51 protein-coding genes (2 of these 51 only partly in view) are annotated in these 57,671 nt (G+C 45.2%); 25 read left to right on the top strand and 26 right to left on the bottom strand.

Features of this window, described 5'->3' with window-relative positions; genetic code table 11:
- Positions 1–145, bottom strand: the beginning of a protein-coding gene (locus tag AAAA78_RS15475; protein WP_340592958.1) for a pilus assembly protein. The gene continues 1,154 nt to the left of window position 1, outside the view; 145 of the gene's 1,299 nt are visible here — the first part of the coding sequence; its start codon is at positions 143–145; its stop codon lies off the left edge, out of view.
- A 76-nt stretch (positions 146–221) separates the two neighbouring features.
- Positions 222–1,328 carry a hybrid sensor histidine kinase/response regulator gene (locus AAAA78_RS15470; RefSeq protein ID WP_340592957.1) on the bottom strand — a complete coding sequence of 369 codons (1,107 nt, stop codon included), beginning with the start codon at positions 1,326–1,328 and terminating at the stop codon, positions 222–224.
- A 244-nt stretch (positions 1,329–1,572) separates the two neighbouring features.
- Here AAAA78_RS15470 and AAAA78_RS15465 point away from each other — a divergent pair, with 244 nt between their 5' ends.
- Complete coding sequence (locus AAAA78_RS15465) at positions 1,573–3,726, top strand: hypothetical protein (protein WP_340592956.1); 2,154 nt, start codon at positions 1,573–1,575, stop codon at positions 3,724–3,726.
- Between the two features lie 52 nt (positions 3,727–3,778).
- Positions 3,779–5,044 carry an amidohydrolase gene (locus tag AAAA78_RS15460; RefSeq protein WP_340592955.1) on the top strand — a complete coding sequence of 422 codons (1,266 nt, stop codon included), beginning with the start codon at positions 3,779–3,781 and terminating at the stop codon, positions 5,042–5,044.
- Here AAAA78_RS15460 and AAAA78_RS15455 read toward each other — a convergent pair.
- From AAAA78_RS15455 to AAAA78_RS15430, 6 genes are all read right to left on the bottom strand, one after another.
- The gene (locus AAAA78_RS15455) at positions 5,033–5,902 is read right to left on the bottom strand and encodes a hypothetical protein (protein ID WP_340592954.1); all 870 of its coding nucleotides are present in this window, start codon (positions 5,900–5,902) and stop codon (positions 5,033–5,035) included. The genes AAAA78_RS15460 and AAAA78_RS15455 overlap by 12 nt on opposite strands.
- 10 nt (positions 5,903–5,912) lie before the next feature.
- Positions 5,913–6,392 carry a hypothetical protein gene (locus tag AAAA78_RS15450; protein ID WP_340592953.1) on the bottom strand — a complete coding sequence of 160 codons (480 nt, stop codon included), beginning with the start codon at positions 6,390–6,392 and terminating at the stop codon, positions 5,913–5,915.
- A gap of 96 nt (positions 6,393–6,488) precedes the next feature.
- Positions 6,489–7,223 carry a hypothetical protein gene (locus AAAA78_RS15445; protein WP_340592952.1) on the bottom strand — a complete coding sequence of 245 codons (735 nt, stop codon included), beginning with the start codon at positions 7,221–7,223 and terminating at the stop codon, positions 6,489–6,491.
- On the bottom strand, positions 7,217–7,561 hold the full coding sequence (locus tag AAAA78_RS15440) for a hypothetical protein (RefSeq protein WP_340592951.1): 345 nt from the start codon (positions 7,559–7,561) through the stop codon (positions 7,217–7,219). Before AAAA78_RS15440 ends, AAAA78_RS15445 begins: the two co-directional genes overlap by 7 nt.
- Positions 7,561–7,833: a Flp family type IVb pilin gene (locus tag AAAA78_RS15435; protein WP_295900184.1), complete on the bottom strand. Its 273-nt coding sequence runs from the start codon at positions 7,831–7,833 to the stop codon at positions 7,561–7,563. The genes AAAA78_RS15440 and AAAA78_RS15435 overlap by 1 nt, the downstream gene beginning before the upstream one ends.
- A 95-nt stretch (positions 7,834–7,928) precedes the next feature.
- Positions 7,929–8,228 (bottom strand): hypothetical protein, encoded by a 300-nt coding sequence (locus AAAA78_RS15430; RefSeq protein WP_340592950.1) that lies wholly within the window; start codon positions 8,226–8,228, stop codon positions 7,929–7,931.
- A 212-nt stretch (positions 8,229–8,440) separates the two neighbouring features.
- Between AAAA78_RS15430 and folD the strand changes: the two genes are divergently transcribed.
- The 4 genes from folD to AAAA78_RS15410 are packed head-to-tail and all read left to right on the top strand — an operon-like array spanning position 8,441 to position 12,761.
- The gene (folD, locus tag AAAA78_RS15425) at positions 8,441–9,298 is read left to right on the top strand and encodes a bifunctional methylenetetrahydrofolate dehydrogenase/methenyltetrahydrofolate cyclohydrolase FolD (RefSeq protein ID WP_340592949.1); all 858 of its coding nucleotides are present in this window, start codon (positions 8,441–8,443) and stop codon (positions 9,296–9,298) included.
- Positions 9,299–9,307: 9 nt separating this feature from the next.
- Positions 9,308–10,348, top strand: a complete 1,041-nt coding sequence (locus tag AAAA78_RS15420; protein ID WP_340592948.1) for an aromatic ring-hydroxylating dioxygenase subunit alpha — start codon at positions 9,308–9,310, stop codon at positions 10,346–10,348.
- Between the two features lies 1 nt (position 10,349).
- On the top strand, positions 10,350–11,453 hold the full coding sequence (locus AAAA78_RS15415) for an esterase-like activity of phytase family protein (RefSeq protein ID WP_340592947.1): 1,104 nt from the start codon (positions 10,350–10,352) through the stop codon (positions 11,451–11,453).
- A 3-nt stretch (positions 11,454–11,456) separates the two neighbouring features.
- On the top strand, positions 11,457–12,761 hold the full coding sequence (locus tag AAAA78_RS15410; RefSeq protein ID WP_340592945.1) for a class I SAM-dependent rRNA methyltransferase: 1,305 nt from the start codon (positions 11,457–11,459) through the stop codon (positions 12,759–12,761).
- Here AAAA78_RS15410 and AAAA78_RS15405 read toward each other — a convergent pair.
- Positions 12,758–14,047 (bottom strand): Hsp70 family protein, encoded by a 1,290-nt coding sequence (locus AAAA78_RS15405; protein WP_340592944.1) that lies wholly within the window; start codon positions 14,045–14,047, stop codon positions 12,758–12,760. The two genes, AAAA78_RS15410 and AAAA78_RS15405, sit on opposite strands and share 4 nt — an antisense overlap.
- Positions 14,048–14,218: 171 nt before the next feature.
- On the opposite strand from AAAA78_RS15405, the gene AAAA78_RS15400 reads away from it, so the two are divergent.
- The gene (locus AAAA78_RS15400; RefSeq protein WP_340592943.1) at positions 14,219–14,752 is read left to right on the top strand and encodes a hypothetical protein; all 534 of its coding nucleotides are present in this window, start codon (positions 14,219–14,221) and stop codon (positions 14,750–14,752) included.
- A 117-nt stretch (positions 14,753–14,869) separates the two neighbouring features.
- Positions 14,870–15,865, top strand: coding sequence for a hypothetical protein (locus AAAA78_RS15395; protein WP_340592942.1), 996 nt, complete (start codon positions 14,870–14,872; stop codon positions 15,863–15,865).
- Between the two features lie 49 nt (positions 15,866–15,914).
- Here the strand turns inward: AAAA78_RS15395 and AAAA78_RS15390 are convergent, their stop codons facing one another.
- Positions 15,915–16,946 carry a hypothetical protein gene (locus tag AAAA78_RS15390; RefSeq protein ID WP_340592941.1) on the bottom strand — a complete coding sequence of 344 codons (1,032 nt, stop codon included), beginning with the start codon at positions 16,944–16,946 and terminating at the stop codon, positions 15,915–15,917.
- Positions 16,947–17,052: 106 nt separating this feature from the next.
- Between AAAA78_RS15390 and AAAA78_RS15385 the strand changes: the two genes are divergently transcribed.
- The 12 genes from AAAA78_RS15385 to AAAA78_RS15330 all read left to right on the top strand — a co-directional run bounded on the left by AAAA78_RS15385 (position 17,053) and on the right by AAAA78_RS15330 (position 29,826).
- The gene (locus AAAA78_RS15385; RefSeq protein WP_295904829.1) at positions 17,053–17,607 is read left to right on the top strand and encodes an SLBB domain-containing protein; all 555 of its coding nucleotides are present in this window, start codon (positions 17,053–17,055) and stop codon (positions 17,605–17,607) included.
- Positions 17,607–18,887, top strand: a complete 1,281-nt coding sequence (locus AAAA78_RS15380) for an O-antigen ligase family protein (protein WP_340592939.1) — start codon at positions 17,607–17,609, stop codon at positions 18,885–18,887. The genes AAAA78_RS15385 and AAAA78_RS15380 overlap by 1 nt, the downstream gene beginning before the upstream one ends.
- Entirely contained in the window at positions 18,884–20,152 is a 1,269-nt protein-coding gene (locus AAAA78_RS15375; protein ID WP_340592938.1) for an MFS transporter, read from the top strand. The genes AAAA78_RS15380 and AAAA78_RS15375 overlap by 4 nt, the downstream gene beginning before the upstream one ends.
- Before the next feature lie 112 nt (positions 20,153–20,264).
- Positions 20,265–21,683, top strand: coding sequence for a hypothetical protein (locus tag AAAA78_RS15370; RefSeq protein ID WP_340592937.1), 1,419 nt, complete (start codon positions 20,265–20,267; stop codon positions 21,681–21,683).
- Positions 21,684–21,689: 6 nt separating this feature from the next.
- Complete coding sequence (locus tag AAAA78_RS15365; RefSeq protein WP_340592936.1) at positions 21,690–22,826, top strand: polysaccharide deacetylase family protein; 1,137 nt, start codon at positions 21,690–21,692, stop codon at positions 22,824–22,826.
- Positions 22,827–22,846: 20 nt separating this feature from the next.
- Complete coding sequence (locus tag AAAA78_RS15360) at positions 22,847–23,224, top strand: YkgJ family cysteine cluster protein (protein WP_340592935.1); 378 nt, start codon at positions 22,847–22,849, stop codon at positions 23,222–23,224.
- A gap of 132 nt (positions 23,225–23,356) precedes the next feature.
- Positions 23,357–24,406, top strand: a complete 1,050-nt coding sequence (locus AAAA78_RS15355) for a hypothetical protein (protein ID WP_340592934.1) — start codon at positions 23,357–23,359, stop codon at positions 24,404–24,406.
- A 38-nt stretch (positions 24,407–24,444) separates the two neighbouring features.
- Positions 24,445–25,179 (top strand): hypothetical protein, encoded by a 735-nt coding sequence (locus AAAA78_RS15350; protein WP_340592933.1) that lies wholly within the window; start codon positions 24,445–24,447, stop codon positions 25,177–25,179.
- Positions 25,180–25,393: 214 nt separating this feature from the next.
- Positions 25,394–26,110, top strand: a complete 717-nt coding sequence (locus AAAA78_RS15345; protein ID WP_340592932.1) for a DUF4956 domain-containing protein — start codon at positions 25,394–25,396, stop codon at positions 26,108–26,110.
- Between the two features lies 1 nt (position 26,111).
- Positions 26,112–27,890, top strand: a complete 1,779-nt coding sequence (locus tag AAAA78_RS15340) for an HlyD family secretion protein (protein ID WP_340592931.1) — start codon at positions 26,112–26,114, stop codon at positions 27,888–27,890.
- On the top strand, positions 27,887–29,041 hold the full coding sequence (locus AAAA78_RS15335) for a hypothetical protein (protein ID WP_340592930.1): 1,155 nt from the start codon (positions 27,887–27,889) through the stop codon (positions 29,039–29,041). The genes AAAA78_RS15340 and AAAA78_RS15335 overlap by 4 nt, the downstream gene beginning before the upstream one ends.
- Entirely contained in the window at positions 29,041–29,826 is a 786-nt protein-coding gene (locus tag AAAA78_RS15330; RefSeq protein ID WP_340592929.1) for a polyphosphate polymerase domain-containing protein, read from the top strand. Before AAAA78_RS15335 ends, AAAA78_RS15330 begins: the two co-directional genes overlap by 1 nt.
- Here AAAA78_RS15330 and AAAA78_RS15325 read toward each other — a convergent pair.
- A complete protein-coding gene (locus AAAA78_RS15325) occupies positions 29,823–31,193 on the bottom strand; it encodes a hypothetical protein (protein WP_340592928.1) in 1,371 nt (456 codons plus the stop codon). The genes AAAA78_RS15330 and AAAA78_RS15325 overlap by 4 nt on opposite strands.
- Before the next feature lie 157 nt (positions 31,194–31,350).
- Between AAAA78_RS15325 and AAAA78_RS15320 the strand changes: the two genes are divergently transcribed.
- Positions 31,351–32,154: a hypothetical protein gene (locus tag AAAA78_RS15320; RefSeq protein WP_340592927.1), complete on the top strand. Its 804-nt coding sequence runs from the start codon at positions 31,351–31,353 to the stop codon at positions 32,152–32,154.
- On the opposite strand, the gene rfaE2 is transcribed toward AAAA78_RS15320, so the two are convergent.
- From rfaE2 to AAAA78_RS15260, 12 genes are all read right to left on the bottom strand, one after another.
- On the bottom strand, positions 32,155–32,622 hold the full coding sequence (gene rfaE2 / locus AAAA78_RS15315; RefSeq protein ID WP_295904677.1) for a D-glycero-beta-D-manno-heptose 1-phosphate adenylyltransferase: 468 nt from the start codon (positions 32,620–32,622) through the stop codon (positions 32,155–32,157). It abuts the gene before it with no gap.
- 5 nt (positions 32,623–32,627) lie between these two features.
- Complete coding sequence (locus AAAA78_RS15310) at positions 32,628–33,401, bottom strand: RDD family protein (protein WP_340592926.1); 774 nt, start codon at positions 33,399–33,401, stop codon at positions 32,628–32,630.
- Between the two features lie 11 nt (positions 33,402–33,412).
- Positions 33,413–34,174: an RsmE family RNA methyltransferase gene (locus AAAA78_RS15305; protein WP_340592924.1), complete on the bottom strand. Its 762-nt coding sequence runs from the start codon at positions 34,172–34,174 to the stop codon at positions 33,413–33,415.
- Positions 34,171–35,067 carry a 50S ribosomal protein L11 methyltransferase gene (locus AAAA78_RS15300; protein WP_340592922.1) on the bottom strand — a complete coding sequence of 299 codons (897 nt, stop codon included), beginning with the start codon at positions 35,065–35,067 and terminating at the stop codon, positions 34,171–34,173. The genes AAAA78_RS15305 and AAAA78_RS15300 overlap by 4 nt, the downstream gene beginning before the upstream one ends.
- On the bottom strand, positions 35,060–35,758 hold the full coding sequence (locus AAAA78_RS15295; protein WP_340592921.1) for a hypothetical protein: 699 nt from the start codon (positions 35,756–35,758) through the stop codon (positions 35,060–35,062). Before AAAA78_RS15295 ends, AAAA78_RS15300 begins: the two co-directional genes overlap by 8 nt.
- 103 nt (positions 35,759–35,861) lie before the next feature.
- On the bottom strand, positions 35,862–36,155 hold the full coding sequence (locus AAAA78_RS15290) for a hypothetical protein (RefSeq protein WP_340592920.1): 294 nt from the start codon (positions 36,153–36,155) through the stop codon (positions 35,862–35,864).
- A 166-nt stretch (positions 36,156–36,321) separates the two neighbouring features.
- Positions 36,322–40,032: a tail fiber domain-containing protein gene (locus AAAA78_RS15285; RefSeq protein WP_340592918.1), complete on the bottom strand. Its 3,711-nt coding sequence runs from the start codon at positions 40,030–40,032 to the stop codon at positions 36,322–36,324.
- A 114-nt stretch (positions 40,033–40,146) separates the two neighbouring features.
- Positions 40,147–44,619 (bottom strand): tail fiber domain-containing protein, encoded by a 4,473-nt coding sequence (locus AAAA78_RS15280; RefSeq protein ID WP_340592917.1) that lies wholly within the window; start codon positions 44,617–44,619, stop codon positions 40,147–40,149.
- A 75-nt stretch (positions 44,620–44,694) separates the two neighbouring features.
- Positions 44,695–48,288: a tail fiber domain-containing protein gene (locus AAAA78_RS15275; RefSeq protein WP_340592916.1), complete on the bottom strand. Its 3,594-nt coding sequence runs from the start codon at positions 48,286–48,288 to the stop codon at positions 44,695–44,697.
- 105 nt (positions 48,289–48,393) lie between these two features.
- A complete protein-coding gene (locus AAAA78_RS15270) occupies positions 48,394–49,287 on the bottom strand; it encodes an EamA family transporter (protein ID WP_340592915.1) in 894 nt (297 codons plus the stop codon).
- Positions 49,288–49,290: 3 nt separating this feature from the next.
- On the bottom strand, positions 49,291–50,151 hold the full coding sequence (locus AAAA78_RS15265) for a pseudouridine synthase (protein ID WP_340592914.1): 861 nt from the start codon (positions 50,149–50,151) through the stop codon (positions 49,291–49,293).
- Complete coding sequence (locus AAAA78_RS15260; protein ID WP_340592913.1) at positions 50,106–51,155, bottom strand: hypothetical protein; 1,050 nt, start codon at positions 51,153–51,155, stop codon at positions 50,106–50,108. Before AAAA78_RS15260 ends, AAAA78_RS15265 begins: the two co-directional genes overlap by 46 nt.
- Positions 51,156–51,322: 167 nt before the next feature.
- Between AAAA78_RS15260 and AAAA78_RS15255 the strand changes: the two genes are divergently transcribed.
- On the top strand, positions 51,323–51,826 hold the full coding sequence (locus tag AAAA78_RS15255; protein WP_340592912.1) for a hypothetical protein: 504 nt from the start codon (positions 51,323–51,325) through the stop codon (positions 51,824–51,826).
- Between the two features lie 5 nt (positions 51,827–51,831).
- Here the strand turns inward: AAAA78_RS15255 and AAAA78_RS15250 are convergent, their stop codons facing one another.
- Positions 51,832–52,899, bottom strand: a complete 1,068-nt coding sequence (locus AAAA78_RS15250; RefSeq protein WP_340592911.1) for a branched-chain amino acid aminotransferase — start codon at positions 52,897–52,899, stop codon at positions 51,832–51,834.
- A gap of 96 nt (positions 52,900–52,995) precedes the next feature.
- Positions 52,996–54,801 carry a protein-disulfide reductase DsbD family protein gene (locus tag AAAA78_RS15245; RefSeq protein WP_340592910.1) on the bottom strand — a complete coding sequence of 602 codons (1,806 nt, stop codon included), beginning with the start codon at positions 54,799–54,801 and terminating at the stop codon, positions 52,996–52,998.
- A 104-nt stretch (positions 54,802–54,905) separates the two neighbouring features.
- Here AAAA78_RS15245 and motA point away from each other — a divergent pair, with 104 nt between their 5' ends.
- On the top strand, positions 54,906–55,772 hold the full coding sequence (motA, locus tag AAAA78_RS15240) for a flagellar motor stator protein MotA (protein ID WP_340592909.1): 867 nt from the start codon (positions 54,906–54,908) through the stop codon (positions 55,770–55,772).
- A gap of 23 nt (positions 55,773–55,795) precedes the next feature.
- Entirely contained in the window at positions 55,796–56,755 is a 960-nt protein-coding gene (locus AAAA78_RS15235) for a flagellar motor protein MotB (protein WP_340592908.1), read from the top strand.
- Here AAAA78_RS15235 and AAAA78_RS15230 read toward each other — a convergent pair.
- Positions 56,727–57,410 (bottom strand): TorF family putative porin, encoded by a 684-nt coding sequence (locus tag AAAA78_RS15230; protein ID WP_340592907.1) that lies wholly within the window; start codon positions 57,408–57,410, stop codon positions 56,727–56,729. The two genes, AAAA78_RS15235 and AAAA78_RS15230, sit on opposite strands and share 29 nt — an antisense overlap.
- A gap of 109 nt (positions 57,411–57,519) precedes the next feature.
- Between AAAA78_RS15230 and AAAA78_RS15225 the strand changes: the two genes are divergently transcribed.
- On the top strand, positions 57,520–57,671 hold the 5' portion of the coding sequence (locus AAAA78_RS15225) for an exonuclease domain-containing protein (protein WP_340592906.1). Its footprint extends 676 nt past the window's final position; only the first 152 of its 828 coding nucleotides appear in the window; it begins with the start codon at positions 57,520–57,522; its stop codon lies beyond the right edge, outside the window.

Below are 57,671 nucleotides of genomic sequence, written 5' to 3'. Positions count from 1 at the left end.
CTTTCAGAATTTCGCGGTCCTGAATCCAGACCGAAGAACTTCCTTTTAAAGACAAATTTTTGGATTCACCTAAAGACAGAGTTAACTCGGTTTGAGCGAAACTGACGGAAGAAATAAATGTAAAAAGAAGAAGAGCGTTTTTCATGCCGCGAACAAAGAGCAAACTTTGCGCGGCGATGTTTTAAAATAAGGAAAATCTTAATGGACGGCGTCCGGACAGCTTAGCCGACCGCAAGATCAAAGAACACCATGACTCCTTGGTCAGTATTCTTAAACTGCAAATGGGAATTATGAGACTTTAAAATCGACTGGCAGATCGTCAAACCCAGGCCTGTGCCTGTTGAGTGGTGCATAACATCTTCGTCGATATAAAAAGGCTTCATAATTTTATCAATCACAGAGGCGGGGAGGTGAGGCCCCTTATTAGAGACCAGGAAACGAAGACTGTTGCCGTTACGCAAGCTCTCCACATGAATCTCGCTGGATTCCACACCAAACTTCGCGGCATTGTGAATCAGGCGTTGCACGACTTGCTTAATCAAGCGCACATCCGCTTTTACATTCACGGGTTCTAGCTTGCTCACGAGCTTTTGATGTTTCTTATTCATCATGTCGACAACGTCTTTGCCAAGTCCCTCATCGAATTGAGAGAAAGCAATGCTTTGCATGTCGATCTTAAGCTGGTTTGTCTCGGCACGAACAACAAGAAGGACGTCTTCAACAAGACTTTTCAGTCTTTCAGCGCTCTTAGTGATCCGATTGACCATCAACTTATCTTCATCAGCCAAATTCGATTCAGAAAGCAAAGATGAAAAACTTAAAATTGAAGTCAGCGGAGTTTTCAATTCATGGTTGATCAAAATCATGAAGTTGGATTTCGCAACATCCAGACTCTTAAGATCTTCCAAAGCGCGAGCCAGCTCCGCATTTTTTTGTTTGAGCTCCTGGCCCAATACAAATCTTTCAATCGCATGCTCGACAGTGTTGCTAAGATCAACAGGGTCCCACGGCTTCGTGAGGTATCTAAAGATCTGTCCTTTATTCACTGCCATGATTACAGATTCAAGATCCGTGTAACCGGTGAGAAGAATACGAACCGTCTCAGGATGAGAATTCAAAGTTTTCTCTAAGAATTCCACTCCCGTCATTTCAGGCATGCGTTGATCAGTAATAATAAGAGAAACAGGTCCTGGATTTTTGGCCAGAACCTCCAACGCTTCTTTTCCTGAGGTGGCCTTTAGTACAGTAAATTTCTTGCGAAACAACCGTTCGAGGGCGTCCACGTTATCTATTTCATCATCTACACAAAGAATTGTGTGCTTCGTCATATAATGTAGTGTAGGATTTGAAAAAGAGCAGTGCAAAGGATTTTGCACAGGCCCTCTTGTTGTCATGGATGATGACGAAAAAGGTTTGGAAAATTGCGAAGGATTGCGACACTTCTTGGGCTAGACCCTGGTCCAGTTTAACAATCTTTCAACAATTTTGCTCAGAAATGAGTCAAGTCTGCGTCCCCTCCTGACGATGAGTGAAACGGTAGAAGTGTTTTTTATCCTTTTCAGGAGATCGAGTATGAAATTTTGGATGCGCATTGCAACTCCGTTCACGTTGGTGATGAGTTTTGCAGTTGGTGCTCAGGCTCAAATGTGGGGTACTGGAATGTACGGCGGGATGCAATCTTGCCCATACAACTACGGTGCTGCTGCAGGTTCTTCAAGCTACCTTGATGAAATCAAGGAAGAACAAGCCAACATTCGTGAAGCTGAAAAGCAACTTCGTGCTAAAAAATCTGAAAAGAAAAGAATTGAGAAAGATCTGGAAAGATCTCGTAAGACCGTTGAAGACGTTGTCTCTGAAGACTTCTCTGAATTCGTTTTCGATCACATGGAAAACAACAGAACGTGCCGCTCTTACAAAGGACACAAGAGCAATGCAGGTCAATCTGGTGACGGTGAATCCAATGTTTCTGGTCAAGAAGGTGGCGTTGCGATTGTAACTCCGCAAACAAACGGTGATATTCCTAACTCTGTCGACATCCGTGCTTTCACGGTGCAAGAGTGGGATGTGCTTTGTGATCAAAACAAAGCCGGTTCAGTAGCAGGTCTTGTGTGTGACGGTGCTCGTTTCCGTCAACCTGAAAAAGGTCGTTCGACAGCTCAAGATTGTAAGAAAGGTTTGGGCGATTACAAAAAAGGTTACGCTCAATCAAATAAACTTCAGCGTGAAATTGAGTCTCTAGAAAACGCAATTAAGAACAGCAAAAGAAATATCCAAGATGCTCGGACAAACTACGCAGACGAAATGCGCGAAAGACAGCGTGAGATGTCTGAAGGTGGAATCTGTATCGAGTGTATGCAGCAAAATTCAGGTTACTCTTATCAAAAACCTGAAACAGATTGGGGCTCAGTGATCGGTAACATCGGTCTTGGCTTGGCTGCGACTTACATGGGTTATCAAACAAATAAAATGGTTGCGAATGCCAACGCCAATATCGGTTGGCCGACTCAACCATATCCAGCGTGGGGCTACGGCTTCCCATTCCTTGCTCAAGGTATCGGTCAAGCGATCGGTGGCGGTAGTGGAATCTACGGAGCAATCGGCGGCGGTATCGGTGCCGGTGGTTTTGGTTGTGCGGGAATGAACGGTGGCGCTTACGGTATGATGGGACCTTACGGTGGCATGAACGGCGGCGGCATGTGGGGCAACCCATACGCGATGGCCGGCATGGGCATGGGTGGTCTTGGTGGCGGAATCTTTATGCCTGGCATGGGCCCTTGGGGTATGGCCGGTCCTTGGGGTATGGGTGGACCATATCCAGGAGCGATGGGCTATCCAATGATGGGCGGTATGATGGGTATGCCGATGGGTAATATGATCGGCGGAGTCATGGGCGGCGTCATGGGAATGCCTATGGGTGGCATGGGAATGCCAATGGGCGGAATGATGGGAATGCCTATGGCCGGAGGCATGATGGGTATGCCGATGGGCGGTATGATGGGCATGCCAATGGGTGGAATGATTGGTGGAGCTCTTGGCGGCGTCATGGGAATGCCAATGGGCGGAATGATGGGTATGCCAATGTCCGGAGGCATGATGGGTATGCCGATGGGTGGAATGATGGGCATGCCAATGGGCGGAATGATGGGCATGCCAATGGGCGGAATGATGGGCATGCCAATGGGCGGAATGATTGGTGGAGCTCTTGGTGGTGCCATGGGAATGCCGATGGGCGGAATGGCCGGCGGTATGATGGGTATGCCAATGGGTGGAATGATGGGCATGCCGATGATGGGCGGAATGGCCGGCGGTATGATGGGAATGCCTATGGGCGGCATGATGGGTATGCCGATGATGGGTGGTATGAACGGTGGTTTGGGCGCATTGCAAATGCAACAACAAATGATGCAAATGCAGATGCAACAATACCAAATGTACATCCAGCAACAGCAGTCTTACATGCAACAACAAATGCAAAGACAGCAAGTTGTGGCGAGCCTTCAGCAAGAACTTTACGGTTTGCTTTATAGAATCCAACAAGTTTCTTACGGCGGTATGGGCGGCGGATACATCGGCGGCTCTATCGGTGGAGGAATCGGTATTGGTGGCGGCATCGGCGTCGGTGGTGTCACAGGCGGCGGAGTCTTGACTCCACTTCCAGGCTCCGGTGGTGTTGGAGGAATTCCTGGCACAGGCGGAGGCACAGCTCCGATCCCTGCACCTCGCTAAGAAAATTATTTAGTTAAAATTAAAAGGGCCCTCTGCTAAAACAGAGGGCCTTATGCTTTTTAAAATCCCGCGTCTTTACGACAGTCATACTCACTTTCTTGCCACCGGAGAATTCGCTTCAGGCCTGGCTTTGGGTTCGTTGCAAAAACCGGAAGACCTTGCGCACATTCCGTTACAGAAATCTTTTTATCGCGGCGATTGGATTGTGGGATTTGGGTGGGATGAAACCAAGTGGCCAACGCCTCCGCATAAGAAAATTCTGGATCAGATTTTTCCTAACAATCCGGTTTTCTTTGCACGTATGGATGGACATCGTTGTTGGGTGAACTCGCGCGCTTTAGAGCTTTTAGGTTTTACGTCAGACACCGGAATTCTTATTGAGAAAGAACACCTGCAAGCGTGGGATCGTTTGCCAGAGTTTACGAAAGAACAACAGCGCGGGCATATTCTTTCAGCCTGTCGTGTATTCAATAAAGCCGGTTTTACTCATGTGCGAGACATGTCCTGCACGGAATCTTTATGGAATCTTTTAGTGGAGATGTCAGAGGCCCAAGAGCTGACTCTAGCTATTGAGGAAAATGTTACGTCTCATGACCTTAATGATTTCGATAAAATGTTGCAGCTCTGTGTGCAGGCGAAGAAAGGTGAAACGCCTTATTTGCGGATGAAGGGCCTTAAGATTTTCTATGATGGATCTTTGGGCTCAGAGACGGCGTATCTTTCAAAACCTTACAATGGTAAAGCGGAAGGTCCGCGTGGGATGACATTGTGGGACCTTTCTCACGTCGAAGAAGTGATCCGAAGAACTTGGGCTGAAGGACTTGATTTTTCCGTTCATACGATTGGGGATGAAGCTGCTCATCACATCGTGCAGCTTGCACGCAAGATTTCTGCTCAAGGAGCCGTAGGTCGTTTGAATTTAGAGCACGCGCAAGTGCTAAGACCTGAAACAATTCAGATGATGAAACCTCTACACGTGCGTTGCCACTTGCAACCTTGTCATTGGCTGAGTGATCGTGTGTGGTTGGAAAATAAATTAGGAGAGTTGTACAAGTACGCTTTCCCTTGGGAAGCTTTGCGTGCGGCACAGATTCCAATGTCTTTTGGTTGTGACAGTCCTATCGAACCGCCTTCTTTTTGGCGTAATAAAATCGCTCTTGAAGAAAGCGTCAAAGCAAAAATTAAAAAATTTACTGGGGATATTACGGTCACGCACGCGCATCCGGATTCAAACTTCGTTGGAAATTCCCACACGGTGATTGAAGAAGGTGTCGTGAAAGAAATCGTTTTTGATGGGCGTCCTCTGTCACTTGAGTAAGGACGTATTAACCACCATCTTTTTATCTTTCATGGAATAAATAATTCCACCAAGGACCAAGGCTCCTGCAGTATAAAGCCAAGGCTTGTGTTCAGCGACCCAGGATTTTTTCTTTTCGTGAGACTGGATTCGCGGCGTACATTCGGTAGAAAAATAAATCACACCGCGATTCATTAATTCTAAATCCAGATCCTTCGTCGAAAATCCATCGCAAGTGCCTTCAGCAAGGTATTCAAATGCGAACTGTTGATTTAAAAGCTGTTCATAAGTTCCAAAGAAGCTCACTGGTGATTGAGAGTTTGAAACCAGCGTCCACTGATAAGCCGTTTTTGGTGAAAGGGGGACTGTTTCCTCAAGAGAAAATCCTTGTGACTCGATAAAGACTTTGTCGAGATGCGGATATTTCTTTGCAAGTTTCTGCAGTGACGTGAATTGAGTCGGGCAAGAAAACAAAACCGGACCTTCGCTTAATAGAGCGACACTTTTGCAGTAAAAATGCAAGAGCTCTTGACGTTCTTGGTTTGTAGTTTTTAAGTTTAAACTTTTTTCCGTAAGATCTCGCACGTATCGAAGACTTAAGAGTGTTAACGGTCCCTCGTTTTGGATTTTCTTAAGCAGAGTGATTGTCGTTGCGACATCCTGGCTAAAAGAATCGCCCAATTGGAAAAGTTGCGCTTCCTGAATCTCATTTTTCAACAAGCGTCCTTGCGTATATTCTACATGAGAAATGACCTCTTTATGAGATTTTAAAAACTCTTGATATGAAGTCGTTGATGCTCCTGGAGATTGCAGCAGAATACTCTGCGCAAAAACGTTCAGTGGAGTCAGGAATAAAAATGGAATTAACAAGTTCTTCATATAAAACCCCTTAATTTTGATATTCAACGCGAACACGCGAAGGACCTGAAGAGCTAAGTTGGGTGCCTTTTTCGTCAGGATTTTGAACGACAGCGATAAAGGGACCTGCGTAAGTTAGAAGTCTTGAGCTTTCGGTTTCTTTTACTAAAACCGCATATTGCTGCGGATTTAAAGGCGCTCGCAAAAGTTTTAATTTTGAACCTACTTTAAGACCGCCTTTTTGTTTTTCGTTGGATGCCAGATATAAATCCACCACTCCGCCCATGTCCCCCACCAAAGAGGCCAGTGATTCAGCATTGGAAATTTCAATGGGCACAAGCACAAAACCACGGGGAATAAAAGTGTCGACGGATTTAGGTTCAGGCAAAAAAGTTTCTTTTTGCTCGGGCTGTGCCGTCGGACGAGTACTAAAAAATGAAAGAAGGCCCAGACAAATGAAGGCGACAAGAAGGTAGTTATTTTTTAGAGCGATAAGAATTTTTTGTTGCATGATTTTTATCCTCGGTTAGTTGATATTTTTTTTGAGTGTCTTTGAGATTTCCAAGCTGTGTGACGGCGGCAAAACAGAAGAAAACTACAAAGAGCATCACCACACAGACTTCAATGAGTATTTGCCCACGATGATTTTTGGTAGCCATGAAGAATTCTCCTTTGCGAGGGAAACGGCACACGCTTTTTTGAAACTAAATTCTCCTTTTAGAAAATTTGAAAAAGGAGGACGGACTTGAACCCGGTACTGCCATTCGTGGGCCAGAGCTTGCTTGTTTTCAAAATCATCCACTGGACTGTATGTCGGAGCGATGTCCGGTGAATCCGGACGGACAGCCAATTTGGGAGCTTTGCCACGTACAGAATCGAGATCGACCTTAAGTAGAATATTGGAAGCAGATCCGCCAGTGCGGCGAAGGTTCATAGAAGTGAAAGTATGTGATTGTTGAAGAAGCAGATCGCTCTGCTTAATGAGTTGTTTTTGTCGATGATCCAGCTTGTCTCTTTTTTCAAGAACTTGAGTGTAGTGTTTCGTGGCTTTTGCAATAGCCACAGGATTTTCACTGGCAATGGCCGCTTCCAATTCTAAAATGGCTTCGGCCAGTTCCGCTTTCACGGCGACAGCCACGGGATTTAAAGCCAAAAGACTCGAAAGAAGGGGAGCCACTCTTTTTTGTCCGTTTTGCCCTTCCACCCGGCATTGATACTTGAGACCCAAATCGTTCTGTAAAATTCCCAGAAGAGAAAAACACAGTAAAGCGCCTGCGATAAAGACGGGGAGAACAGCAAGAATGATGGCTAAGGCGGAGCCTTTTTGATTTTGAATCACCATGATCGTGGTCCTTTTAAAGTTTTTTCGATCTCTAATGACGGAGTGAACTCAATAGAGACTTTTCCCTGAAGGTCTTTGCCTCTTTTAGATATGCGGATGTTCGAGCGAATGTTGGTAATAAGAACTTTCGTTATTCGACCGCGCAGTTCTTGTTCGCAAGAAGACAGGGGGGAACTTTGCCCGCAGATCAAGGCCTCATGCAAATTGTAGTCGGTAAAATAGAAAACCATGCCGCGATAAAGCAGCAGAGTAAAAACGGTTCCAACGACCACCAATAAAGGCAAGGTCAGGGTCGCTTCAATCACGCCCTGACCTTTTTGCGCACGCAAGAGTTTCATTATTTCTTTTCAGATTTTGAGGGATTGACGGCGCCGTCAAAGAAATCGCTAAAGTCTTTTTTCTTGTACATATTGTCGGTGACGTCGTAGGCGTCTTTTTTACGACTTTCCTTGCCACCCAAAGCTTGTGCGACGTTGGCGAATTGCACGTTCACGTTACCGCCGACGACTTTGATGATCGCAATACTACCGACGGCGACAATAGCGACGATGATAAGGTACTCAATGAGTCCTTGGCCTTTTTTATTTTTTAGAATTTGATTTGCTTTCATTGGTTTCTCCATGTGCGGAGACTGAAAGCAAGATGAGTTCAGAGGTGAGAACCGATAAAATGAAAAAACAAAGTCCGGAGGTCCGGACTTCGTGATTACTTCTTTTTGCCTTTGGCAGGAGCTTTTGCTGCTGCAGCGGCAGCCGCTGCAGCTTTTTCTTCCTTCGCAGCAGCAGCGGCCTCTTTTTTCGCGCCGGCTTTTTTCGCCTTACGCTGGATGATAATACGATCCAAAATTTCAAAAGCTTCTTTTTGCAAATCGTTTTCGAAGATGAAGCGGTAGAAACCTTCGATCTCTGGGCTTTGGCGGAATTTTTTGAGGGACGTAGGGAGGCTGTCAGACTGAACGAAATCGATAGAACTGCCGTCTTTTGAGAGTTTTACTTTATCAGCCATTTATTAAATCCCCTAATGTTTTAAAGGGTTTGTACCCCAAACGCGGGGTTGGAAGCAAGAATAAAATGGGTTTTTGACGGTTCTGGACTGTCGCAAACGACCTCGGACAGAGATCTCTTTAAGGCTTTGTTAATTTTCTGAATGCAGCTATTAAACCATTGAATTTCTTAGGCAAATAAGTGAGATTGAGGTCACAAAAAATGGGAGGTCCGATGCTCATTCTCAATGGTAAGGAAGTAGCCAAAGAAGTGCGTTCATCTCTTGCCCCTCGCGTGGTGAGTTTCGTGAAGGAAAAGGGCCGATCTCCTCATCTGTCAGTCGTCATTGTCGGCGATGATCCTGCCTCTCACATTTACGTAAAAAATAAAAAACTCGCATGTGAATCCGTAGGAATGACGTCGACGATTCATGCTCTACCGATAAGCACCACCCAGCAAGAACTCAATGATCACATCATCGCTTTAAATCAAGATGACCACGTGGATGGGATCTTGGTGCAGTTTCCGCTTCCGCAGCATCTGAATTCCGAAGAAGTTTTGAATTTATTGTCCTCTGAAAAAGATGCAGATGGGTTAACCTATTCTTCACTCGGTTATTTCTTTGCTGGAAAACCTGTTGTACAACCCTGCACTCCAGCGGGTGTGATGACGATGCTGAAGCACTATAAAGTTCCTGTTGAAGGAATGCGTGCGGTGGTTGTAGGGCGCAGTAACATCGTCGGAAAACCGATGGCGCAGCTTTTGACCGAAGCTAACGCCACAGTGACTGTTTGCCACTCAAAGACGAAAGATCTTTCTGAGATCACTCGTCAGGCGGACCTTGTGATTGTGGCAGCAGGAAAAGCGCGCATGCTGGGAAAAAATGATTTTAAAAAAGACGCCATTATTGTCGACGTGGGTATGCACCGCGCGGGCCCCGCGGGAAAACTGTGTGGAGATGTGCGTTTCGAAGAACTTGAAGGCTGGGTGCAAGCGGCGACTCCCGTTCCTGGTGGAGTCGGACCGATGACCATAGCGACGCTGTTACAAAATACCTGCTTGCTCGCAGAAAAAAGAGCCGGGTTACGTTAGAGGAATTAGATGTACACGGGATTTTTAAAGAATGTTTGGTATGTGGGACTTCCTAGCCACGAGTTGGCCATCGGAAAAACACAGTCTCGCAAAATCATGAATGAACCGATTGTTTTCTTCCGCGATAGCAAAGGCAAAGTTTCTGCGGTCCGAGATATCTGCCCTCATCGTGGAATTCCACTCAGCTATGGTCGCGTTGTGAATGACACGATTGAGTGTCCTTATCACGGCTGGAAATTCGATGGGACGGGCATGTGCACAGAGATACCCTCTTTGTGTCCAGATCAGGAATTAAATCCCAACAAAATCAAAGTACGTTCTTATCCTGTTCACGAAGCTCAAGGTCTTATTTGGATTTTTGTCGGCGATAAAGATTACGATATGACGAAGGCACCGCAAGTTCCGGTGATGAAAGCCTTCCCTTCGGATGTAAAACCAAAACTAACTTATGTGGTGAACTTCCCATGTCACGTCGATCATGCCGTGATTGGTTTGATGGACCCGGCACATGGACCTTACGTGCATAAGAGCTGGTTCTGGCGTTCTGAAAAGACAATGCTTGAAAAGAAAAAGAAATTTGCTCCAGTGAACTACGGCTTTCAAATGGTGCGCCACCAGCCTTCGAAAAATTCCAAGGCTTATAAAATTCTAGGCGGTGCTCCAACGACTGAAATCACGTTCACTCTTCCGTGTGTCCGTGTGGAGCACATCGAAGTGGGGTCTCGCAATTTCTATTCGTTCACGGCGCTAACTCCGGTGGATGAAATGAATACGCGTGTGACGCAACTCGCGTATTGGGATATTCCTTGGTTGAGTTTGATTAAACCAGGTCTTCATCTGTTTTCAAAAAATTTCTTGGGACAAGACATGGATGCTGTGACGAAACAGCAAGAGGGTCTTAAATACGATCCAAGTTTGATGTTGATTAAAGACGCCGACACGCAGGCGAAATGGTACTACGCCTTGAAAACGGAATATCATGATCATCTTGAGCAAAAGCGTGAGTTCAATCATCCGGTTAAAGAAACTGAACTTCGTTGGAGAAGTTAGAATGTTGAAATCTTTTATTTCTTTTTTAGTTTTGATGGTGAGCGTTCAGGCGCATGCGCTTCGTTTGGAATATGTCGGCGAGACTTCGATTCCAACAGGAACAAAGTTTGAAAAAGCGACGATCGGTGGGCTTTCAGGAATGGTGTGGAGTGATAACACGCTTTATGCCCTTTCTGATGACAAGGGTCGCGCAGGTGAGCCGCGCTTTTTTGAGTTTGATTTAAAGATCGATAAAAAAACAGTGACGTTAACGCCTAAGAAAGTTCATTTCATCACAAGTCTTCCTATGGAAGGTGATAAGCCCGCAGGACTTGATCCTGAAGGTTTAGTGCGTTTGCTGGACGGAGATTTTTTAATTTCTTCTGAAGGCAATAACGATGCGAAGCCTCGTGAGATGCCACGTATTTTCCGTGTGAATGCTGACGGTAAGTGGAAATCCGATTTTCCAATTCCTGATAAGTTTTTGCCAGAGACCACAGGCCAACAAAAGAAAGGCATTCAAAACAATGCGGCTTTCGAAGGTTTAACAAGTTTTGCTGACGGGAAATTTGTTTTCACGAGCACGGAGTCTTCATTGGCTCAAGACTATATCAGTGGCGAAGAAATCAATGGTGATTGGATTCGTATTCTGAAATACGAAGACAAAGGCCAGCAGGGTTATAAGCCCGTTGCAGAATACGCTTATCGTGTGGATGCGTTTAAAGACAATCAAAAGGGCAAAGAAGTTTTCAGAGGTGTTTCAGAGATTCTGGCTTTGTCAGAGGCAAAAATGCTCGTGCTTGAGCGTGGTGTGAGAATCTTCTCTAAAAATCTGTGGGCGCAAACAGTTGCGATCTATTTGGCGGACCTTTCGAAAGGAACTGACATCACAGGTTTAACCAAACTTAGCGATGGCAAATTCACGGGCGTTGATAAAATCAAGCTCATTGATTTTGAAACGGATCTGACAAAAGAGCGTGGCGATAAAACGATTCAAAACTTTGAAGCCCTTACGTGGGGACCGAAGTTGGCGGATGGACGTCGCACACTTTTGGTGATGGTCGATAATAATTTTTCTAAAAAAGAACTGACAGAGATGATCGTTTTTGCGGTTGAAGGTGAGTAATAAATGATAACCGTATGGAGACTCCGTCCTGGAGCTGACAAACGAATTCGTAGCGGCCATCCGTGGGTTTTTTCCAATGAACTTTCCGCAAGTCCGAAAGGCCTTATTCCTGGAACTCCCGTGGAGTTGCAGGATTCTAAAGGTCAATTCTTGGCGCGTGGTTACGGCAATCCTCATTCTTTGATTGCGTTTCGTGCGTTGAGTTTCAGTCCCCAGGATCAAGAGCCGACGAGTTTTGAATTCCTTCAAGAAAAAGTTTTGAACTCTTGGAAAGTTCGTAAGGCGGCAGGCTTTCGTGGAAGTTTCCGTTTGGCTTTCGGTGAATCTGATTACATTCCGGGTCTTGTGCTTGATTACTACGTGATTGAACAAAAAGGTCAGAAAGCGCAAGTTTTTGCGGCTCAGTTGGTAACGGCGGGAATGAACGAGGCTTTGAAAGAGGCCGAGGGCTTCTTTAAAGGTCTTGTGGAAAAAGCCAAGGCTTTAGGTCTTTCGGAATTTTCTTGGGATAAAACGGCCGTCGTTATTCGCAATGACGTTGGGATTCGTAAGCTTGAAGGTTTGACGGTGGATGATCCTCGCACGATCAAAGATCTTCCTGGATTTGATTTAAGAGATGTTGAAATTCTTTTGAATGCAGCCAGTGACGACGGACTTGTGCGCATGAGTTGCGATTTGCAAGAAGGACAGAAAACAGGATTCTTCCTCGATCAAACTCACAATATTCATTTGGCCGTGGAGTTATTTAAAAACTGGGCGAAGACCCAAGAAAAGCGCAAGTTGCGCGTTTTGGATCTTTGCTGTTACGTCGGTCATTGGTCGACACAGATCACTCGTGCATTGAAATCTTTAGGCTTTGAAGTGGAAGTGTCTCTGGTGGACGTTTCTAAGACGGCTTTGGCGTTTGCAAAAAAGAATGCGGAACGTGAAGGCGCTGAAGTGATCGTTCATGAAATGGATGTTTCGACAGGTCTTACGGAGCTTCCGAGCACTTACTATGACATCGTGATCGCAGATCCTCCGGCGTTTATTAAATCCAAAAAAGATATTCCTATTGGAAAGCATGCGTATCTAAAAATGAACACGCAGGCTTTCCGTGTTGTTAAGAAGAATGGCTTTGTGGCTTCGTGCTCTTGTTCAGGTCTGCTTGAAGAAGAAGAGTTCCGCGATGCTATTCGTAAAGCGTCTTTAAGAAATTTCTCTGAGGTGCGCAGTGTTTTGCGTGGTGGCCATGCGGCTGATCATCCAACACTGATGCAATTCCCTGAAGGTTTTTATTTAAAGATGTACGTGCACTACGTCGTTTAAACGACTTTTTGTCCTTGAGCCCAGAAGCCTGCTGACTCGGTCAGTCCCGAAAGGACGGAGTGAAAGTGGGCTTGGGTTTGTAACTTGTTAGCGCCGAATCTTTTTTCCAATTCTTTTTGAATGAACGGAACTTTCGCCGTTCCTCCTGTAAGACACACTAAATCCACTTTCTCTGAAGAAATGCCTGCGGATTTTAAGCACTCATCAAGGGCAGCGAAGATTTTTTCTTTTGTGGCCTCGGCCCACCCCACAAATTGTGAAATTGAAAACGGCTCTGTGATTTCGAGACCCGGATAATCAAATTCAAACTGTGTTTGGTCGGCCATCGAAAGAGCGCGCTTTGTTTTTTCGATATGCTCAAAGAAAGGGAAGATCTGTTGATCTTCGATCAAAGTGAAAAGGCGCTCAACCGCGTCAGCATCTTTCTTCGTTAAAGAACATTTCTTCACTTCGCGGATAAACTCGTAAGTGTCTTTTTCTTTAAGATGTACGATGTGCGCAGGATGATTCAAACGTTGCGTCACACCAAAAGGCATTGTTAAAACATTGCTTCCCATCGGCAGACGGTAACGAGATTTCGCACCAAAGTATTCGTTCAGACGATGACTCATAAACACGCTATCTAAAGCATCGCCAGCAAGAGGACAGCCATCAATCGCAAGCACGTCTTCTTTGGCAAAACCTTCGGGACGAAGTTTGATCAAAGTAAAGTCGGAAGTTCCTCCGCCAAAGTCACCGATCAGAACTGTTTTTTCAGAGTTTAGCTGGCGGCGATAGTCGAACGCGGCAGCTAAAGGTTCTGGAACGAATTGCACTTCTTTAAAACCTGCAAAAGTCGCGGCCTTCTGCATTCGGTGCAAGGCAAAGCCATCACTCACAGCATCCATCGAATAACGGGCAGGGCGACCGATCACCGCTTTTTCAATAGGAGCATTGAGAATTTTTTCGGCGCGCTTTTTTAGTTCTAAAAGAAAAACACCAATTAAGTTTTCTAAAGTCAGAATGCGATTGTCTAAAACCGTTCCCAAATAATTTTGATTGGGAAGATGTGACTTGAAGGAACGGAAAAGGCGTCCTTCCATATCTTGTTCAATATATTGTTCAATCGCTTCAGAACCGTAATAACAAAGATCCGGATTGGGAAAATAAAGCAGAGTCCGCATCATGGTTGAATCGGGGGCCTTAGGATCTACGGCAAGAGCCTCATAGCGCTGGCCTTGATGGAAAGCTCCGACCAGGGAATTACTTGTACCGAAATCGATGGAAAGAAAACTTTCTGAACTCATTCAGAAAAACTATCAAAGTTTATGAATGCACTCAATAAAAGTCGCCCACTTAGTCGAGGCTAGAAGGCCGAGCAACGGAAAATTCGCGATTAAAGCGGTAAACGGAAGTTTTTATAGAATAGCCCAGCTTCCCGTGCTAAACACCTCGTACTGATTATTGAAGGGGTTCATATGAAGGGGTTTTTTCTAGTGTTGATGGGGTTGTTTGCGGGAACTGCGGCACAGGCTGAAGTTCAGGTTTATAAAGTTTTGGATGGATCGGTGGCTTATTGTAATTCTCAGTCGAACTACTCTGGCCAGAAAGTGATTCGTGTAGAGCTATTGAATGAAAGCGCGACAGAGCAAAATCAAGATGCAACGATAAAAGTTTCAGTGGTGAAGTGCCAAGATTCTCAATGGGTGGTTGATCAACTGCCGACATCAGAAAGCTATGTTGCTCCAAACGGACTGAAGGTCGAAGTCACGTTTGATAATTACGAAATGCTTCTTGTGAATAAAAAATATGAGGTTCTTCTTGAGACTTCTTTGGAGCAATTAAACAAGGGGCAAGCTCAACAAGATTATTCTATGGCTATCGTGAAAGAGAAAGAAACTCCTCAAGATGTGGAGCTTTTAATCCGCGCCCGTAAAACCGTAAAAGCGGAAAATGGTTATGAATATTCCGAAGTTATCATGTTTGGCGGCTTCCGCGTCCGTCTAAAATAATGACACTTGCGGTGGCGACGATCTTCGTCACCGCATTTTTCTTCTTTTCAAGGGATCCAAAAAAATCTCAAGACCTCTGATGAACTTGGTAATCTGCCCGGTGTGAACGAGGTTTTTATGAAACTACAGAAGAAAAATTTGAGCGCTTTCCTTCTTCTTAGCCAGCTTGTGTTTTTGGCTTCGTGTGGTCAAATGCAGGCCAATGTAGAGCGATCTTCCGGCGTCTTTGATCAGACGTCATCGACAAGTCTTCCTACAAATCCAGATCCATCCTTTTATGCGGAAGCCAGTGAAGCTTCTGAAGTTCGTGAAGTTCAAGAGAAAAAACCTACGTCTGAAGTAAAGCCGACTTCTCAAAAAGAAGAAGAAACGGACACCACAACACCGCAAGTTTCGGAGAATGAAAAAGAGTCTTCTGAAAATCCGAAGCCGACAAGTCCTTCAGCGATATCGGCTCCTCCTAAGGCAGAGATGAATGGTCCTGGCGTCTTAAAACCAACAGTCTATTATTTTTACGTTGTTAACGAAGATAAAAACACTTGTCCTGCAAACACAAAAGTCACAATGCACGGAACAGGTGGCAAGGCCCTTTTAAAAGTGTGCCCGAAAACAGCAGATGCCTGCGGCCTTCAAGGATCCTGCGCTATAGTTCAAAAAGGCGTGACTCGTGCTTTTAACGTGATCGGGCGAGTTGATGGCCAAGATCATTTCTTTGAAATTGAAGAAGACGGTTGTCGCTTTGGTTATGGCGTGAACAGTTCATGCCTTGATCCTTTTTATACTTTGGCGGCGGACTTAACGATCTACAAGCCAGGCGAGGTGATTTACGTTCCGGCTGTTGTCGGTTTGGAATTACCTGATGGATCAAAACACAGCGGTTACTTTGTGATTCGCGATAAGGGCCGTGGAATTATCGGTCGGGGTCGTTTTGATTTCTTCTCTGGATACTTCAGTTGGCTTGATCCGAAGAATCCGTTTAATAAGCTCGGTCTTGGGGACGTAAAAACAAACATCCCTTATTATCGAGTGACAGGGGAGTCGGCGAAGAAATTTTTATTAAGCCGTAAATATCCGCAGATCCCAGTTCATGCGAATGGTGGACCGATTAAATAAAAAAAAGCCCCGTATAAAACGGGGCTTTTAATTTCTAATGTATTTAGTTCTATTGTTTTTGAACTGCAGTGACTTGAACTGTTTGTTGTTGCTGCTGTTGCGGTTGACCTTGAACTTGTGCCGCCGCTACTTGCGCCATCTGCGCTACTGCCATTTGCGCGTGCTGCGCTTGTTGGTGGTAGTAGTTGAGCTTAGCTACGTATTCTTTAAGGGCCGCATTTTCTTGCTTCAAGACTCCTAATTGTGTCAAAGCCTGTTGCAAGTGACTGTAGTAGTCTTGAGCCTCTAAAGCTTTTTTGTCCAAAGCCAATTTCATTTCAATGATTTTTGTTTCAGCTACAGACATCAAGTTTTTCAGAACATCATTTTGTTGCTGAGCCGAAGATTCTACTTCACTGAAAGAGGCAGAGATTTTCTCAATTTCTTCATTCAAAGAAGTGATCGTGTTGTCACGCTCTTCGATGGTCGCTTTCAACTCATCCACAGTTTGTTCCAACTCGTGCTTTTCTGTTTTCAGAGTCTGGATTTGTGCTTCGAATTGATCGCGTTGTTCTTCCCACAGCTCTTGTTCCTTAGCAAAAGCGCTTTTCGCTTTCATAAGTTCCATCGCTGTTTCGTCTTTCAGAGCTTGATTAAGTTCTAGATCTCTTTGCAGAACTTTATTTTTTTCGAAGAGAGCCTGGCTGTACTTTTTCTCTTCACTTTGCATTTGCAAAGCGCGCGCTTTCAATCCTTGAATCTCCAGTTGCAATTGCAAGCTGAGTTCCAAAGACTTCGCAAGATCTGCGCTGAGTTTTGTGTTATTGCCTCTCTCTGCAGAAAGTTGATCAACAAGTTGCTTGAGTTGTGCGTCCAACGTTTCAGGGCCGTAAGACACGTTCTCAAGGGTCTTGATCTTCTCACGCAATTCCTCTTGCGAACCTTTCAGTTCGGAATGGAATTTTTTCATCTGAACTTGCATTTGCTCATACTTTGGTTGAGGAGGCATTGCTTCTTCACCCTGATTCTGAGTGCTTAACTCGTTCAGTTTATTGCAGATTTCATCAAAAAGTTTTTCGTGCTCTGGAACAGAAGTCGTCATAGACTCCATTGTGAGGTATAGACTGAAGTCAAGTCATCGAAATTCATTGACCAGTTGCCGCTCTCGATTTAGGTCCAGGGAGCTGGTGTAGTTTTGAGGAGGATACATGCTCTTGCGTAGAACCGTTCGCTTTTTTATGGCTGTTATTATCTGGGTTACTTGTGCTCAAACAGTTCATGCACAAGAAGTGGGTTTGTTGAGTGACATCAAACCACCTCAACAGTCCTCAGAATATATTTTCCGCTCTTCACCTAAAGAATCTTTGATCACTGTACAGCTTTTAGGAGCCGTGAATAAACCGGGGATCTATTACATTCCGGCAAACACGGATCTTTTGAAACTTTTAACATTGGCGGGCGGCACAACCAATGGCGGAGATTTATCTGAAGTGTTGGTTCGTAAAATGGAGCCTAAAACTTGGGCAGAAATTAAATCCAAAGCAATCAACGAATATCAAGGTGCTTACGAAGTCGATGCCGAAAAATTTATTAAGTACGGCGGCGCACGCAATTTGAAACTGCAACAAGATGATTTCGTGTATGTTCCACCAAGAACTCCTTGGATCAGCTCTGAGGCTTCTCGTAATATCACAATCGTGTCTATCGTATTGGGAATTGTGCTTACGGCTGTCCTTATCGATAAAAACACGGAAAAGAAATAATGATCACAGCCCGCGATGGTCGCATTTTATTTTTAATAAAAGCCCTCGTGGCCTTGCTGTTTATTTCTAAAATTTCTTTGGGCAGCTTGCTGCCTGTGCCGCAAAGTTTTTCCTATTTTATTTTTCAACAAGGTCTGCATCCATTTGTGAACGTATTTTTATGCGGACTTTTTGGTGTGCCTTTAGTGCTTCTTTGGTTGCGCGTTCGAGATCGCAATCATCTCAGTGGGTTTTATAAGCTTTTTCTTTTTTTTCTGATACTCACCTTAACGGTACAGACGCTTTTGCAAGCGCATTATGTGAACCAGGAAGAGTCAGCCATTTTGCAGATCGGTGCTTTGGCCGTTGCGGTTTTTATGATCGCCGTTTACGGCGTCATCATTCCGAGTCTTTGGGATGCGGAAGATTTCTTAAAGTACGTGCAGCGATGGTCGGGTGTTTTGGTTTTGATCTCTTTGGCTTTATGGGTTGTTGCCGGAGGAAGCGTTTATAAAGGCGGACGCTTTGTGGGTGTCTTTAAGCATATTCCTCACATGGTGACCTGTGCGACCGTGGCCTACGTTTTTTCATTGGGCACTTTTCTTCAGGAAGAAAAATTGCAACATAAGATTTGGAGCGCGCTGATTTTGTGCGCCAGCTTTTTTGCCATCATTCTTACGGGCACTCGCTCATCGGCAGCGGCAGCTTTAATGGCTTTTGTTGTGACAATGATCTTGCACAAGACGGCTACGAATCAGGGTCGCATTTTTAAATTCGCGTTTTTAGCATTCGTCATCACCTTCACTTTATTTTTTGGTATGCAGACTTATGAATTCGCTCACGGCATTGCTACGGGACAGAGCTCCCTGGGTGGACGTGAAGCGCAAGACGGGGTGGCATCTCGCTGGGAAGAAGTGGAGCGCGGCAGTCAGATCTTCTTGGAAGAGCCTTGGTTGGGACACGGTTTGTTGTCAAAATTTGCAGCCGGCAATGACGTCGATGTCTCTAACTACAACGCGATGAAAGATCCCCATAATATTTTTGTTTCTGCGGGTGTGATTGGCGGTTGGCCTCTTTTGGTTTTAAGTGCGGTGGCTTTGATCCTCATGTCAGTGGGCGCGGTCAAAGCGTTAACGTCTTTCGATATTTCTAAACGACAAATTGCCATTTATCTTTTGGCGCATATTCCTATTCTTGTTATTTATCACGTTCACTTGTCCATCGGAGGCATGGCAGACCGTTTATATTGGATGGTCTTCGGTTTTGTGGCAGCCTCTGTATCACGGACAGGGAAATCATGAAGGGTGCCGGATACGGATTTGCTGAGCTTGGCATAAACTGTGTTGAAATCTTCATACGACTGCATCTCTTAGTTTTTTATACAGAACATGTCGGACTCAATTCTACTTTAGCGGGACTGGCTTTGGGATTGGCGATCTTTTGGGATGCGATCATTGATCCTATCGTAGGTCATTATTCTGATCGACTGCGCACGCGTCGAGGCGAACGCTATTCCCTTTTGCCATGGGGTTTTTTATTTTTATCTTTTTCAATCCTGGGCCTTCTGAATCCTCCATTTTTGAAAAGTTCCTGGAGTCAGTTTTCTTATCTTTTGTTTTTTTCATTGCTGGTAAACACGGCCTACACAACCTTAAGCGTGCCTTATTCAGCTCTTGTCGGTGACCTTTCCAGCGAAGAGCATGAACGTTCCCGTCTGATTGGGTGGCGCCTGGCTTACGGTAATATCGGTGCCATTTGTGGTATTGCCATTCCCAGTTATTTCCTCATCGTGAAAGAGTACAAGCCTTACGGTCTCACCGCGTGGGCCATTGTTGGGCTGTTGGCTGTGGGTACTTTTATTTCTTGGCTCACGGCTCGCAAATACAATCGGCCTCCGGATCAGAATACTCAGCAGGGCATTTTTTCTTTATCGATGCCATTTAGAAACAAACAATTCATGCCTCTGTTAGCCGCTTATTTTATTGCGAACATGGGGCTGACTTTTAATTCATCCTTGGCGCTGTATTTCTATCGTCTGCGTTTGAAATTTGATGAAAAGCAAATCAGTCTGGTGCTTCTGACTTTTTTGATAATCTTTACGTTGTCGATTCCGCTATGGGTTTATCTTGTTCGATTTGTTTCTAAAAAAAAGGCGTTGATGGCGGGCGTTTTTATACTCGGCCTGACGGCGACTTTTATTTATCCTTTTTTGCCTCCAAAGGATCTTGTATGGACCTTGCTTTTTGCTTCCGGCCTAGGTGGAGCTTTGGTAGGTTCTGCCGTTTTGTTAGAGTCCTTGCTAACGGATATTGTGAAGGACGAAGAGGCGCGCACCGGAAAGGATGAACTCGGCCTTTATTTCGGCGTTTGGAAGATGATTGGGAAGATTTCTCGGGGTTTGGCCTTGGCTGTAACTGGACAAATTTTGGCATGGGCCCGCGTCGATAATCCGGCGAGCTCTTATTTCCGTTTAAGTCTCGCATTTGGGCCTCTCGTTGGCTGCCTTTTCATTGGGGCGGTCCTCATCCTCTGGAAGTTGTCAAATGCAGGCTCACCCCTGAAGTAATTTCAAAGCATTAATCCTCATTACAGATTAAACACAAGCCAAGGCTGAAAATCAGTGGCACAACCAGTGCTTGAAGGGACATGTCACATAGTCTCTTTGAAGGTGGGGAAATATGAGTGATCAACATATTGAACCGGAATTAACCGTGGGTGAAATTATTAAGCTTTATTTATCCCACTGGCGTATGTTCGCGTTGTTTACAGCCGCTTTGTTCGCTATCAGCGTTCTAGTTTACGTCGTTAAGATTCCGTTTGTCGCTTCTTCGACAATTGTTATTAATGACTCCCAAAACTCAGCAATGCAGGCTTTTTCTAATCAATTTTTTGGTTTATCAAAAACTGTGCAGGAATCCAAAAAGGGCAGCAGTCTTCTTTCAAAGCACATTGAGTATTTGAAAACTCGTGAGTTTTACGACGCCCTTTTGGCGCGCATCCAACAGCGTGGCAATAGCCCGTTGATCACGATGGAAGAGCGCAAAGGTTATGAGATTTTGAAAAACAACTATCTCAAAAATGTTAAAACAGCGGACGATAAAACAGAACTTTTGCAGCGTCTTGATAAGTGGACAAAAATACAATTGGATTCGGACTTTGAAATCAAGGTCGTAGCGGTGACACCGATCAAAGCGATGTCTTTATTCTTGTCAAACACAGCTTCTGAATTGGCCGCGGAGATTTTGAAAAAGCGCGAGTTGGATGAAATTGGTCGTGTTGAAAACTTCATGGCCAAACAAAAAGAAGAGGCCGATCAGAAGTTGGTATTATTGGGTAAGCAGCTTGCAGACATGCAAAATAAAGATGAGAACCTTCTTCCGTTGGCGTCAAAAGACAAGATGGGCGACTACGTTTCTGATCTTTTGGTTCGCGCCAACGAAATCAAATTGAAAATGGCTGAAAACAAAAAAATGATTCAATACTTGGAACGCGGCCGCTCCGGTCAAAGAGAAAGCGCTCTTTATGGCGTTGGTGGTAAGATTGAATCTTTGAAGATTGAAAACAGTTTGCTCTCAGAAAAGTTGTCGCAAGTTCAATCTTCGATCGCTCGTCTGAAAAAAGAAGTGAAGACTTTGCCGTTTGCCGCGCAAATGGTGGAAGATCTTAAAAAGAAATCAGAGTTGGAGTTCAATCGCTACAAGGAACTCAGCACTTCACTTGCAAAATTGGAAGCGCAAAAAATCTCCATCGACACTCGTTTTGAAGTGATGGAGCAAGCCCGTTGGGAAACGACGTTGCCACAAATCGGACTCTTAAGCTTAGGACTTCTTTCTTTGCTTGTTAGTCAGTTCATCGGATCTTTGGTGATTTACTTTAGATACTTGTGGAATCCTCACGTGGTGACGGCGCAAGCGTCGCGCAACTTGGTTATTTTCGACAATCACTCTGTGGATCCACGTGTGATCATCGAAAATTCCAAAATTAAATTTAGTTTGAAAAAGCCGGAGGCTGGAAAAGAAAATGAACAAGGGGACGAGCAACAGAAAGTGGCTTGGAATGTTCTAAATGTTGGGCAGGGGACAGACGTATCACAGTAGGTGCTTATGAAGAAAGTAATCCTTAGTGCTTTTACAGTGTTGGCAACAGGCTCTCTTATTGGTTGTGGAAGCCAAGTGGGTAAGAGTGTACAGCAAGCCGTGACTGACAACCAAAACGCGCAATCACTTATGGAATGGGAGCAATCCAAAGCCAATCCGGAAGTCTTGTTTGCTCAGTGGCGCCAAGATTTTATGCAGGACGCTTCTCAACGTGAACAGTTGAAAGAAGATCTTTGCAAAGAGCTTAATACTTTAGACGGTCAATCTTTGACGCTTTTTGAAAATGAATTGAACGACGTTAACAATAGAGCGTTGGTAAGTTCATGCAAAGAGCAATTGTTGGAAAAGCTTGAGCAATACCATGAATCTGAAAGATCCCGTTTGTCAGTGGCCGTGAATGCATTGAGCGCGCAGCCCTCACAAAATAGATTCCAATTCCCGACAAATGTGCAGAAACGCGATACATCGGCTGGTTACTTCGCCGTGACAGGTGATGTGGTTCGTAAGGAAGTGATCATCAGTTTTGATGATGGTCCAAGCAACCTTTATACAGAATCCATCTTGCGTTCTTTAAAAGAAGTGAATGCAAAAGTGATCTTCTTCCACATGGGTAAAAACGTTCGTTTGAATCCAGAGATCGTAAAAAAGGTCGCAGCTGATGGGCATGCCGTAGGTTCTCACTCGGTCACTCACGCTTGTTTGGGAACAAGTTCGGCTTGTCGTAAAACCAATGGTCACGTTTTCTCTTTTGATGAAGCGGTTGCAGAAATCAAAGGCGGACATCAGGCCGTTTACGATGTGCTTGGTTGGGTTGATCCTTTCTTCCGTTTCCCTTATGGAGAGTCGTCTCCTGAACTGAAGAACTTCTTAAGAACAAATTCTACAGGAGAGTTCTACTGGTCTATCGACAGTGAAGACTGGAAGGCTCAGCCTAATGAGACAATGCTTCGCAATACGCTGGCGCAATTGGATGCTCGTGGTCGTGGATTGATTCTTTTCCATGATATTCAAAGAAAAACGGCGGAAGTGATGCCGCAATTCCTCCGCGAGATTTACAACCGCGGGTACAGTATTGTATTACTTCAATCGTCAGATCCGTCTGCACGATACAACAGTAAACTTGTTAGAAAAAGACAGCCTTAGTTTTTTAGTTAGTAGTTAAGATGAAAAGACCCGACGTCGACCGCCCCTCTACATGGAAACCCTATCGCACAGATATGTGCAAAGGCTGCTGGGGCGGCTGTTGTACGATGCCGGTGGAAATCAAGATTTCAGATCTTATTCGTTTAGGGCTTTGCACTGAAGATGAGGCGCAAGGCTCTATCAAAAAACTCGCAAAACGTTTGATGAAAGAAGGCTATATTGTGTCCTACCGTCAGGGCACAGAGTTCTTCATGCTCTCGCAAAAAGCCAACCGCGATTGTTATTTCTTAGACTCCAAAACACGTCTGTGCACCGTCTATGAAAAACGTCCCGATACTTGCCGTCAGTTCCCCTCTATTGGGCCTCGTCCCGGTTTCTGTCCGGGCGCCTCAAACTGAGACTGTTGGATTTCTAGACAGTGCCAGACGCAAGTTTGTCCCTGTCTCAGAGTGAGCTGTGCCAACTCGTCTATATACGCTCTAAGGTGGCATAAGCACTGCTCTTACTAACTGTAAGAACAGGAGGCTACTATGAGCTTCACAGATAAAAAACTCGAAATGTCGATTCTAGGACTGACCCTGGTGATGGTGGCAGGCCTGAGTTATGTTTTGAAATCTCCTGTTCAATCAGTGCTTAACGAAGTCCAAGATGTGATTTACGAAATGCCTCGCCCTAAGAACTCTTTCTTGGCGGCTTTGTTTGATCTTGGTGATCGTGAAGTATCCCGTAAATACGTGAATCCTTTTGCTAAGAAAAAAGAAGAAGCGAAAAAGACAGCGGAAGCCAAAAAACCCGTGGCTCCTGTGGCTCCTAAAGCCGTAGCGCAAAAGAAAAATGCAGAGAAAAAAGCGGAAGATCCTAAGAAATCGGTCGACGTTCAAATCGTGGGCGCTGACACAAAAGTGACTTGGGGTGAAGATGGCTTTATGAACGGTGGTGTCTCAAATTCACGTGTAGAAAACGTTGTGAACGACAGCAGTCCTGATAAAAACCCGCAACAACAAGCTAAAAATAATTTGAGTGGCGATCAATGGACGGCTCTTTTAAGAGCACAACCTACAAAAGAAAATGTAGCGAAATTGATCCAGGCTTTTGAGAACAAAGAGATCGACGATCAAACTTATTATGCCATCGTCGCAGATCTTTATCGCTCCAATAAATCTGAAACTCAGGCATTGGGTTTAGTTGCGGCGAAAGCGGCTTACAACGTAAAGAGTTTTTCGATCACGGCGCAGTACTACGAGCAATTGGCTCCAGAGGTTCAAACTCAAGCTCATGCTTATCTGATGAGTTACGCAGTGACGGCACGTCTTCCAATCCTGGCGAGTGCGTTAGGCAGCTCCAATGCGGATGTTGTCGAAACGGCGGCTCAAGTCGTGTTGGAAGGTTATAGAAAAGCGAAAGAAGGAACGCCGACGGATCCACGTAACTCTCGTGGCGACGTGACAACAAGTTCGGTAACGAGTTACTCTAAGTTCATTCCGATCTTTCAACAGCTTGCGCAAAGCTCTGACCCTGCAATCAAAAGCTTAGCAGATACAGCTTTGAGTCAAATCCAAACGACGGTGGCAGCTCTTTAAAGCTGGACAGCCCTTTAATTTATGACAAGAATAAGGCGATGAAATTTCTTCGCCTTATTGTTTTTTTAGCTTTTTCTATTTCTGTGTTTTTCGCCCAGGCGAACACGGCTTTGCCAAAAAATCTCAATAAAGAAGATCGTATTCGCGCCTTGCAAATTTTAGGTTTGGGGTCCGCATCAAAAATTTTGGACAACCCTTATCCGCTGGGTGGATATTCCGGTGTGGAGATAGGTGTCTCTTCTGAGTTTATTCCCGTCGAAGATTTGGCAAGTCTGGGCAGTAAGACAACGGACAAAGGCGAGTACAATTACTACACTCTTACTTTAGGAAAAGGTCTTTACTACAACATTGATACTCATGTTTATTTCACTCCGTTTGGACAAAACGAAGATATTCAGAGTTACGGCGCACAGGTGCGCTGGGGTTTTTACGAAGCTCACTTTTTCCCTTTAACACTGACGGCGATGCTCTATGGCGGCGGTGCGAATTTTTCCAATTTAATCAATGTCTCCACTTTAGGTGGCGATATCATTGCCACCGTGGCCATGGATAATGTCGCGATTTATGTCGGTGCCGGTCAGGTTCGTGCGATTGGTCGATTTATCGGCGGCGCTGATGGAATTACCGATAATCAAACAACTGTGGAAGAAGATATTCTTGAAGGCCACAGTGTCTTTGGAATCAATGTTGATATTGCTAAGATGTTTATTGCTTTGCAGATTGATCGTTACAACGATTCAATATACAGCGGCAAACTAGGCTTCCGTTTTTAAGAGGGTGCCTTGGCAGTTTTCTCTGCGTTGCTGCGTCGGCGGCGTACGGGTGTACGCCTTTCTCCTTGCGCCTTGATAAAACTGCCAAATTACCCTCTTAAAAATCTTCATCGTTATTGTTTCTAATTTAATATTCTACATTTCTTCAGTGAAATTGGATGTTGATTTACATCAACATCTGAAAGTCGTTGTTCTTGAAAAATCGTAGGTCAGAATGGATAAAGCCTTTTTTTACTTGGGGGCTTCGATGTTGGATTTTTCTGTTCTGAATTCTTCTTTTGCGAACCCGACATGGATCTCTATCATCTACGCGTTTCTTCTGAGTTTTGTTTTGGGAACTGTGTTGGCTTTGATTTATGTGAAGACCTTTCGCGGGCTTTCCTATTCTCTTAATTTTTTGCATGGTCTTGTGTTGCTTCCCATTGTGATTGCTATTGCCATGCAGGCGATCGGTGACAATGTGGCTCGTGGTATTGGTATGATTGGAGCGCTTTCTCTTTTGCGTTTTCGTACGAACATCAAAGATCCCCGTGATATGTTCTTTATTTTTGCTTCATTGGCCGTAGGCTTGGCGTCGGGCGTTCATGCTTATGGTATAGCTATTCTTGGCACTGCGTGCTTTGTCGTCGCGCTTATCGTTTTACAAGGGTCCTCATTTGCTTCGGGTCCTCAGTTTGATGGACTGCTGCGTTTCAACCTTTCGCGCTCTGCTGATGAACAACGTCTGGTCGAGAATGTTCTTGAAGGACAGTGTCGCCATTTTGCTTTGGCGACCATTCGTGAGGTGGGGCAAGGGGAGCGGCTGGATTTTTCTTACCAGATTCGTTTGAAGCCTCAAGCCACGTCAGCGCAGCTTATTGAAGAATTGGGCAAAGTTCAATCAGTACGTGGTTTGAATTTTATGAACCAAGAATCTGTGATTGAGGTTTAAAATGAAAACCCTCAAAGCGTTTTTCAAATCCTTTTTTTCTGAAGTTGTGGGACACGATAATCGTTTCCTCTTTGGCTGTTGGTGTTGTGCCGTGGTTTCCATTCTCTGTTTTGGTCTGGTGTTAGGAACAGATTCCGTGAGTATCTTAGGCGTGGCTGAGTCACGGGAATATCATGTTAATTTCGATAGTTCCGTAGAGATCAAGCATGTGCATGTTTTACCAAATCAAATTGTTAAAAAAGGTGATTTGCTGATTGAACTCAGTCAGGCGGATCTTGATTTGCAATTGCGCACGCTGCGAGCTCGCTTTGACCGTCTTTCAGCGGAAATCAAATTGCGTAAACAGATTTCCTTGCTTGCCCGAGATATTCCACATTTGCCCGATTCGGCAGATCCCTTGCAAGTCGAACTGAATGATACAAAACGTGAAATCGGCTTGATCGAAAGTAAACTTCGTAATCTCTTTGTTTTTTCAGAAGTCGATGGCGCCGTTGGCAGCGTGAATTTTAAGGATGGTGAAAAAGCTCCCGCTTTTGCGCCGCTAATCACCTTGGTGCCGATCAATCCTACTTATGTGAGCGGATACGTGAATGAAAATCTGCGTTCGTCGGTGAAGGTGGGACAAGCGATGGTGGTTTCCTCTGTGGCGGGAGCGAAAGTGCAAGGGCAGGTCATCAGTGTCGGGTCGCGCATCGTTCCTATTCCGCAAAGACTTCTGCGCATTCAATCGCTGCCCGCATGGGGACGTGAGGTCGTTTTGAAAATTCCTGAAAGCAATGAATTTCTTTTAGGTGAAAAAGTCACGGTTCGCCATTCTTGGGGAATCACATTGTTTAGCACCGCCCAAGCCGATGAAAGTGAAACGAAATGGGAGCCGACCCATCCTACAATTGAGAATATTCACTTTCCGGCGCAGATTACAGATCAATTTCGCCCCGAAGTATCCGGTTTAGTTTATCTCCCTGAAGTACGACAGTTTGCTGTGATCTCGGATGATTATCCAAACTCTCGTCCTTTGATTCTGTTGATGAATCAGCATGGTGAAGTGGCAGAGCAGATGTTGCCGATAGAAGGTTTGGACAAAATGGAGGATATCGAATCAATATCAGTTCAGGACTCTTACCTTTATCTTTTAAGTTCATTGTCTGCGACAAAGAAAAGTCATTTGAAAAAAGAACGCCAGCTTTTTGTTAAAATTAAAAGAGATGGATTGAAGTTTCAACTGGAAAAGGAAATGGATTTACGAACGGCTCTTTTGGATGCGATAAAAAATTCTTCAGACCGGGTGCTTCGTGATATCTATTCGCACGCACAGGGAGGCAGGGAAGATGATCTGGAGGTCGAAGGGCACTTTGTTAAAGGGGATGACTTATATCTCGCTCTGAAGCGTCCGATACTTTTCAAAAATCAAGGAATCATTTTACGCATAAAAGCTTTGGAAAGAGCTTTAACTAAGGGACGAATTTCTCCTGATGATGTGACTGTCGCGTTTCAGTTTCAATATCAGCTTCCTAATGTCGATTCAGAAATATATTTGACTGACATTATATCTGAAGGGGATTTGGTCTATGTGGCCTCCTCTTGTCGAGACGAACAGTGTAGTGCTTTGTGGAAGCTGAGTCCCGGAGCGAAAACAGCGGAACTTGTGCAAGAGTTTAACGTGCGAAAGTTAGAAGGCATCGCGGTTTCTCCGAATCCTCGGCAGATTTATGGAGTTTTTGATACCAAACATGCGCAGTTTATCGCGATTCCTTTCCTGACGGCAAAGAGGCGAGAATGAAACTGTTCGGGCTCTTGGTGTTTTTAAGCTCTTCGGTGGCCGTCGCCGTCACAGCGGAGCAAGTCCTTAAAACAGCCTGGACGGACAAGACCTATTTGTCTTATGACGAAATTCAGGCCACGGACTCTAAAAATCCACTGCGAAACGTCGAGGGCTTTGTTGGTCATGAACAAAACGGCACTGAAGCGACTGAAATTGGAGTTAAGTTTCAGCTGAAATCTTGGCCTGAGTGGACCCGGGGCCGGGGTAAGACTGAGGAACAAAAACTTCTTAAAAACACATCACTAGGGTGGGCTTTACAAACGCGCTACAATGCTCTTTTGTTGTTTGAACTCACCCAGCAGAAATTAAAATGCGTTGAGGATGCTGTGTCTCTTTCTGAAAGATACGTCAAAGCGCAAAGTCTTTCTTTGCGTGCGGGCCGTGGGACGTCAAAAGCTTTCCTATCTGCAAAATCCGATCTTTATCGTTTTCAAAGGGTCCAAAGTACGCTGACTCAAGAACGTGATCTCTTACTAAGAAGAATTCTGAACTGGGTCCCCGATGCCAAAGAGAAAAAAGTGGAAAGCATGGATCTCATTCAAGTCGAAGATATCTCGACGGCTTTGCAGGAGCATTTTCACGACGGAGATTCTTTGAGCAAGAAAATCATTCATGAAGAAATCGAGCAGATGGGACAGGAACTGGCTATCGTTAAGGGCCGAGAACAGCAGTGGGTTAAAGCACTGGAACTCAGTCAAAAGAAAAAAAAGGATGCCGACGCACAGTACGAGGTGGAACTGGTGATTCAGATTCCGATTTTGGGTTCAGATGTGTTGGCCAAACAAAAGCAAAATGAATTGATTCTCAAGAGGGCTTTGAAGCAAAAAGAACTCGAAGAAAGCGGGGACCAGCTGCAAAATTTGCGAACTCAGATTTTAAACCTTATCGAAATCTATCGAAGTGCCAAGAAAATGGAACGAATCACCGTGGGCACGCTGGATTCTTTGACAAATATGGATCGCAAAATAGCCCAGCGACAGGAACAATTAGATCTGCTGAACCAACAACAAGAAATCACAATGCTTTACCTTAATTACCTTTTGGAAAGTGAAACCCTGACTAAGAATCCTGACAAAAACTACATCGATAAAAAACAAAAGGAAATCTGATGGGACAGCAGGTGTCGCCGTTAAATCTAGAACGCTATGAGCTGAAGTATTTGATCTCACCTGAGTTGATTGATCCGATTTCACGTTTTGTCGAATCTTACTGCAGTATGGATTATTACTCTGTGATTCAAAGTGATCACTTTTATACCATCAACAGTCTGTATCTGGATTCACCGAGCTTATATCTTTTGCGATACAAAGAGTCCGCCGGCGCTTTCAGTTTCAATGTGCGCATTCGTTCTTACGGGGAAGGAACGGAGCCTCCGTATTTTTTTGAAGTGAAATATAAGCTTCGCGAATTCGTAAGAAAAAAACGAGCGAAGGTTCTTTTAAAGGATTGGAGAAATATTCTGGAAAATGAATGTTTACCCAACGGCATGGACCCCTATTCGCTTACCAACTTAGAGGATTTTTTGCATTTGAAAATGACTTACAATTTAGGTCCTGTGATTTTAACTCAATACCGTCGCAAGGCTTATCTTTCGGAAGTTGATGACTATGCCCGTGTGACGTTTGATCGGGACTTGCGCTATCAAGAAATGACGGATTGGTGTGTTAGCCCTCATGAAAAGTCTCTTTGTCACTATGACCACCCGGATTCATTTGAGGAGCCTGGTAAAAACGTCGTGCTTGAGTTGAAGTGTGAAAAGAAGATTCCACTTTGGATGGTGGAACTGATCCGCCGTTTCGAACTGGTTGGCGGATCTTTTTCTAAGTTCGGAAACTCCATGGCGACCTATCTGGGAACCCCTGAGATCTTATCCCCAGGGGTTTTATACCGTTAAAGTGTGCATGTCGTTTTTGGGCGACGGCTGTTTGTTCCCGCGACGTAGTTTTCCAAATCCACATCGAACTGAAGCTGACTCGACTGGCACTTGCTCACCAGGATTCGTTTCGCCTCTTGAGTGTTTTTAAGAAGCGATGAATAATCAGCGGCGGAGAATAAAAGCTCTTTCATGAAGTAGTCTTTACCTGCAGGCGTATTGAGTGTTTGTTCAAACGCAAGCAAGCGTCGATACGTTTGATAGCTCATATGTCGAACTTTATCCAAAGCTCCGATTTTTTTCATCATATTGGTTTTTGAAACACCACAGTCATTGTCCTTAAGAACCATTTCTTTAAGAAGAGCGGCTTTACGGCCGGCCATTTCTCGAAGCTCCTCATCTGGAACTTTGATCTGTCCGTTAGAGACTTTCGCATTTGATTTCGAACGTTCTATCGTCGTGGTTTGCGGATTGATGTAATACCAATAAAACTTATAATGAATGTTTCCGATGCGGTCTTGTTGGTTTAGCATCGTGTCCAACAAAACCATGTCAGAAACGTCTTTCATTTGCGTCACGATTTGCGCCACTTTGGTGAACTCTGAAGAGCCGACTTGTTGAGGGACTGATTGGGAACTTGCTACTCGTTGGAACGGAGCTTGACGAAGAAATCTTTGGTAGCGCGTATCGTAGTCGCCCACGCCGCTAACATCGCCGTACTGTTCTTCGTCTTTCACGTTGTCACTCAAAGCTCCAAATATCTGAGATTGAGAATTGTCAAAAAGAAGGGGATACATGCGTGGAAATTTATGGACTTCGGCGAAGTGTTGCCATGAGATGCGAATCGAGTCATTCACATTACGCAAATAATCGTTGGCCTTTTGCGTGAGCTTGGCGTGAGTTTGAATATCCATCGTGCGCAAAACGGTTGTCGGAACACGACCTATATTTCCCAAGGCACGCGAGACGTGATAGTAGGCGACAATTGAGGATGTGTTTGAACAAGTGATGGTCTGTTTAAACTTAGCCTCTGTTTTTACATCCAGCTTTTTAAGGTTGCAGTCGGAAGCATCAATGGCTTCTTTCGTGTACTTTGCGTTCGGCTCTAACAAAAGAATAGCGGGGTTGGTTGACGTATATTTTGGGCAAATACCCATGTTCAAATAAAAATCGTAATTACAGAGAGTTTTTTCTTTTTCTAGATCACCTGTTTTGTAGCTGGCTCCGGGCCATTTTTTCGCAATAACACAAAGTTCAGGAACTCCGCGAGGAGAGCGATATTCGCGTCGCGATTCCCCTTGTAAATCACTGAGATTCAGTGCGAAGGCGGAGGAAGAGGTTAATAATGTAAGAATGAAAAAGATGGATTTTTGTTTATTTGTTTTCATAGACAAATGTTTTCTCGCGAAAGAGCAAGAGGTTCATCTTACAAAAAGGATAAATGTCGGGTGAATTGTCAAATTGCAGAACAACAGAACCTCGCATTCACATTTTAATGGTCTTGCCAGCTTGTATTATGATCAAGAAGTCATTCAATATGAGGAAATGAAACAATCTTCTTTCAAAAAATTAATTCTTACATCTTTGGTCGCATGTCAGTTTTTGGGATGTGCAAAAGCAAGTATCACGAAACTTTTTGAAGATTCTTTTTCTTCCGAATCACCTCAGTCCGGCGGAACCTTGGAGCCTGCGATTGATGGCTTTCGTTTAGACGAAGAGGTGAAGAAATTCAAACTCCGTTATGGTTTCGCGAATCTCCAGGAAAAACTCACGGACAATCGCGGAGATGGAGATGAAGCTCTTTATGGCACTCGCAATTTTCGTGTTGTTTTGCACGGAGTGATGTATCGAGGTGGTGCAAACAACACCAACTTGGAAACTCCAAGATCGAATACAAATCCGTTGCCTACAGTGGGATTGACGAACTTGTGTCGCGAGGATTTTGGGGCGGCCGTTTATCTTTACTCCGAGAATTTTGAGAAAGCTCCGAAAAGTGTGTCTTGTAAAAACACGGCTCATCAAAATCAGACGCTCATTTATAAGCAGTATGCGGCGGCAGAAGAAAACGAAAAAATTTTGGGAATGGTTTATGACCGTATCAAGGGAAGGTTGAGCGGGCCGGTGTATGCCCATTGTTGGAATGGCTGGCACTCTTCCGGATTGATTGCGGGTATGGCCCTAAAACAATTCTGTGGATGGAGTAATGCCAGGGTCGATGATTATTGGGTGAAGAACACGGACGGAAACTCTGCAGGCTTCACAACTATTCGCCAGCGATTGAAAGATTTTAAACCGTTGGTGAAATACTCTATTACTTCGGCAGAGCGCGCTTTGATTTGCCCGGAATAATTACTTCTGGGCTTTTTCGATGATTTTTGTTGTGGATCTGCCGTCGACGAACTGCAAAGACATCACTTTGCCTCCATAAGACTGCACGAAAGGAGCGCCGACGATTTGATCAATCTTCCAGTCGCCACCTTTAACTAAGATATCAGGACGAACTTTTTCAATCAGATTGGCTGGAGTATCTTCAGTGAAAATCACCGTGAAATCCACGGCCCACAATCCCGCTAAAATTTCCGCACGATCCGCTTCCACTTGCACAGGACGAGTAGGGCCTTTTAGACGTTTCACGCTGGCGTCGGCATTGACTCCGACAACTAAAGCGTCACCCAAAGCGCGGGCCTCTTGCAAATAGCGAACGTGGCCTACGTGAAGCAGGTCAAAAACACCATTTGTGAAAACAATTTTTTTACCTTGAGAACGAAGGGGAGCCAAAGCCGCTTCAATGTTATCAAAATTGCGAACTTGGCCCATGAACTCTATGCCTTTTTGAAAAGTTGAGCGCCTGTGATGGAGCCCGCAAGGTCTTTATTGAACAAAGTCGAAAGAATCGGGAGCACGATGAATCCTGTGATAATCACTAGGAATGAACGGGCCACAACCTTTAAAGAGTAAGAAGCTCTGTTCAACTCTTCCGGTTTTCCGATTCTTTGATCAAAAGCCCACTCACCAGGAGTGAAGCCCATGTAGATGCGATTCAAAGTAAGGTAGATGAAAGATACACCTGCAAACAAAGACACTGTCGCAAGATAGATCATACCTTGAGAGTCTGGGTTTGTGAGGTTTCCGATCAAGTCTACTTTCGTCACGACCAAAAGAATGATCATGCAAAGAAGGCTCGCCGCGACGACCAACATGCCATCCAGCAAGGCGGCTGAAAAACTCCATGTTGTCTTTTTGAATTCTTCTTTTGTCGTTGTTTGAGAAACCTTTTGTTTGGAGTTTTCAAAATCCAAACGACGGTTTTTCTGAAGCGTCTTAAGAATTTCATCAACAGCCGCAGAACCGTCTCCGCCCACTTCAGTGAGTGAACCCGGAGCTGGTGGAATTGGCGCAGATTTTTTGCGTGGAAGAGGCGGACGAAGTGGATCTGTCGAAGTTTCTTCGATCAATTCCAAACCTTGATCCTTCATAAGATTTTTGGAGAAAGTGTCCGCTTTCTTTTCTTCCTTGGCCGGAGTCGCTGATTTCTTTTTGTGGAAACCTAGACCGTCCGTGAGCGGCTTAAATTCAAATTCCTCAAAGGGATCCATTCCCTCTCCTTTCAACACATCAGATCAAAGTCATACTTTAGGACTGATACCAGGGCCATGCAAGCCGTTTCAACTCGCAAAACTTGAGGTCCCAGGGTCACTGGATGAAGGCCTAGTTTTTGGAATTCTTCGACTTCTTTGTGAGAGAAGCCTCCCTCGCTGCCCACGATGATCCAGAGGTCTTTGATCCCTTGAGGGTGCTCTGATTTAACTTTGGTGATATAATCCTTGATGCTAAGAGTCGACGGACCCTCATAAGCAAATAGACCCACCGAACCCGGTTTCTGGTTAATTAAATCCGATATTTTTTCAAAAGGAATAGGTGCCTGAATTTTCATCAAGTCGCCGCGGCCCGATTGTTGAGTGGCGGAGCGGACAATTTTATCCCAGCGTTCGACCTTGTTCTCGGAAATCTTTTCGCCCTTACGAACGAAGCTGAATTCTGAAAAGAAAGGCTGAATGCTTTTAACTCCCAATTCCACAGCTTTTTCCATGATGGCGTCCATCACCGGAAAGCGCGAGATGGAAAGAACTAAATGCACGTGAGGTTCTTTCAAAGGTGGGATCATTCGCTCTTCAAGAATACGTGCAATGGCGGACTTCTTTGTCACTTGAGTGACTTCGACAAAGAAGGCCTTGCTGTCTTCTGTGAGGACTTCAAACTTTGAACCCACTTCTTGGCGGCAGACATCGAAGATGTGATGAAAGACATCTCCCGTGAAATTCACTTGGTCTTGGAAGAGGTCTTTTTTCTCAATCCAATAGCGTCTCATGACTGAACCCAGTAACCGACCCATTCATCTTTTTCAAGACGACGAATAACGGTGAGGCCGGAGTTCTCCATGAACTTTTCAAAGAAGTGATTGTCGCGCTCTTCAAGAATACCCGTAAGAAGCATATGGCCTCCCGGTTTCAGAACACGCAGAAGATCTTTTTTAATGTTGATTAAAACGCCATCGATGATATTTGCAACCACAACGTCGTATTGTTCGCGAATGTCTTCGATCAGTGTTTCAGGAATATCGATTTGTGGGAGCTTATTGAGTTTTACATTTTCACGTGCAACACGACGAGCTTCGGGATCGATTTCGATTCCTGTGACCAAACCCATGCCGCTCATTTGTGCGAGCATGGCTAAGATCGCAGTTCCTGTTCCCACATCAAGCATGGCCCAGTCGGCTACTTGGTTTTTGTATTTCTCTGCCAGTTTGTGGATGAAGAACGCCATCATTTGTGTTGTGGCGTGAGTACCCGTGCCGAAAGCCATGCCAGGATCAATGTAGATCGCATGTTTGCATTCCGCAGGTGGTTGCAACCAAGACGGGACAACCCAGAAATCGCCGACAAGTTTGAAAGGTTTAAAGCCTTTTTTCCACTCTTCAAGCCAGTCTTTGTTTTCCTCTTCGTAGATGTGCCACTTGATCGCTTGGTTGTATTCCAAAAGGCCATCGAAGAACTCGCATCCCGGTCTTTCCTGGAAGAACACGTCCATTTCGTGGGCGCGCACATGCAAAACCTGAGGATCGTAAGTTAGATCCGGCTGTGTAAAAGCCAAAGCCTCTGTAACTCCAGAGGCTCCGCATTCAAAGCAGTGTGTAGTGATGATGTCTTCAAGTTCCGCGGGAACTTGGCTTAAACGGATACGAAAATAAGAATTGTCACTCATGAAGAGTGTTGTTACCAGAAACCTGCGTTTTTTCAAGTGATTCCCCCGCGGAAGCAGAGGATGTCGCAGCCGCGGCAGCGGCGGAGACTGGACTTGAATTAGATGCAGCTTTCAATAAGGCGTCCGCCTTAACATTTGCAGTTTCTACAGGGTTTCCTGCGGACGCGGAGGATGCCGGAGCCGCGGTAGCGGTGGAGGCCGGGCTGGTTACGACCGTTGTATTAACAACAACCGCAGTTGTAGTTGCAGGAGGGACCGTTTCTTCCGCTACTTTTCTCTTCGGTTTTGACTTCGAGTTGTCAATGAATGAACCTTTAACTTCAATGCGATCTCCGGTCATAATTCCGGTTTGCTCCAGCATCGGAAGTTCATCGCGCGAAAGCAATGCATACTCACGAGCCACAGCCACTTTGTCGTAAACGGCAATAATTTTTAATTGCCCGACAGGCACAAAAATTTCTCCAACGGCACTGGCGCCACTGGCATCACGGATGTTGATTTTACGAACGGCTGTGACAACGAGATTCTTTTTTAAACCCGCACTGGCATCAGCATTGATGTAGAAATCTTTGTAGACCGTGTCGTCTTCCGAGAGAGTGATATTGCGACGAACATCGACGACGGTGGGATCAGCGGCTCGTGCTGAGTAGCTGAAGCCTAAAGCAAGAATAAAGACAAACATCTTCATCATAAGAAAACCCTTCCATGGTTTTATCTAAAACCTTTATCGGCTGTCTTATTTTGAAACTTGAGGCGGGAAGAGGACCTAGGATCTAGGTCCAGCGAATATGTGCTTAGTTGGAAACGATAGCCCCTTGAACAGAGCTGTAAACTTTGTAAGTGTTGTCGGACGTCGTTTGTTCAATACCCGACATGTAATTACCCACCGTGCTTTGTACGTGATAAGTCACTCCACCGCCGGTCGCAGTGCCTGTTTGTGTAGAACCAGAAACAAGGCCCGTTGTTTTTGCCGGATCTTGAAATTTAATTGGGGCCGGAAGGTCCTTTGCGAGTTGTTCTAAAGAGGCTTCCATAGAACATCCCGTAGCTAATGCGAGAAGCGAAGAAAGAAGAATAAGCTTTTTCACGAACAACCTCCGACTTATTACTTATCGGCTGAATACCGAATGATATTGAGCTTTCCCACGCTGAGACCTCTTCATTTCATAACATTCATCTTGTCGAAGCAGGAGCCCGTTGTGATGTTTCATTTTGAGATTTGATAGACTTTGCAAGACCGTCATCTGTTTGAGACTATTTGATTCCAAGCTTACGTTTGATTTCGTCCAAATCACGAGACTGTTTTTGGATTTGTTTTTCAAGCTCTTGATTCTTTTTCTTGAGCTCCGAATTTTCATTTTCAAGAGAAGCAAGACGACGCTCATGGCTTTCGATTTTGCGCGAGATTTCTTGCAACTGAGAATCTGAAGCTTTGCAAAGACCGTGAAGTTCCTGAACGGCTTTTGTCAAAGGAGCGATCAATTCGCTGTAGTTAACTCCCCAATAACTATTGTCGTCTTTGTAAAGTAGACCGAGATTCTGTGAGTCCACAGAATCATTTAATTCTTGTGCGATAAATCCCCAGTGCTGTTTAGCTAAGGTCGGATCTTTTTCATTTTTCCAATTAAATGAAACGGGACGAAGTGAGTCGATATAGCTGAGGCCACGATCTAAGTTCGAGATGTTTGATTTCAGACGACGATCTGAAGTTTGAATTGTTCCATTGGAAGAATAGACAGCACTCCATCTTTGGGAGCCCGTTCCCAGTGTGGCGCCGTTGTCTGCGTAAGGGCGAAGAGTGGGGCCATTGACGGCCGTACCACCGGTAAAGTCACCCGCGTAGTTAATGACCAGTGTCGCGCCACTGTCTTTGACCAAGGCGCGGGAACCTCCAGAGTTTCCGCGTGAAGCTTGATCACTGCTTCCTAGAATAAAGTCAAATCCACCATTGACGATGTTTCCCGTAGATCCGATGCTTCCGGCGACATCGAGTTTTCTTGTGGGAGTCATGCCAATACCAATGTTCCCGTCAGAGTGAATTCTCATTCTCTCTGTAGAGGTTCCGGCAGAAATTGTTGAGAACGTCATGATCGCAGACTTCGAGGTCGCATAGTCTGAAGCTGCACTCACCTTGATAACTCCCGATTGAATATAGTCTGTCCCGTCGTGACCGCGGAATGCTAGAAATCCAAGACTGTCATTATTTAACACCGCTGAAGGAGTGCCCGCATTATCTCTGGCGCGGGTCACAATAATAGAGCCCTCGGCTGCGCCATTGTGCTGTGATTGAATATAGACATCGTCATCCACTCCTCCGGTTCCCTTAATGTGCAGAACTCTTTCCGGAGCCGTTACCGTGGAGCCGATACCGATGCGACCTGGAACTTGCAAAGCTAAATCTTGAGTTGCACGCCAATCTCCCAAAGGATTTGCGTTTCCGAGCCGCACGACACCGTTCGCTGGATTCGCGACAGGGCCAAGGCCCCAATAACCAGTGCTGTTCCAGTTCCCAACAAACTGCGCTTGTCCATTTGTATTGTGATAACTTCCGACAAAAATACTGTTGTAAGCAGCTTGCGCGTCCCATCCACCGACTTGCAAAAGCGCACCAGGACCGCTAGAACCGATACCCACTTTACCATCTGCCTCAATGCGCATTTTTTCATCATTGTTAGTATCAAAGATCACGGGACCATTGACGCCGTTTGAAAAATAAAATTCATCGGTCGATCCATTTGAAAAACCAATTGTACCTTTCCACGTTCCATCGCGAAGAAAATCAATCTCGGGTTTTCCACTTGCAGGAGTATTCAGAATCAAAGGAGTTTTTGCCGCAGAGGGAGCCATAACGGCCAGAGCCGCCGTCGTATCGGGAGATTGGCCAACACCGATGTAGCCATCTTTATGGATTGTCATTCTCGTGATATTTGTTGTTTCTAAATTCAAAGCGTAGGCATCGTTTGTGCCCAGACTGGCATTAGCTGAAAATGAATTTCCACCGTTAATAAAAACCGAGCTTGTTGTGAATGTTGAACAGATCATCATGCCCGTTGCATCAAAGGAAACAAGCTGTCCCAAAGCACAGTTAAATGTCGTCACAGCAGAGCCCGTGCCGTTGGATGCAAGAAGGCGATTTGCGGTTAACGACGTTACTCCCGTACCGCCGTTTGCAATTGGCAAAGTGCCAGTCACCTCAGTTGCAAGATTTACAGCAGCACCATTGCTTGCAGCAGTTAAGCGGCCTTGAGCATCCACTGTGATATTGGCACGAGTATAAGAGCCTGCTGTCACTGCGGTGTTTGCAAGCGAAATAGTTCCTGTTCCGGTGATAGGTCCGCCAGTTAATCCAGTACCAGTTGCGATATTAGTAACTGTACCACCAGCATTTGTGTCAGTGTCGTTCGCACACTCCCAACGGGAACTTGCTGCGACCCATTTGATGACTTGACCATCAGTACAAGCGACGTTGTTCGGTTTATAAGTTAAATACTTAGAAGCGGCGTTGTTAATGTCACCATAGTCCAAAGTCACTGCACCAGTCTTCGTTGCTACAGAAGTCACAGGAAAAGCAATTGCTGCATTTGAAGCAGAAGTTAAGCGTCCTTGGGCATCAACCGTAAAAGTTCCAACTTGAGTTGTTGAACCATATGAACCCGCAGTCACTGCAGTGTTGGCAAGTGAAATAGTCCCAGTAGAAGTAATTGGACCACCACTAAGACCTGTGCCAGTCGAGATATTTGTAACAGTACCACCAGCATTTGAATCATTGGCAGGGGTCCACTTCGTTCCGTCATATTTCAAAACTTGGCCGCTTGTTAATCCGGTTGTATCGACATCAACGCCTTTGATTTTATTCACAGAAACAGCACCAATAGTCCCACTTACATCACCCGCAACGGAAACGTTGATTGACTGACACTGGAAAGATCCAGAAACAGAATTCCAATAAGGAGTTTGGTGAGCAGCACAATTGGCACTTCCAACAGCAGAATTAAACGCAGCCACCGTATGATAGTTACTCAAAGAAGAATTTAAATTCGTAACATCACTCATACCAATCGCAGCACCAATCCACTGAGTGCCATCAAACTTCAAAAAATTTCCATTTGTCGGAGCCGCATTAGAAACCGCAACATTCTGAATCTTAGACACAGAAGGATTCGGATAAGTCCCAGACAAATCTCCAGCCGCAGTTCCTGTCGGCACGCGAGGATTTGTAAAACGAGCATCGTCTCCGGCTGCCACGGTTCCAGCACCTGTTCCAACATTCAAAGTCACAACAGGAGTCGAAGTGTTATTTGTGATTGTTACATAAGAGTTCGAAGACGTGACGTTTGTCACGGTTCCACCACTGGCCCCTGTTACTGGAGCGCAAATCATGGCACTTCCGTTCCAGCTTAAAAATTCATTGGCAGCGCAAGTTGGGACTCCTGTTTTCAACACGAAATCAGAAGAGGACTTATCTCCCAGTTTTTCAGCAGACTCTGCGAAAGCCGAAAAAGGCACGGTGCGGATTTCATTGTCGGGACTGATCAATTTCCATCCTGTACCATCGTGAAATTGAACACGAAGCAGGCGAGTATGACTCACTGAAGGAGTGTAAGTTCCCGAAACATTATTGTCGGCATCGGCACAATCGTGAACAAGGATATTATCAAAGGCATTTAAAAGAGTTCTTGTTGGAGAAGAGGGAAATAGTTTTGTGCCTGTGCCAATAGGAACATCAAATACGCCATGGCTGTTGGCCATGTTGACGCCATTTTTTTGTTCACGATAGATAACACAAGAGCCTGTGTTATTGGTGATTTCAAAAAGAAAACTGACGTTATTATATTCCAGCGCAGTTCCGTCCGATTTCACGATGCGTCCTTGATAAGTCAAAGAACCTGGAGCAGCTTCCGATGTCGCGCTTAAAAGAAAGCCGAATAGAATCATCAATGAAGGCAAGTACGTTCCGTATTTCATATTCTTCTTATCGGATTTTTGACGAAAACTTAGAGCGCCCTAAGACTAGATTGCCCTCTTATAAGACATAATCTCACGGAACAGCAAATTTGAGACGAAGAGATCGAACAGATGTTATTTGCAGATTTTCGACTGAGGATTCATTTCGCAGAGAGCATCTTTGAGAGCTTTATTCTGTTTTTCCAGATCATCTACTTTTGAGTTTAAAACAGCGTTGTTCTCTTTTAAAGACGCAATTTCACGATCTTGTCTTTGGTTTTCAGACATGACAAGGATGTAGAGTTCCTTAATGGAGTCAATAATTGGAGCAACTAAGTTTTGATAGGCCACTGATTTCCATCCTTCACTGTTAGTGCGGACGGCTTCAGGAAAATTCTTTTCGACTTCTTGGGCAATCAAGCCGATTTGTTTGCCTGGAATTTGTGGATCTTTCCAATAGTAGGAAACGCCTTGCAGGTCTAATATTTTGTTCAGGCTGTTTTCTAATGGCTGGATATCTTTTTTAAGACGGATGTCAGAGGATTGAGTCAAGGTTCCGGAAATTGCCATGTTACCGGCGTAGTCAAAGGTCAATCTCTGTGTACAAGTGCCTCCAGGGCAGTGATACCATTGTGCAATGAGAGCACTGCTGTTTTCATGATGAATGGAGAAACTGCGTTTCGTTGAAGAGTTGTTAGTCACGTTTAGCGCAGAGTCATTGCGAGACAAAAACTCCAGGTAAGAGCTTCCATCATTAATATAACCAGTCCCGGCAACATGTAAAGGATAACCCGGAGCCGTTGTTCCAATACCAACGCGGCCTCCGCCAGTCACGAGGAACTGACTTGTTCCGTTTCTTACGACATTGAAGAGATAAGTATTTGCGGAGGAAAGACCAGTGCTGTCCTTTTGCACGAAGTAGGCGCCGGTGTTTGTATAACCCGAGTCAATACCACCAATAAAGGCCGCGGTCGTGTTACTTTCACCATTGAAGTTGCGAATAAGTTCTAGTTTTGCAGTTGGTGCTGTTGAGCCAATACCGACGTTTCCATTTTGCAGAATCGTAAATCTTTCTGTTGCGGTATCGCTGGAGATTCTGAATCTGTCGTCTGTTGCGATTTCACCGAGGGACCATTTTAAAACGCCGCCTTCATGAAGAGAGAAGTTTGGATTGCCAGACGTAGCGTTGACCACGACTTGGTTACCAGTAAAACGTGCTACGTTGGCGCCGGTGCTTGCCACGTCGAGCATGTAGCTTGGTGAGGATGTGCCGATACCAACACTGCCGTCAGTATGGATTCTCATTCTCTCCGAACGGGAAGCACTACCATTGGCCGTTGTTTCAAACACCATGTAAGATCCGCGATTGGTCGAAGACTGATTTTCTCCGGCACTCACTTCAATAGCGGAAGTGGTTGTGCCTGTTCCTGATCCGTCGTGCGCACGGAAATAAAATCCACCAATGGTGTCGTCAGCTAAAACGGCCGTATTTGATGAAACTGTCCCGCGAGTGCGGGTCATCATCAACGCAGAGCCATCCGTTTGATTGTCAGAGGAATGGAAAAGACGGGCTTGGAAGGAGCTGCTGCTTTGAACATCGAAAGGAAAGCTGGGGGAGCTTGTACCAATACCGACGTTACCCGCAGCCGTGACAGCAAATTTTGAACTTCCAGATCCGAGAGTTGAGGTAGGCATTCCTGATTCAACCTTAAAAAGAACCGTCGAACCCGAACCGATATAGCTTCCGACAGTCAAAACAGGATCTGTCAGAGTGGCGCTATAAGCGTTGTAAAATAAGCTTGGGCCTGAGTTGCCAAGACTGGAAACTTGAATACCTTGAGTAGCGCCCGTCGAGTTTATAGAGAGTTTTGCGGGTGGTGACGAACTTCCAATGCCGACATTACCGCCGTTATAATATATTTTTCCCGAACCACCATCAGTCCAGAATGTCGCCGAAGAGGGAAGTCTTGCTGCCGCGATAGTTCCTGTTGAAATTGTGCTGGCGTCAAGTCCTGCGATATTCGCGCAAGTGAATGTGTCTGAAAGTGAAGACCAAGTCAGAGTTTGAGAGGCTGTACAAGCAGAGTTAGCAAACTGTTGTGCGCCTGTTGAAGATAACAAGTTGTTCACACCAAAATTCACGGGTGCATACTGAGTTCCACTCCAACGCATCACTTGACCTGTTGTCGGAGTTGTTGAAGCCACGGCATTGCCGTTGATTTTTGCGACGCTTGGATTTGGATATGTTCCAGAGAGATCTCCGCCCGCAGTTCCGGAAGCTGTTGGCGTGATCCATTGAAGGCCGGAAGCTTGTGCAGAGTTTGCTGATAACACTTGTCCGTTTGTTCCCACTGGTAGACGAATATCATTCGTACCATCGTGAACAATTAAGTCACCTTTTGTTGTAATTGGTGAAAGACCATTGAAAGCAGCAGTCGCAGTTGTTTGTCCAGTACCACCATTTGCAATGGGCAAAGTGCCAGTGACTTCAGTGGCGAGATTCACAGCCGCGCCATTGCTTGCGGCAGTCAAACGACCTTGAGCATCGACAGTGATGTTAGCTCTTGTGTAAGAACCCGCAGTGACAGCGGTGTTTGCGAGTGAAACAGTTCCAGTAGAAGTGATTGGACCGCCAGTTAGACCAGTGCCTGTAGCAATGTTCGTAACTGTACCGCCAGCATTTGTATCTGTATCGCTCGCACACTCCCAGCGAGAGTTAGCAGCGATCCACTTTAAAACTTGTCCATCAGTACACGCGACGTTGTTGGGTTTGTAAGTTAAATATTTTGAAGCGGCATTGTTGATATCACCATAATCAAGAACAACAGCGCCAGTTCTTGCTGCGACAGAAGTCACGGGGAAGGCAATAGCTGCATTCGAAGCCGCCGTCAAACGACCTTGAGCGTCCACCGTGAAAGTACCAACTTGAGTTGTAGAACCATACGAGCCCGCTGTAACTGCAGTATTTGCAAGAGAAATAGTTCCGGTTGAGGTGATGGGTCCGCCACTTAAACCAGTGCCGGTTGCGATATTAGTGACTGTACCGCCAGCATTCGTGTCAGTGTCATTCGCACATTCCCAGCGAGAATTTGCCGCGATCCACTTAATCACTTGGCCGTCAGCACATGCGACGTTATTAGGTTTGTAAGTGAAATATTTTGTAGCAGCATTGTTAATGTCACCGTAATCAAGTGTTACAGCGCCAGTCTTAGTTGCAACCGAAGTTACAGGAAAAGCAATTGCAGAATTTGAAGCCGCCGTTAAGCGTCCTTGAGCATCGACAGTGAAAGTACCAACTTGAGTTGTAGAACCATAAGAACCTGCTGTGACCGTCGTGTTTGCGAGTGAAATGGTTCCCGTCGAAGTTATAGGACCACCACTTAAACCAGTGCCCGTTGCAATATTAGTAACAGTACCACCAGCATTATTATCGGAAGCAGGAGCCCATTTAGTTCCATCGTACTTAAGAACTTGGCCCGAGGTTAATCCGGTCGTATCGACATCAACGCCTTTGATCTTATTAACAGATACAGCACCAATAGTTCCGCTCACATCACCGGCAACAGAAACGTTGATGGACTGACATTGAAAAGATCCAGAGACGGAATTCCAATACGGCGTTTGGTGAGTAGCACAGTTAGCATTTACAACAGCGGTGTTAAAAGCAGCGACAGTATGATAGTTACTCAAGGTCGCATTTAAATTCGTAATATCACTTGTTGTGATGGAAGAGCTTCCCCACTGAGTGCCATCAAATTTTAAAAAATGTCCCGAGGTCGGAGCCGCATTGGAAACAGCCACTCCCTGAAGTTTTGCAACAGAAGGATTCGGATAAGTCCCGGATAAATCTCCACCAGCAGGTCCCGTTGGTGTGCGTGAATTTGTAAAACGAGAATCATCACCCGCAGCGACCGTGCCTGCTGTCGTGCCGACATTCAAAGTCACAAGGGGAGTCGAAGTGTTATTGGTGATTGTGACGTAACCATTGGCAGAACTTACGTTCGTCACTGTACCGCCGCTGGCTCCGCTGACGGGAGCGCAGGCTAAAGCTGTTCCATTCCAACTTAAAAACTCATTCGCGGCACACGTAGGAAGTCCTGCTTTAAGAAGGAAATCACTGGCATTCTTATCACCTAACATTTCCGCAGAATAAGCGTAGGCAGAAAAAGGAACTGAACGAATTTCGTTGGCAGGGGAAATGACTTTCCAACCAACACCGTCATGAAACTGAACTTTCAACAGGCGCGTGTCACCAGAAGAAGCCATGTAGGTTGATCCACCAGAGCAGTTTTGAGTGATGGAATTTTTAAAAGCATCTAATAATTTAAAAGTAGGATCTGTTGGAAATATTTTTGTGCCTGATCCGATCGGTACGTCAAAAACCCCTTTTGAGTTTTGCATGTTTACGTCATCAACTTGCTCGCGATAGATAACGCAAGTTCCAGCAGGATTCGTGATCTCGAATAAAAAGCTAACATGAGCGTATTCTAATGGAGTGCCGTCTGTTTTAAGAATGCGACCTTGATATGTGAAAGAACTCGGAGCCGCAAACGCAAGCGCGCCAATAAATAAAATGAGAATTTGAAGCAGGTACGTGCCGTATCTCATATATTTCTTATCGGAATTTTAACAGCGGAGGTAAAGTTAAATACCCCTTAATTGCTGACGAATAAAGGTCGCGTTTTATTTTGAGACACAGATTTTCGCTTTAGGATTCATCTCGCATAGGGCTTCTTTAAGCTCCCTGTTTTGCTGTTCCAACGCCACGTTCTTTTTCTCAAGAGATTCAACGCGGGAATCAATATCCACGACTTTGGTATAAAGCTCTTTGATGGCGTTAATAATTGGAGCCACCAAATTTTGATAAGCGATTGATTTGTATCCATCCACATTGTTAGCAACTACTTCCGGAAATTCTTTTTCCACCTCTTGAGCGATCAGTCCCATTTGTAAAGAAGCAGGTTTGCGTGGATCAATCCAGTTATAGGTAACTCCGTCCAAGCGCAAGATTTTTTCCAATGAATTTTCAAGAGGACGAACGTTCTTTTTGAGACGTGCATCCGAAGCCTGAGTCAGTGTTCCTGCCATCCATCCAGTACCATCCGTTTTTACCCAAAAAGCATTATTGAATGTTCCTCCTGGGGCTCCTCCGATTGTGTAACCTACAACGAAATAATCACTGCCTTCATCACCGACGTTAACACGCAGATACGTTTGGTCCGTGGCATTTACGTACTTAGCCATCCAGACTTCGTCGGTACTACTTTCGGTGCCACGGAACCAAAGTGCATTGCCGTATCCTTGCGTGCCTGCAGTTTTGGTTAATCCAACCGCAGCGTCACCATTCACGGTAAATTGTTTGTCTATCGTTGCGCCAGTGCCGACTCCTACGCCCACATTTCCTGTATAAGGGTTCAAATAGAGTGGAGCCGCAGTTGTATTGCCATTGTAGAAAGCCTGAAGTAAGGAACCGACATTGCCTGAGGGGGACACGGTACCAAAGTAAGAACCCGCCCCTGTTGTCCCTGCAACGAAATCACTGTTTTGAATTTGCATGAGAGCCTGTTGGCCGCTGGCTCCCTGAACAGTCAAACGAACAGAGGGAGAAGCGGTGCCGATCCCGAATTGACCTACAGGGCTGAGGTAAAGTCGGCTAGCGCCAGCCGTGTAATCGTAAACTTCGTATCCAGCATTGCCATTGGAGATATTAACACCGGCTCCATAAACCTGAGCGGCACCACCTGTAGTGAGCCCCGCATAACGTGATTGGGCTGCGGAGCCATTGCTACCGCTTTCAACATTGAGAGTGGTACTGGCAGCAGAACGATAGATTGAAAGAGGATAAGTCGGAGTCGTTGTCCCGATACCGACATTGCCGTTGGAATGAATGCGCATTTTTTCTGAACGTGTCGCACTTCCATTTGTTGTCGTTTCGAAAATCATATAAGTTCCGCGGTTGGTTCCTGAATGATTTTCTCCGGCACTGACTTCAACAGAAGAGTTCGTTGTTCCTGTGCCTGAACCATCGTGCGCACGGAAATAAATTCCGCCAATGGTATCACCTGATGTGACTGCCGTATTCGATGCCAACGTCCCGCGTGTGCGAGTCATCATCAATGCGGAACCATCATATTGATTGTTAGAAGAGTGCCAAAGCCTTGCTTGAAAAGAGCCGGAACTTTGCACGTCCAGCGGAAAACTTGGAGAGGTCGTTCCGATACCAACATTTCCTCCAGAAGAAATGGTCATGCGAGGAGTATTGCTCGTTTCAAAGTTCAATGCATAAGCATCGTTGGTTCCTAAAGTCGCGTCGGCACCAAAACTATTTCCACCATTAGCGAAAACTCCCGAGGCAGAATAGTTGGTGCAACCCATGACACCCGCAGCATCGAACGTCACGATTTGTCCGACGCCACAGCTAAATGTCGCTACAGCAGAGCCAGTTCCGTTCGAAGCCAAAAGTCTGTTAGCAGTAATCGATGTGGCTCCCGTACCACCTTTTGAAACCGGTACAGCAGAAGGGAAGTTTGCCGGATCAGCACTGATAGTTCCTGATGTGACAGCGATACCAGCGCCGACTTGCACGGCACCTTTTGCTGAAGTGGTTGCATCGTTAATTGAAATTGCGGGAGTTGTTGAACCTGTTGCAACAACGATGGGAGCAGTTCCTGTGACGTTAGTCACAGTTCCATTTGTCGGCGTGATCCATTGAAGACCTGAAGCTTGCGCAGAGTTTGCTGACAATACTTGTCCATTTGCACCAACGGGCAAACGAATGTCATTCGTACCATCATGAACAATCAAGTCACCTTTTGTTGTGCTTGGTGAAAGACCGTTGAAGGCAGCAGTGGCTGTAGTTTGTCCCGTACCGCCATTTGCAATCGGTAAAGTGCCAGTGACTTCAGTTGCTAAGTTTACAGCCGCACCATTGCTTGCAGCAGTCAAACGACCTTGAGCATCGACTGTGATATTTGCACGAGTATAAGATCCTGCCGTCACAGCTGTATTTGCTAATGAAATAGTTCCAGTAGAAGTAATTGGACCGCCAGTTAAACCAGTGCCAGTCGCGATATTAGTAACGGTACCACCAGCATTTGAATCATTAGCAGGAGCCCATTTAGTTCCATCGTACTTAAGAACTTGGCCCGAGGTTAATCCGGTTGTATCGACATCAACACCCTTAATTTTATTTACAGAAACAGCACCAATAGTTCCACTCACGTCACCCGCAACAGAAACATTGATAGACTGACATTGGAAAGACCCAGAAACAGAATTCCAATAAGGCGTTTGGTGAGCAGCACAGTTCGCACTACCAACAGCAGAATTAAATGCAGCCACCGTATGATAGTTGCTTAAAGAAGAATTCAAATTAGTAACATCACTCATCCCAATAGCAGCACCAATCCACTGAGTGCCATCAAACTTCAAAAAATTCCCGTTCGTTGGAGCCGCATTAGAAACTGCAACATTTTGAATCTTAGACACAGAAGGACTCGGATAAGTCCCAGACAAATCTCCACCAGCAGCACCTGTTGGAACACGAGCATCACTAAAGCGCGCATCATTCCCCGCAGCTACAGTTCCTGCCGTCGTGCCAACATTCAATGTCACAACAGGGGTCGAAGTGCCATTGGCAATTGTGATGTAACCATTGGCAGAAGTAACATCAGTTACTGTTCCGCCACTAGCGCCCGTCACAGGAGCACAGACCATCGCAGTACCATTCCAACTTAGAAACTCATTGGCAGCGCAAGTCGGAACTCCGGTTTTTAAAACGAAATCCGAAGCCGATTTATCTCCCAACGTTTCCGCGGATAAAGAAAACGCAGAAAAAGGAACGGAGCGAATTTCATTCGACGGAGAAATAATTTTCCAACCACTGCCATCGTGGAACTGAACTTTCAAAAGACGGGTGTCTCCGGAAGCGGCGGTGTAAGTAGAACCTCCAGAACAGTTTTGTGTAGTGGAGTTTTTAAATGCATCTAAAAGTTTAAAAGTGGGAGCCGCCGGGAAAAGTTTAGTGCCAGAGCCGATCGGCACATCGAAAACCCCTTTGGAATTCACCATATTCACATCGTCGACTTGCTCACGATAAATCACGCAAGATCCAGTGGGATTTGTGATTTCAAAAAGAAAGCTGACGTGTGCATATTCCAGCGGAGTTCCGTCTGTTTTAAGAATACGTCCTTGATAAGTAAATGAATTGGGCGACGCTAAGACTAGCGAACTAAATAGAAAAACCAGAAATGAGAAGAGGTACGTACAAGTTCTCATGACGAACTTATCGGTTTTCTTAACCGTTCTTTGAAGGAGATGACCGTGACTATTTGGTCATGAAGGGAAACTTCGTCCTAAATTAGTACAAAGTCGGGGCCAGCCTTAAGCTGCTTTGATCTGATTTTTCGAAAAAGTATTCACAATCAGGGCCGTGGCAATCACTAAGGCACCTAAAAGCTGACGAAGACTAAGACTTTCGTGGAAGATCATCGCACCCATAATCGCCGCCGTCAGAGGCTCAATCATCATCAAAAGAGCCACTTCAGAACTTTTTAATTTTTGCAAAGCTGCGAGTTCCAAACTCAATGGCAAGATGGTGCAGATCAAGGCAATACCGAAAATGCAACTGGCTTGAAAGCTGGAAAGGTTTTGCACAGACCCAAAATCAGGACGGTGAAAGAGCGACAAGGCAATCGCACCGAAAGTGATCACATACAAAGCCGAAGAAATCGGACGCACGTCTTTTTGCAGACGGCCTGAAAGCAAAACATAAATCGCATAACTGATCGCAGCTCCAAGTCCAGCAGCAATCGCCCAAATATTTTTTACTTCGATATGACCCCAAAGCAAAAGAACCAAACCTGCCGAAGCCGCCACCAGGCATAAGGCCTCTTTCTTAGAAATCTTATCGTGAGTAAAAAAGTGCGAAAAAATATTCACCCAAAACGGATAAGTATAAAGAAGCAAAGCTGCCAGCGTAACACTCACACCTTTGATCGCTTCAAAATAAAGTGTGGAGAAAAATGCGTAACCGAAAATTCCCAGAAGAGCCGCAATCAAAGTTTGGCGTTTGTTGAGCTTCACCCATTCAGGTTTAAAGAGCAGCAGAAATATCCAAAGAAGGAGGGCTGCCAGGGTGAAGCGGTAAGAAAGAAATTCACCGACGGAAAGGCCTGATTGAAAGGCCCATTTTCCAAAGATCCCTAAAAAACCAAAACCCGCGCTGGCGATGGAAATTTCAATAGTTCCTCTTAAGCGGGGGTTCATGGAAGCCATCAATTAGCCTCTTGGTTTTTTAACTCGAACGCGAGATGCGGGTTTCGCCGTTTTCTTTACAGAAGTGGCGCGACCTTTATAAGTGCGTTTTGTTTTTACTTCTTCTGGATCATCCGGCAAGAACACGCGGTCAATCGCGCTTTCATTGAGGAAAATCAACTCTCCTGTTTTCAAAGCTCCTAAACGCAAGCGGCCCACAGCCACACGTTGGAGTTTCAAAACGTCAAAGCCCACTTTCGCAAACATCTGACGGATCTGACGATTTTTACCTTCTGTGATCACAATCTTGTACCATTCATACTTGTCGGATTTATTGTCGCCGGATTTTTTGATTCTTTCGATATGACGGGCAGAAACTTTACCGCCGATGATCGAAACACCTTTTTTGAGTTTTTCAATGTGATGAGGTTGCGGTTGACCATCCAGCTTCACAAGATAAGTTTTTGTGACTTCTGCTTTTGGATGCATCACTTTATTGGCGAAATCACCATCGTTCGTCAAAAGAAGCATGCCTTCAGAATCCCAATCCAGACGTCCCACGGGGAACACGCGCGCAGGAACTTCACCAAGGTAATCAGCGATTGTCGGACGTCCATGCGGATCATCCATCGTCGTTAGAACACCTTTAGGTTTGTTCATCACAAGATACAATTTTTGAGTCAAAGGTTTGCGCAAAGGCTTTCCGTCGATAAGAATACGATCGGCTTGAGGATCTACTTTGATACCCAATTCGTAAACGCGTTTGCCGTTCACTGTGACTTGGCCTTCTTCAATCATGCGATCTGCATGGCGACGAGAAGCAAGGCCGCTATCAGCGATTAATTTGTTAAGTCGAACTCTTTGAGAGGAGTTATTTTCAGACATTCTTCATCAGCCTCAGCTAGGTGTTGAGTGGTCAATATATCACCACTGAGGGCAGAAGAGGAGAGATTCTTGCGGCTGTACTCGCCAATAGCGTGGCGGAGGTCGCGCACAAGCAAAGTCATGAGCTTATCTCCTAAAAACACGTTATCTACAGCGGTTTCAGCCTTATTAAGAATGATCGAAGACCATTTCAAAGCTTCAGAGTCGCCCTGTTGAATTAGAGCACACGTTCTTTCAAGCTGGCTTACGAGATCCTGATAGTAAGGATCTGTGCGACGATCGACAAAGAACTGCTCCAAACGCTTGATTGGGAAAAGAACGCGCGTCTGCTCTTGCAAAGGCTCGTTCTTCATCTCTTGAAGTTTTTGGAAAACGTAACCTCTTAGAAGCGAACCCGTCACCTTTTCGCCGACAACACGGAATTGAGCTGTGATGTAAGGAGCCACCTCGATTTTGTGCGTGTGGTGATTGCTGAGTTCAAGTTCTGAAGAGTAGTAAAGAACTAAATCATTGCGCAAAGGTTCCAACTGACCATTGCGGATCGTGAACTTACGATCAAAGGTGCGGACTTCCAGAGTTTTATCGGCGCGAAGAACAATCGCCACCGCGCGCTTATTTTGATCTGGCAAAATACGGAACTTATCATTTTCGCCGCAGAGAGTCTTAACGTATGAGCCCACTGCGTCAACAAGATCAGAGAAATGTTCGATCTCAATAAGCTGCATGTTTTGCGGAAAACGGATCGGACTCAGATCAAACTTCTGCTGGTAGAAGCTATTGAAATTCTCCAACAAAAACTGAACTTCGTGACCCAATTGCTGCTTATTCGACGCCCAGTGCGGGTAGTCCATGCAGTAATTGAAAAACATCTCGATCAATTCAGGAGTGAGAACGTCCTCAGGGTGAGGAAAACCTCGCAAGAAGTTATAGAAGGACAAACGCGTAGGCGTGTTTTGCGGATTGAGATCCGAAACAAATTTTAAAAGCTGTCCGACTTTTAGCAAAACTGCCTCCTTCGAGGCATAAAGTATGAACATTTGAAATTTTAGTCCAGAGAAAATATGATGTTGGTACGGACTTACTTTTGGTAGCAGCGGCGCGCCACAGGTGGCTGCACTGCTGCTACCAAAAGTAAGTCCGTACCAACGGAAAGTCCTAGGAGGGGCACAACATGCATAAAGAATTAAATCCGGAACTCTTTGGGGAAAAGAAAGTCGCTAAAAGTTCCATGATGGAAAGCCCGGCAAATCTAGGCACAACTGCAAACAGCTATTTGAACACAGATCGCCAGATTTTCGAACTCAAAGCCCAAAACCAAGCACTTGCGGACCAATTGAACAAAGTCGTTGGAACAGTGAATGAGCTTATTAAAACTTCCAACATCAAATTTGAAAAACAAAGCCAGCTTTTAAGCCGTCTTGAGCAAAGCCACAATGGGCTTGCGACAGAAGCCGGTCAAAAAATCACGCAACTTGCACAAAGAGTGAACGAACGTAAAAGCTTGGATTTAAAAGTTCAAGAAATGGTCGATCGTCACAACAACGTGATCAAAAGTTTTGAAGTGCGCATGAACCACTTGCAAAAACTTTTGGCCGAAAAAGAAGCGCAGATGATTTCTGCGCAAGCGGCTTTGAACGAAGCGAAAATGGAAATCGCGCGTTTGAAACGTCTTTAAAAAAATTAAATATGGTAAAGCCAGCCGTGAGTGTCTGGCTTTAGACCTTGTTGAATGCCTGTGAGTTCTTCGTAAAGAGAACTCGCAACAGGTCCCACTTCACCGTTATTCACAACAATCTTCCAGTCTTTTGCAGCAAGTTCACCAACAGGGCTGATCACAGCCGCAGTGCCTGTTCCAAAGATTTCTTTCAAACGGCCGGACTTCGCACTTTCACGAATTTCTTGAAGGCTCAATTTTCTTTCCGTGATGTTCTTACCCTGATTTTTCAAAAGAGTGATGATGGAATTTCTTGTGCCGCCACCTAAGATCGTTCCACCTAAAGCAGGTGTGACGATTTCATTGTCGAAAACAAAGAAGACGTTCATTGTGCCAACTTCTTCCACGTATTCACGGTTCACATCCAGCCACAAAACTTGTGAGTAAGAATTCTTTTTTGCATCCAGAGCGGCTTTCAAGCTGGCTGCATAATTCGCAGCGGCTTTCGTTGCACCCAACCCACCCGGAGCTGCGCGCACAAGTTCTTCTTCAACCCAGATTTTCACAGGCTTGTTGTCATTGCCATAGTAAGAACCCACCGGAGACAGAATAGTGAAGAACAAGTATTCATCAGCAGGGCGCACGCCTAAGAACGCTTCGGTTCCGATCAGAGTAGGGCGGATGTAAAGAGCGCTGCCTTTTTCACGAGGAATCCAGTCTTTATCGACACGGATCAATTCGCTGATACCTTGAAGAAAAAGTTCTTTTGGAGGAGCTTGCATGCACAGGCGCTCGGCGCCATCGACCATACGCTGCCAGTTAAACTCAGGACGGAACATCACACATTTTCCGTCTTCATGAGCAAACGCTTTCATGCCTTCAAACAGCGCTTGGCCGTAGTGCAAGACACTTGCGCCAGGATCCAACGGCAACGGTTGATAAGGTGTGATCTTCGCATCATGCCAACCATTCTTCTTGGAATAAAAAGCTGTGAACATATGGTCGGTAAAAAAGCGACCAAATCCCAAAGAATCAACAGAAGGTTTTTGTTTAGGCGCAGACGTGCGTTGGATCGAAATATTTTGTGTGCTCATGTCTTCTATTAAACACGGGCCCGACGATGGCGCAAGTCACAGTTCGGCAGTTGGTAAGAAAATCACAATGAGATGTGAATTAACTTTTAAAAAAGGCTACTGAGCCCCTTTTTCCATTCTCTTAAGGAATGCTTCCGGTTTTTCAAATTGAGTCAAAGTGAGAGCATCAATCCAAACACCGTGCGGATTGATAAACACCACCGTCGGAAGTCCTTGGATATTGTATTTCTTTTTAAGAGCCCTAAGCTCTTCAGAATCTTTCGTCGCATCAAACTTTAATAAGACAAAATTTTCGGCCATGGCACGCACGCGAGCATCCGCGAAAGTTTGCTCTTCAAGTTCATGGCAAGCCGCACACCAATCAGCCCAGAAATCAATGATGACGGGCTTTTGATCTTTTGCGGCTTGTGCAAGTGCAGCCTCCGAATACGGTTGCCAATTCATTTTCTTAATTTGATTTAAGCTATTGCCAGCCATCATGTTCCCGCGAATCATGGGACGCAAATCAAATGCCGCAATGACCACGTAGCCAATTCCCACAATAAGAACGGCCTGCATAATTCCTTTTTGAATATGCTTTATCGCAGGCATCCCTTTCGCAGGAAGAAAGGCGCCGTAAACGCTGGCGAGAACAACCAGTCCCGCACCTAAAGCAGCGTCAAACCAACGAGCCGGAAGCAAAAGATCCAGGTAATAATAAAAAGCACTCAACATCAAAGTGCCTAAGATAAATTTAAATGAATTCATCCACGCGCCCGAGCGAGGCAATGCCTTCACCAATTGGTTTGAAAGTCCCAAAGCAATAAAGATCAAACCCAATCCCAGTGCATAAACGAAGAGATATAAAAATCCTAAAAGTTTATTCTGTGTGGAAGCCACGTAAGTCAAAATTGCTACAAGCACAGGACCAACACAAGGACTTGCAACAATTCCTGCAAAAAGACCTGTCAGATAAGCGCCACCGAGCCCTTGCTTTTGTTTGCCAGTGCCGAGGCGATTGCGAATAAACGCAGGCACTTGCAATTCATAAAGTCCGTACATGCTTAAAGCCATTGCCAGGAAAATCAAACACACGACGGTTAGCACGTAAGGGTTTCCTAACGTCGCACCAAAGACTCCACCACTGGAAGCGGCTGCCAGGCCTAAAATGGAATAGGTTGTCGCAATTCCCAAAACGTACACACAGCTTGTGATAAAGTTGAGCAGGCGGCTTCTTTCATTGGAGTGATTTCCTAAAACCGCAAGCGTAATAGGAATCATCGGAAAAATGCACGGCGTGAAACTTGTGAAGATACCCGCGAGGAAAACAAACAGGAGTCCTGCAAGCATTCCCGAGCCGAGGTATTTATTAAAATTAGCTGTGTCGAAAAAAGAAGAAGGATTGCTCATCACTTCTTGAGGAGCTTTTTCAACTCGCGGTTCGCCTTCGACCATGGTGACCATGATCGGAACTTCGATCACTTTGGTTGTCGGGAACAAACAAAACTGGTCAGAACAAGCTTGATAGACCAATTCCAATTTCATCTTGTCGTATTTTTTTAAAAAACGCGAAGGAGCTTCAATGTGCGCGGTGAGGGTTGATGTTTTTTCAACTCCCGTGCGCTCTTTTTTTGAAAACTTATCATACCATTTTTTTGTGGGCGTGATTTTGAAAGGCGCTACTTGAAATCCATCCGGTTCTAAAATCACAACGCTGAATTTATCTTCGTAAGCGTGATAACCTTCCGGCAATTTCATTTTGATTTCGATATTGCCGCCTTGGCCTGGACTCCATTCATAAGGAAGCACCTTGGTTTCAGCAAGCAGGGGATCTGTATCATCCGGGTTGGCGACGGCCCAAGACCTTGGACTTGCGCAAAGAAGAAGAGCGAATACCAAAATGTACTTCAAGCTGAGTTTCATACCTTTTCCTCTTAGTCCCACTCTCGACCATGGGCAAGTTTATTCGGCAATGACTCAATATTAACACACTTCACTCCGATAGAGAAACTGAGAGGTCATATCATATGGGTTTTGTAGGTATAATAATTGTATTTGCGTGTGTCTTCGGTACGTTCGCGGCCGGTGGCGGAAGCATGGGAGTGATCTTGCATGCGGCTCTCGGCGAGATGGTGATTATCGGTGGTGCCGCATTCGGTGCATACGTGATCGCCAATCCAATGAAGATCGTAAAGATGGGGATCAAACTCTCCATCAAAGCGATGACTTCCAAAGGACCGCAAAAACCTGATTACGTCGAACTTCTTCAAATGCTTTTCCAACTCTTCCAACTTTTCCGTAAGGAAGGACCTCAAGGGGTTGAGAAACACATCGAGGAACCAGAAAAGAGTGAACTCTTCAAAGCGTATCCTGGTTTCATGCACAACCATCACGCTGTTGATTTTCTGTGCGACACAATGAAAGTAACTCTATCTGCGGAGCTAAGTCCTTACGATGTCGATGATCTTTTGGATGCCGATATCAAAGGTATCCACGCCGAAGAACATCTGGCGCAACACGCGGTGACTGCGGTTGCCGGTGGTTTCCCGGGTCTAGGTATCGTTGCCGCCGTTTTGGGTATCGTTAAAACGATGGGTAAGTTGAGTGAAGGTACGGAAGTTATCGGTGCCAGCGTTGCCCACGCCCTGGTTGGAACGATGTTAGGGGTATTTTGCGCTTACGGTTTGATTGAACCGACGGCAACAAAAATGGCAGCGGATATTGAATCGGAAGGACGTTACTTAACATGTATTAAAGCGGCACTAGTCGCATTGCAAAGAGGTGCTCCTCCGATCGTATGTATCGAGTACGCTCGTCGTTCGATCATGCCAGAAGAGCGTCCGTCATTTGCGGAAATTGATAAAGCAACTAAAGAAATTAAGAAAGCCGCTTAATCGCGGAACTGGACTGATTAAAAATGGCTGAAAAGAAACAAACGATAGTCATCAAAAAAATCATTGTCTCTGGAGGCGGTGGCCACGGCGGATCCTGGAAGGTCGCCCTTGCCGACTTCATGACAGCTTTGATGGCCTTCTTCCTCGTGATGTGGCTCCTGGGTCAATCTGAAGAGACGAAGAAAGCCGTGTCGGATTATTTCTCGACGCCGTCCGTGATTGAATACAATTTCCAAAACTTCGGTGCAGAACTGACGTTGGAAAAATTATTCTTGGATATTTTGAATGAGCCTTTAAAAGCATTCCAAAGTTTTATGGAGCCCGTTGATAAAACTCCAAATCTTTTGGATATGGGTTCAACAAAAGTTGTTGCTGCGTATTTGGCTGATCAAATGAATGATGTGGCGAAAAACGTGGTTGTAACTCCGGAAGGTTATGACTTTGATATTCCTGATTACATGCTTTTTGAAAGAGGCACGGCGCAACCGAACGCCAACTTTGTTAAAGTCATGGATAAAATCAAAGGGGTGACGGGCGGTCTTAAAGATGCTGACATCAAAATCACATCGGGACTTTTCGTTCAAGCGGTTCCAGACGGCAGCGTGATGTCCGCGAATAAAGTGGCGTCAGAAAGATTTGATATTGTTCGCAACAAGATTCTGGCTTCACTGGAAAGCAACACGGTGAGTGTTGTTGGCGGTATCAGCGTGAAAGAAAAACGTGGTGAGATTGATCCGGCAAAATTGATTGGTTTTATCCGTGTAAAGATCGCGCAAAAAGAGCTGACTTCTGACGGTCGTAAACCGCGCAAGCTCGAAGCCCTTTTTGGTCCGTCACGTGTGGATATGTCTGTGTATGACAACTTCGTGAATCAAATCAGCAACCGCAAAAAAGCGGAAGCCCCGAAAGATTTGAAAAAACAAGTTGATCAGGAACTCAAAGAAGAGACGGGAATTAAAGATCCGTCGACGCAGACAGAATAAAAAAGAAATCTCCCGCGCCATTAAATTGAGAGCTCTCGCTAGTTCCAGTGAGGGCTCCTTCAAAAAAGATCACACCCCATTTTGTTCCCAATCCCGTTCGAGCATCAAAGTAAGGATTGATATTGTCGACGCTGGGAGTGTTGTAACCGATTTCGTTATCCCATTTCCAAGAACCGAAAACCGTCGAAACTTTTCCGAAAGCATAACGGGAAGAACGGTGATCCGTGCCTTCCCAGTTGCTGTTGTTGTCGTAAAGAATTCTATAGTCGCCAAAATGAAAATGACCGCCCAATAAATCACCGTTGTGATCGCCGCCATTATAGTACTGACTTTTACTGTAAGTGATAATCAAATGTGTTGTCGCAGAGAACGACACCTTGATGTCAGCATTCATGCGCAAGTTGAAGTGATCATCGCTATGCTCGAAGTTTGTATTAGAACCCCAAAGTCCCAAACGAAACTGCGGGCCAAAGTTAAACCAAAAAGATCCTTGCAAGGCCGGTGACTTATCCGACTGCGAAAGCCCGTACTCGACATAATGAGAAAGAAGACTCACGTCTCCCGAAAGCTGAAAGGTGGGAGAGGTGTTGCCCTCGGCGGCAAAAACTCGCAATGAAGAGAATAGAATAATGATAAAAGCAATGTATCTTCGCATAGATAGTCGTTTCATTGTGAACCATTCATAAGCGAAAAACAAAGATTTCGCTGAAGAGACCTCGGAGGAACTGGACCAAAAGCCCAGATCAGTATAAATTCTGAAGCTTATGAATCTAGATCTTCCTTTGAACGAATATACATACGTTGCCTTTGATACGGAAACCAGCGGAGCTTATCCCATTGGTTATGACATTGTCGAGTTTGGCGCGGTGAAATGGTACAAGGGTAAAGAGGTCGACCGTTTACAGTTCTTATTAAA

This window comes from Bdellovibrio sp. BCCA, from assembly GCF_037996825.1.
In the GTDB taxonomy this organism is placed as follows: Bacteria; Bdellovibrionota; Bdellovibrionia; order Bdellovibrionales; family Bdellovibrionaceae; genus Bdellovibrio.
The sequence above is the reverse complement of the archived record's forward strand: the minus strand, read 5'-3'. Positions and strand labels throughout refer to the sequence as shown.

What these genes read in the sequence shown, in the direction of transcription:
- AAAA78_RS15470 (WP_340592957.1), bottom strand. Translation starts at nt 1,328, where the DNA reads ATGACGAAGCACACAATTCTTTGTGTAGATGATGAAATAGATAACGTG.
- AAAA78_RS15465 (WP_340592956.1), top strand. Translation starts at nt 1,573, where the DNA reads ATGAAATTTTGGATGCGCATTGCAACTCCGTTCACGTTGGTGATGAGT.
- AAAA78_RS15460 (WP_340592955.1), top strand. Translation starts at nt 3,779, where the DNA reads ATGCTTTTTAAAATCCCGCGTCTTTACGACAGTCATACTCACTTTCTT.
- AAAA78_RS15455 (WP_340592954.1), bottom strand. Translation starts at nt 5,902, where the DNA reads ATGAAGAACTTGTTAATTCCATTTTTATTCCTGACTCCACTGAACGTT.
- AAAA78_RS15450 (WP_340592953.1), bottom strand. Translation starts at nt 6,392, where the DNA reads ATGCAACAAAAAATTCTTATCGCTCTAAAAAATAACTACCTTCTTGTC.
- AAAA78_RS15445 (WP_340592952.1), bottom strand. Translation starts at nt 7,223, where the DNA reads ATGGTGATTCAAAATCAAAAAGGCTCCGCCTTAGCCATCATTCTTGCT.
- AAAA78_RS15440 (WP_340592951.1), bottom strand. Translation starts at nt 7,561, where the DNA reads ATGAAACTCTTGCGTGCGCAAAAAGGTCAGGGCGTGATTGAAGCGACC.
- AAAA78_RS15435 (WP_295900184.1), bottom strand. Translation starts at nt 7,833, where the DNA reads ATGAAAGCAAATCAAATTCTAAAAAATAAAAAAGGCCAAGGACTCATT.
- AAAA78_RS15430 (WP_340592950.1), bottom strand. Translation starts at nt 8,228, where the DNA reads ATGGCTGATAAAGTAAAACTCTCAAAAGACGGCAGTTCTATCGATTTC.
- folD (WP_340592949.1), top strand. Translation starts at nt 8,441, where the DNA reads ATGCTCATTCTCAATGGTAAGGAAGTAGCCAAAGAAGTGCGTTCATCT.
- AAAA78_RS15420 (WP_340592948.1), top strand. Translation starts at nt 9,308, where the DNA reads ATGTACACGGGATTTTTAAAGAATGTTTGGTATGTGGGACTTCCTAGC.
- AAAA78_RS15415 (WP_340592947.1), top strand. Translation starts at nt 10,350, where the DNA reads ATGTTGAAATCTTTTATTTCTTTTTTAGTTTTGATGGTGAGCGTTCAG.
- AAAA78_RS15410 (WP_340592945.1), top strand. Translation starts at nt 11,457, where the DNA reads ATGATAACCGTATGGAGACTCCGTCCTGGAGCTGACAAACGAATTCGT.
- AAAA78_RS15405 (WP_340592944.1), bottom strand. Translation starts at nt 14,047, where the DNA reads ATGAGTTCAGAAAGTTTTCTTTCCATCGATTTCGGTACAAGTAATTCC.
- AAAA78_RS15400 (WP_340592943.1), top strand. Translation starts at nt 14,219, where the DNA reads ATGAAGGGGTTTTTTCTAGTGTTGATGGGGTTGTTTGCGGGAACTGCG.
- AAAA78_RS15395 (WP_340592942.1), top strand. Translation starts at nt 14,870, where the DNA reads ATGAAACTACAGAAGAAAAATTTGAGCGCTTTCCTTCTTCTTAGCCAG.
- AAAA78_RS15390 (WP_340592941.1), bottom strand. Translation starts at nt 16,946, where the DNA reads ATGACGACTTCTGTTCCAGAGCACGAAAAACTTTTTGATGAAATCTGC.
- AAAA78_RS15385 (WP_295904829.1), top strand. Translation starts at nt 17,053, where the DNA reads ATGCTCTTGCGTAGAACCGTTCGCTTTTTTATGGCTGTTATTATCTGG.
- AAAA78_RS15380 (WP_340592939.1), top strand. Translation starts at nt 17,607, where the DNA reads ATGATCACAGCCCGCGATGGTCGCATTTTATTTTTAATAAAAGCCCTC.
- AAAA78_RS15375 (WP_340592938.1), top strand. Translation starts at nt 18,884, where the DNA reads ATGAAGGGTGCCGGATACGGATTTGCTGAGCTTGGCATAAACTGTGTT.
- AAAA78_RS15370 (WP_340592937.1), top strand. Translation starts at nt 20,265, where the DNA reads ATGAGTGATCAACATATTGAACCGGAATTAACCGTGGGTGAAATTATT.
- AAAA78_RS15365 (WP_340592936.1), top strand. Translation starts at nt 21,690, where the DNA reads ATGAAGAAAGTAATCCTTAGTGCTTTTACAGTGTTGGCAACAGGCTCT.
- AAAA78_RS15360 (WP_340592935.1), top strand. Translation starts at nt 22,847, where the DNA reads ATGAAAAGACCCGACGTCGACCGCCCCTCTACATGGAAACCCTATCGC.
- AAAA78_RS15355 (WP_340592934.1), top strand. Translation starts at nt 23,357, where the DNA reads ATGAGCTTCACAGATAAAAAACTCGAAATGTCGATTCTAGGACTGACC.
- AAAA78_RS15350 (WP_340592933.1), top strand. Translation starts at nt 24,445, where the DNA reads ATGAAATTTCTTCGCCTTATTGTTTTTTTAGCTTTTTCTATTTCTGTG.
- AAAA78_RS15345 (WP_340592932.1), top strand. Translation starts at nt 25,394, where the DNA reads ATGGATAAAGCCTTTTTTTACTTGGGGGCTTCGATGTTGGATTTTTCT.
- AAAA78_RS15340 (WP_340592931.1), top strand. Translation starts at nt 26,112, where the DNA reads ATGAAAACCCTCAAAGCGTTTTTCAAATCCTTTTTTTCTGAAGTTGTG.
- AAAA78_RS15335 (WP_340592930.1), top strand. Translation starts at nt 27,887, where the DNA reads ATGAAACTGTTCGGGCTCTTGGTGTTTTTAAGCTCTTCGGTGGCCGTC.
- AAAA78_RS15330 (WP_340592929.1), top strand. Translation starts at nt 29,041, where the DNA reads ATGGGACAGCAGGTGTCGCCGTTAAATCTAGAACGCTATGAGCTGAAG.
- AAAA78_RS15325 (WP_340592928.1), bottom strand. Translation starts at nt 31,193, where the DNA reads ATGAAAACAAATAAACAAAAATCCATCTTTTTCATTCTTACATTATTA.
- AAAA78_RS15320 (WP_340592927.1), top strand. Translation starts at nt 31,351, where the DNA reads ATGAAACAATCTTCTTTCAAAAAATTAATTCTTACATCTTTGGTCGCA.
- rfaE2 (WP_295904677.1), bottom strand. Translation starts at nt 32,622, where the DNA reads ATGGGCCAAGTTCGCAATTTTGATAACATTGAAGCGGCTTTGGCTCCC.
- AAAA78_RS15310 (WP_340592926.1), bottom strand. Translation starts at nt 33,401, where the DNA reads ATGGATCCCTTTGAGGAATTTGAATTTAAGCCGCTCACGGACGGTCTA.
- AAAA78_RS15305 (WP_340592924.1), bottom strand. Translation starts at nt 34,174, where the DNA reads ATGAGACGCTATTGGATTGAGAAAAAAGACCTCTTCCAAGACCAAGTG.
- AAAA78_RS15300 (WP_340592922.1), bottom strand. Translation starts at nt 35,067, where the DNA reads ATGAGTGACAATTCTTATTTTCGTATCCGTTTAAGCCAAGTTCCCGCG.
- AAAA78_RS15295 (WP_340592921.1), bottom strand. Translation starts at nt 35,758, where the DNA reads ATGATGAAGATGTTTGTCTTTATTCTTGCTTTAGGCTTCAGCTACTCA.
- AAAA78_RS15285 (WP_340592918.1), bottom strand. Translation starts at nt 40,032, where the DNA reads ATGAAATACGGAACGTACTTGCCTTCATTGATGATTCTATTCGGCTTT.
- AAAA78_RS15280 (WP_340592917.1), bottom strand. Translation starts at nt 44,619, where the DNA reads ATGAGATACGGCACGTACCTGCTTCAAATTCTCATTTTATTTATTGGC.
- AAAA78_RS15275 (WP_340592916.1), bottom strand. Translation starts at nt 48,288, where the DNA reads ATGAGAACTTGTACGTACCTCTTCTCATTTCTGGTTTTTCTATTTAGT.
- AAAA78_RS15270 (WP_340592915.1), bottom strand. Translation starts at nt 49,287, where the DNA reads ATGGCTTCCATGAACCCCCGCTTAAGAGGAACTATTGAAATTTCCATC.
- AAAA78_RS15265 (WP_340592914.1), bottom strand. Translation starts at nt 50,151, where the DNA reads ATGTCTGAAAATAACTCCTCTCAAAGAGTTCGACTTAACAAATTAATC.
- AAAA78_RS15255 (WP_340592912.1), top strand. Translation starts at nt 51,323, where the DNA reads ATGCATAAAGAATTAAATCCGGAACTCTTTGGGGAAAAGAAAGTCGCT.
- AAAA78_RS15250 (WP_340592911.1), bottom strand. Translation starts at nt 52,899, where the DNA reads ATGAGCACACAAAATATTTCGATCCAACGCACGTCTGCGCCTAAACAA.
- AAAA78_RS15245 (WP_340592910.1), bottom strand. Translation starts at nt 54,801, where the DNA reads ATGAAACTCAGCTTGAAGTACATTTTGGTATTCGCTCTTCTTCTTTGC.
- motA (WP_340592909.1), top strand. Translation starts at nt 54,906, where the DNA reads ATGGGTTTTGTAGGTATAATAATTGTATTTGCGTGTGTCTTCGGTACG.
- AAAA78_RS15235 (WP_340592908.1), top strand. Translation starts at nt 55,796, where the DNA reads ATGGCTGAAAAGAAACAAACGATAGTCATCAAAAAAATCATTGTCTCT.
- AAAA78_RS15230 (WP_340592907.1), bottom strand. Translation starts at nt 57,410, where the DNA reads ATGCGAAGATACATTGCTTTTATCATTATTCTATTCTCTTCATTGCGA.